Here is a 57,454-nt window from a genome sequence, read left to right on the forward strand (position 1 = left end):
TGATCGGCTAACGCTCTAGCGTGGAAGGTCGGCCCTGAAGAACAGAGGGGGCACAGACCCTCCCCGATTTGTGTGCCCCAAGGGAAGATGGCACGGGGGCATGGCGGGGTCATACAAAATGTAGTTTGGTCAGCTGTGGCCTGTTATGGCCGCATATGGCGAAATCCCCTACAATGCATAGACTTATCTACTTTTTACTATGGCTGACGCGGGTTGGCTAGGGACTACGGATTGTGGTTCATGTGGGCCTATCGCAGCGGCCAGGACTGCGCGCAGCCGGTCGTGCTGTTCGATTACCAGCCCGGTCGCGGCCAGCAACATCCTCAGGCCTTCCTGGCCGGCTATCGCGGCTTGTTGATGAGCGACGGCTATGACGCCTGGCGCACGCTGACAGGCGCGACCCATCTCGGCTGTATGGCGCATGCGCGCAGGAAATTTACCGATGCGCTCAAGGCCAGGACAAAGCCCGGCGGTCCGCCATTGCAGGCGCTCAAGTTCTTCGAGGCGTTGTATGAGGTCGAGAGGGTGGCGCGCCAGACGCCGCCCGACGGCGAAACGCGCGCCTCATACACCTTGCGGCTGCGCCAGCAGCATAGCCTGCCGGTATTGGCCGCCTTCCGGACCTGGCTCGACGACCGGGCGCCGAAGGTCCTACCCGAAAGCTTGACCGGCAAGGCGATCGCCTATGCGCGCAACCAATGGGATTATCTGACCCGTTACACCAGTGACGGTCTCGCCCCGATCGATAACAATGTTCTGGAGCGCGACATCAGGCCGTTCTGCACTGGACGAAAACGTTGGCTGTTCAGCGACACCGTTGCCGGCGCCAAGGCAAGCGCCGTGATCTACAGTTTGGTGCTGACATGCCGGGCATGCGGCGTCGATCCCTATGCATGGCTACGTCACGCGCTCACCGAATTGCCCCAGCGCGCGCCAGACGCCGATATCGAAGATCTGTTGCCGTTCAACTGCACCGCTCAAAAAAACCTGCCAGCTGACAACGACAGCGGCTGACGGTCGAACGCTCAGGATCAATCAAGCCGTTCCGATGATCCCGCTGGGGCCCGGCGTCACGCGACGCCGCAGCCAGCCGCGCGCGCAGCCTGTCCAGTAAAGTGCGCGCTTACGTTCGATTGCGCGCCATCTCGGTCACCGTCGGAATTCGTGGCGTCGAGTCACGGCCCGGCTGAAGCAGGGCGGCCGTTGCCATCGCAATGCACTGGACCAAGCACATCGGTGCCGCGAGCGACCTTGAGAACAGATATTCGTCCTCCGGAATCGTGAAGAGTGTCCGGGCGTCTTTCGCGAGGGGCGACAATTGGCTGTCGGTAATGGCTATGATGTAAGTTCCGTTGGCTACGGCCACCTCGGATATGACGACGACTTCTTTTGCATAATGTCGAAATGCGATCGCGATCAGGACGTCGCGGTCGGTCATGGTCGTCGCCATTTCTTGCGCCAGGCCACCGGCAGGGTCGAGAAGGACGACGCGGCGGCGCAGCATCGTCAGAAGATACCTGAGCAATGATGCAATAGGTTCGGATCGAAGTTGTCCGGCAATGTAAATCGTTTCCGCCTGCACGAGCAGTTTGGCGGTGTCGGCGAGGGTTTTTTCCGATACGACTTCGAGAAGATCTTGAAGTGCCGCCATGTCGCGCACGACCAGATCCCGCAAATAGCCGAGACTGCCGTGATCCTTATTTCGTGAAAGTTCACTCTCAAGAGCGCTGATGCGCTCCCGAAATCCGGGGGCGGCAGTGGCAAGTCTTGTCTGAAAAACGGATTGCAGCTGTTTGAAGCCGGAGTAGCCGAGGCTCTGCGCGAAACGGACGAGGCTCGACGGATGCGTCCGGCATTTGGCGGCGACGGCATTGATCGATTCGAGTGCCACCACATTCGGATTCTGCGTCAAGAATCTCGCGATCTGCTGAAATCCGGTCGACAAGTTTGGGTATTCGCGAGTGATCAGATTGACGATCCCCTCATAATTTTTCGGGATTGTTGCTGCTGGTCCGCTGCGCTTGGTTGGCATTCTCATTCCTCGCCTGCGATTCCATCGCCCGCCTGAAGATCAATTTCTTTGGCGTATCTCAGAAACCGCGTGATTCATCGTGTCAAAAAAGTTCATCTGCCGATCGTGAAATTATTGTTGCAAAAGTAGAATTAAGCAACGATAATTGTTGAGAGCGCATGGAGTGCGCCGACAACAAAATTCGAAACCAAGGAATGAGCTGGTCCCGTTTGTCTGAACAGAATCTCCGCGTCGATAAGTGGAGCCTCTGCCAGGGTTACCCCCGATGCCACCTGCCTTACTTTGGCTGGCCATCCCCGGGATATTAACAACCTAAGAGAGACGCGCCTAGGAGCTCATGGCTGCTAGAGCGACCAATTGATGTGTCGCACTTGCCCGCGACCGCTCACCCATCATTCGGCCGCCTCTTACCAAATGCCCGCTCATTGAAGATCGAGGTCTACTATCGCTGCAGCGTGATCTGCCGGCGGGCGTTGCTCAATACTCCCTGAGTGTTTTCTTGCGGAGAAGCATCCACCCACACGGTATGGTCCGTCTTATGGTGAACTTTATTGGCGATGTACATTTGCCAGAAGAATCCGGACCATGCCAAAGTCACCAACCGTTCGACATTCTCCCGCACGCATGCTGGCCTTGGACCGCCGCCGTGAAAACTACCGGTCTAAACTGTTCAACTTGAAATCCCCTGTGCGGCCTTCTTGCATGTTCATTTTAAGAACGCTGAGCGGCGCCGCCGAAGTAGGCTTCAATCTCCCGTCGGATGCGTACGGACCGTGCCTGATAGAGGTCGATCTGCGCCCGTATCGCGATGATCTCGGCCTCAAGTTCATCCATAGCCAAGCCAAACTGCGTGCGAGCCGTAGCAAAGCGATTTCGTTGTTCCTCGATCTCGGCCAGCCTGCTCTCCAGCGCAGACGGGTCCCACTCGGCATGATTGGATGTCTCTGCGGTCCACGCTCTCACCACGTGCGCTGCGTTTTCCGCATGTCGACCCCAATTAAAGCAGCTGTATAATCGCTGCTCAACGCGCAGTTGCGTGGCAGCGTCCGCCGCTGGCAACGCTGTCTGAATGTCTTTTTGATAGGTTGATCCCTCGACGCCAAAACCGTCACCGCGGAACGCTTCAACAATCTCCAAGAAACCATGGGCAACACGATATTGAAGAAACCCGCTTGCGAAATAAGCGGCAGCTCGAAGCCCGGGAAGCAATCGTTCAATCCGATCTTCTTCCCGGCTTAAGATGTTTATCCTGATCTGACGTGTGACATTTCGGACTGCAACACTTGCTGTGAATAAGACGCCGCATATCGCGAACACGCCGACCGTTAGCGTCTGCCACTTCTCAATGCGCGACAGATCGAGCGGACCCCAAAGGCCTAACCAAACGGTGATAGTTGCTGCGAGCATGAGCGCTGCCATCGTCGGCAGTCCGGGCAGTTGAGGTTTCATAGCGCTTCTCTGCCAAAGTTCATCCAGGATCGGACACCCGCGCTTGCGCGGGTGTCCGTCCGAATGAACTCAATATCCATGGCTCACCCTCTTGTTCGAGAAGTACAAAATGAGAACAATAACGCAAGGCCCAAAAATATTTTTGGCACGCGACCACGCCCGTCTTGGCGGTGCGAAATCGGTGCCACGCGGTTTCGGTTGGATGAGAAAAAGCGCGCTGGGGAAATTAAAAAAGCCCTTGCGGGCTAATCGCTTGAGGGTGGTGGGCGCACCAGGGCTCGAACCTGGGACCCGCTGATGAGTCAGCGGGTCCAGGGCGGTAATCTGAGTGTCTGATTCCGATTTCCAAACGACCGTATCAGTTAGCATCAGAAACGATGTTGTCGCAACCACCGGGCCCTGCGATTGCTTGTCAACCTCGTGGCAAAGGCAACGATTCGTCCTATTTGTACGCCACGGCTACCCAGCCGCAATATCTGCGCTCTCGATCCCTTTCCTGCTCGAGAAGCCTCGATCCTAATGCCCCAGACCGATCACGGTTCAGGGCAAAGGCATGAGCGGCAAGGACGAAGCGCCTCGGATCAAGGGATTCCGGGCGCCAGATAGTCTGAAAATGCCGAGTACCACGAAGCGCCGCCGCAAGAACCGTGGTATGCCGCCGCCCGCGACATTCGATGTCGATACGCTGCCCGGCAGTTCTAATTTGACAGCATTAGAGGCGGCCGCGGTTATCCGGCGCACGCCGGGAGCGCTGGAGCAGTGGCGGCGCGATCCGAACCACCCGCTGAAATGGCGCTACGTCGATGGCCGCCCGCTTTATCGTGTCGATGCGGTGCGCGATTATTTGGCCAGAAGCCAAGACCACTAAGCCGCCCCAGCCGCATAATGCTCGCGGAGACGGCCGAGCAGTTCGGCCTTGATCGGGTCGAGCGGATTCGTCCGCTGCAGCCGCACCACCTTGCCGACCCGTTCCGCGCCGACTAACTGCGCGATGTAGTCATGAGCCGCGTCGAACGCCATCTTGCGGATGATCCACTGCTCGTCGTGATTATAGACCTGATCGATTCCACGCGGCTTTTGCCCCACGCATAGCCGTTGGATTTCGTTGTCGTAGCCGCAACGAGACATGATGGTTCGCAAGCTCCGCCTTAAGTCATGCATGGTGAACTTGGGGACAGCCGCTTCCTTGATCAGACGGTTGACCATCTTGGTGAAGCCCGACATCTGGCCGCCGGTCTTCGGTGACGGGAAGACATAGTCGGACGTTGCGCGCTGGAAGTGTTTCGCGGCGGTAAGCACCTCGTCAACAAGATGGGTGCGCGGCACGTCGTGGTGTAGGCCCATTTTGGTCCATGCCGCATCGAAGGTGATGCGATCATCCATGATGTGCTTTTGCCACTCGATCATGGTTGGTTCGCTGCGACGCGGGCCACCGAGTAGGCACATGCGTGTCAACAGCCCAAAAGCCCCGAGTTTGCCGGATGCATGCCAAACCTTGATGATCTCCTCATCGATCAGCGCGCGGCCCTTCGTTCGGCGCCCGACCCTCTGTGCACGGGTTTCCTTGGGCGCGCGATAGCCGGCGAGCACGTTGTGCTCCACATAACCTTCGCCTACACACCATTCGAGGAAGGTGTGCGTGTGCTTGCGCACGTCCTTGGCGGCGCCGCGCTTACCGGTCTTGGCGATCCTGTCCACCGCCGCCATGATTTGCCGTCGCGTCAGCTCGCCGATGGCGAGGTCGAAGTGATCTTTGAGACCGCGTCGCAACGCCGACATTGCCGGTTTCCAGTTGACGACTTGGCGTCCGGTCAGGGACGTTTCGTAGGGGCCATCTTCAATGATCAGGGTCGCCAGCGTAGTGCACTGCCTCTCTGCCAGTTGTTGTCGCTTTGCCTCGCGTTTGGCCTCGTTCGGATCGACTCCAATGACCACCTCGCCGGCGGCGACGGTAGCGGCCTTGCGCGCGGCCTTCTCATTGAACTTCGGCCATGCGCCCAGCGTCTTGCGTTGGGTGCCTCTCGTCCCAGGCTTGGTGAACAGGAAGACCCAGGTCCGCCCGCCAGTCGCGCGCATCCTGATGGCAAGCCCCGGCTGCTCTGTGTCGTGCAGATAGTACTGCGACTTGCCCGGCGGCAGCGTGGCTGCACGTATCGCAGCGTCAGTGAGCCTCAGGTAGTTCGTCGTCACTTCGGCTCTAAGACCCTTCTCGCTGTTTTCCATTGTTTGTGCCCTTACTCCTTGTGCCCCGGGACACGTCGAAGGAGATCCAAGAAACGGATCCTAAACCGCTCACTCCACGTTCCCAGCTCTGTTGTGCCCCACGGGAAAATTCACGCAGGGCACGGCAGGGGCATACAAAATGTAGGAAGGCCTCCTATGGCCTCCTATGGGCCAACATGGCCGGAAATCCCTGCGCTGCAAGGACTTTTGCAATAAAACTATGGCTTGATTAGGTTAGCTAAGGCCTACGGATTGTGGTTCACACGGGAGAGGTCCAAGGTTCGATCCCTTGTGCGCCCACCATTCATCATCCTGAACCCTGCTGGTTGCGGACGATCCCCGACACGGGCGGCTTTCGTCACCGTCCCGTTGAAATGTCGAAAACAACCCCATGCACAGTAGCCGATGTCAGTCGGATCAGCGGATTACGACTTTTCCGAAACACCACTTGCTCCGTCGGGCAAAACAGGGGCAGGATGGCATCCTGCCCGAGAAGTGCGCGGCATGTCTGCCAAAGGCGAAGGAGCAGACGACGACCCAGCTAGTCGTCAACGGCGCAGGATCATGGGCCACGTCGCGAATGACGTGAGCCAACATTTTACTACCGTCCCGCAGCCGAAGCTAATCGAGACGATCAGCACGCTGAGTCTTCAAAGGTTCGCTCGATGCGGATTGGATGAAGTCGCTGGTAGCGCTGACCGGCCGCCGGGCGAAGACACTGAAGAAGGTCGAGCGCGACGCGGGCAACAAGGCGCTCGCCGCGTGGCGTAAGCCAAGCGAAGCCGTTTACAATGCCGCCTACGGCGTGCATGGTACAGCATTCGCACGCATAGGGATTTCATCGTGGCAACCCTTACTCAAAACATTGAAAATCGTGTTCGAAAGCTCCCTAAGCCGTCCAATGCAACGCAGGGCTTGCAGCCCCTCTTCGAGGCTGTGAGCAATTCGATTTACGCGATTGAAGACCTACTGGGGGCAAACGTCGCCAAAGGCAAGATTTCCATCCGCGTCAAGTCACTGTCCGACTCCGACAAGATCGAGATTGTTGTGACCGACACCGGGATAGGTCTCGATGCTAAACGTTACGAAGCGTTCTGTGAAATCGACACAGACTTCAAACGTGCCAAGGGCGGCAAAGGTGTTGGCCGCTTGTTCTGGCTGGATGCCTTTAGCTCGATTCTCGTTGAGAGCGTCTACGACAGCCCAAGCGGGAGGCTTCGTCGGGTCTTTTCATTCGTTTTAGAGCACGATGACCAGGTCAAGCCGAGCCGGGAAGACGAGCCAGCGCCGGGTGCTTCGACCGGTACCACCATAACGTTCCGTGGCCTACGCACAAAAGAATATGCGGACACGTTTCCGAAGCGAGCCGACACCTTCCTTCGGTACTTCAGTGCGCACTTCATCGCAGACTTTTTGTTGGGAAGCGGTCCGACGATTATCGTCGATCTCGATGGCGATGTTACCACCTATCCCAATGCCGTCGCGGAGCTCACAGTAGGCAAGCCACTAAAGACTGGCGCGTTCGAGTTACAAGAGTTTGGCGAACTGTCGATCATTGGTTTCACTTGCAAGGCTGAAGCCAGCACGGGACTTGACGGAAAACATCAACTCCACCTTCTCGCGAATGGTCGAACGGTCGAAACGCGCAAGGTCGATAGTTTGCTCGGAGTGACCGATCTTACACGCGACGCGACCAAAGACCTTGTCTTCCATGGCTGTGTCTCTGGCGAGTAAACCGCTTCGCACGATGATGATCGTTGAGTTCAAGAGGCCTGGCCGCCGAGATTACAAAGAAGCCGAAGATCAAATTGAGGCGCAAATAGTAAAGTACCTCGGGCAACTACGAGGTGGTGAACTTGAGTCGTTCGACCGTACCCGGATCAGAGTGGCGGAAGATTGCATTTTCCATTGTTATGTAGTCGCCGACATCGTTGGAGACTTGGAGCAGCAGTTGTCGAATTGGGAAACGACTGCCAATGGTGAGGGGCGCATTCGACCGTTGAAAAATCACTACCGGGGCTCGATTGAAGTTATCCAATGGCAAGACCTCGTGAACGATGCCTGGGATCGCAATAGGGCGACGCTTCACGCTGCGGGCTTGAGCAGGTCAAAGCCGACCCACATCGAGGCTCCGGCTGTCGCTAAGCAGCCGGAACAAGTATTCGATCCGGCCTTCGTTGCGTAGGGCGCGCCCTACACGACAAGGGGCACCAAGTTTTCCAAGGTGCCCCTCTCGTGGCCACCCGAGTCGAGCAAGTGTCCGCCGTGTAAAAATCGGTGCGTGCAAATGCACGTTCCATCAGCCCGCAGCCTTCGCGCGGGAGAGGTCCAAGGTTCGATCCCTTGGTGCGCCCACCAATCATCATCTTGAACCCTGCTGGTTGCGCACGATCCCCGACGGGGGGTGACTTTCGTCACCTGTTGCTCGAAATGTCGAAAACAACCGCATGCACAGTAGCCGATGTCAGTCGGGGTTACGTATTATCCGAATCTCGATTGACGCGTCGGGCAAAACAGCGGAATAATGGCACCATCCGACAAGAGCCTATCGGACGATGAGACCGACCCATGGCCCGATCGTGTCATCGGTTTCTGCGCTCGCAATGACAGAGCAAGGGGTGAGACTGCGCCCGATTGACGCGCACGCCGCCTTAAACCGCCGCGCCGTCCGCACGGTGCGGACAGCGCCCTCGTCGAACTCACGCCGATGGAAGCGGATTCGCGGCCTTGGTGTATTTCAGCGCGCCGATGCCAAAGCCTTCCTGGCTGCGGTTTTGAATGAATTCCTTGTGCTCGTAGAACGGCGACAATTCGCGCCATAGCTGCGGGACGCCGCCGGCCCAGGCGCTGGTGTTGCCGCTGGATTCGCAGATGTCGTGGAACAGGATGATGCCGCCTTCGCGAACGAAATGCCGGTAGCAGAGGAAGTCCTGCTTGACGCCTTCGTAGCGGTGATCGCCGTCGATGAACAACGCGTCGATCAACCTGCCATTGAGAAACTTCTCGACCCGCTTGACGCTTTCATCCGCGTAGGACGGCATGTCGAAGAAGGTCCATTGCTGCTTCGGCGTCGCCAGCAGCTTCAGCATTTCCTTGTTCTTCACGTGCAGATCGATGCAGATCATCGTCTCCATCGTCGGAAGAAATCGTCCGAACAGCAGCGACGTTCCGCCGTTCAGGGTGCCGATTTCAACGACGAGCTTCGGAGCGGACGCCGCGATGTAGTCGAGGGCCGACGAGATCTCCGTCTCGATCTGGCAGGAGCCGGTGCCCATATGCTGCTTGGTGAAATCGATAACGTCCTGCACGCTCGATCCGCGCTTGTATTCCCCGATGATCTCGTCGCGCTTCTGGGTATTGAACTTGAGGCGCAGTGCCGGTCCGCTATCGGCCAGCCGCTTCTTGATCTGTCTGACCGCGAGAACGGCGGGATGAAATTTCAGTTCCGTTAGACGCTCATTGAAGGCCTTGCTCATCGACATGATCGAACCTCACTTCATGCAGAGTTGCCCGACAGTTCCAAAGCCCAGGATTGCTTCAAATTATGATCGACTTAAGGTTTTTGCTTGACGGCGAGATGAAACGGGGAGCCGGAATCGCTCCGTAATCTCGTTACGCGATCTCGATAAGCTCGATCTCCTGTGTTCCCGAGCCGACGACGTCACCGACGGCCTTCCCCATCAGCGACTTCGCGACCGGCGACACGAACGAGATCGAGCCGGCCTTCGGATCGGCTTCATCTTCCCCGACGATACGGTAGGTCTGCACGCGGCCGTCGGTGCGGCTGAACGTCACTCTGCTGCCAAAGGCGACCGTCTCGTTCGACGCCGGATTGGGAACCAGTTGCGCGGTGCGCAGCCGCTCGGCGAAATAGCGGACATCGCGCAGGGGCGCGGCCGACTGCCGGCGCTTTTCGTTGACATCATCGATGGCTTGCGCGGCTTCATAGGCCTCGCGCGCGTCCTGGAACTGCTTCTGCAGCGCCTGCAAACCTGTCTCGGTCACGAGGTTCGGATGCGGCGAGATCGGGCGATCCGGCAGCAGTGTCTCGGAGGCGGTCTCGGCGCTTTCTTCCTTGGTAAAGGCGACGCTCAATTCGAATATCCTGTCGAACAGTTTCGGGTCACGGCTGTACCAGACCTATATCTCAAGTTCGACGAAACGACGGAGCTTGAACACGAGATCTGGCAATGCCTGACGGAACCGGGTCGCGTTCTGGAACGTGGTCGAGAACGGCGCGAAAGTGATCATCGCGTTCCAGTGCCGATAGCCGTAGACCGTCACCGAGACGCCGGACGCCGGAAAACCCTCGATCTTGCGCAATTCGCCGAGCACGAGACCGGCAATCGCGTCCGCGGGCAGACGCCGCTTGCCGTCCGGTGTCAGGGGTGGACCGGGCGCAACCGGCCTCGGAGCCGCCACCGCTTGATCGGATGCATCCTGGAGCTTCGGAGACTCCGCTTCCGGGATTTGCGCTACCTCCGCTAACGGTGCGGCCGCCGGCGCGACCGGCATGAAGTCAGCAAGCGGCGGCGGGCTGGCGGCCTCTGCGCGTTTGTTGCCTCCCAGGATGCTGCTGATCATGGCCACAAGGCCAGCATCCCTCGCATCGTCACTCATCACGGCTTCCCCCCGGCTTGGCCTACTTTAACACCGGCACCGTAGACCGCCACAGGGGTCGGCTGATCGAGCCGTCGGCTGCTGCTTGGCTGCTGCTTGGCCGCTGCTTGGCTCCTGCTTGGCTGTTGTCCGGTTCCACCACGTCGGGGAGCCCCTCGTGCCGCGGTGCGATCGGTCACTGCTTCTCGAACGGAATATATTGCTGGTACTGCTTCGGCACGGAGCTGCGATAGCGCGCCGGAACGGTGCCGCTGTCGACCGAATGGTCGATCTCCTGCTGCCGCGTCATCTTCTTCTTCGCCGGCTTCTTGTCGGCGCTCTTCTTCGGGCCGGCTGGCGCCGTCGAAGTGTCGGTGGTCGCAGCCGGCGTGGTGGTTGCGGCCGGTGCAGTGGTCGCTGCAGGCGCAGTCGTGGTGGCCGCGGCGGCCGGCGGCGTGCCGCCTGCGGCGGGCGCGCTCTGCGCGAGCGCGAGCGGTGTCTGCATGATGAGCGCCAGTGCCGCAGTCGCAGCCAGCAAATATGATTTTTGCATCAGAACCTCCAAAATGCCTGATCACCAATAACGGAAGCGTAGTCCCGCGGGATCGGCGCGTGCAAGCCCGCCGAACATAGGCGGGCGCCGGGCCGCAAACTGTGGCCGAGATCACAGTGCCCACGAGGCGGCGCGCGCGCGCCAATGCAATTTTTACGCGAACACGATGTTCGCGACGACAAAACACCTGCCGATTAGGTCGGTGAAGCTGACATTGCTTCGGGTCGAGATTTTCGATGACGAGAATGTTATTCGGCATTGCTGCGGGAAAAATTTGCAAAGCGCATCCGCGGCTTGACCGCAACGCGCGCTCGTCGAACGCCATCGACGTCGCGCGATGTGTGAAGCAGCGCATTGCGACGTCGAATTCCGCGATCTAGCCTCACATGCATAGTGTACAACGTACAACTTTAACTTTAGTTGCTTGCCGTCGTAACTTTTCATGGAGGTACTTTATGAGCAGTCGTCACGCCATTACGCCGCGCGGTCTCAACGCCACCCGTTCGCCGCTGTCACAAGGCCGCTTCGGCCGCATGTTCCGCAATCTGACGCCGGCGAAATTCGGCCCGAGCGAGGCCGACAACATCGCAAATCTCGCGGCGCTCGCCGACAACATGGTCGGCGATTTCGACCCTCCCAAAGACGGCCCCGACGCCGAGGAGAGCGGAATTCCCGCGCTCTACACTTATTTCGGCCAGTTCATCGATCACGACATCACCTTCGATCCCGTGAGCTCGCTGACCAAGCAGCAGGATCCGGACGGGCTCGTCGATTTCCGCACGCCGGCGCTCGATCTCGACAATCTCTACGGCCGCGGTCCGAACGACCAGCCCTACATGTACGACAGCAGCGGCAAGTTTCTGCTCGGCGAAACCTTGACCGGCACCGGCGTGTCCAACGCCAGCGACCTGCCGCGCTTCAAGGGCCGCGCATTGATCGGCGATCCCCGCAACGACGAGAACAGCATCGTCTCGCAGTTTCAGGGACTGATGCTGCGCTTCCACAACCGCATGGTCGACGACAATGAGGGGCTGTCCTTCGAGGCCGTGCAGCAGCGCGTGCGCTTCCACTATCAATACGTCGTGCTGAACGACTTCCTGCCGCGCATCGTCAATGCCGGCGTGCTGAACGATCTCAGGACCGGCGGCCATTACGACCGCAGCAGGCTCGCCTACTATCACTGGAAGAATTTTCCGTTCATGCCGGTCGAGTTTTCGGTCGCGGCCTACCGGCTCGGCCACTCGATGATCCGGCCCGGCTATCGGCTGAACGACGCCGACAACATGCTGCTGCAGATCTTCCCCGATCCCAACAACCCCGACAACAATGCGCTGACCGGCTTCCGCGCCATGGGTCCGGGACGCGCCATCGACTGGGGGCGGTTCATCGACATCGACACGCGCGCCTATGGCGTCGAGGACGACAGCACCAATCCGGACAACAAGCGGCGGCTCCAACTCGCCTACCGCATCGACACCTCGCTGGTCGATCCGCTGCGCAAGCTGCCGCCGGAGGTCGCCTCCAATCCGTCGTCGCTGGCGCTTCGCAATCTCGAACGCAGCTGGCGGCTCGGGCTGCCTTCGGGCCAGGCGGTCGCCAGGGCGATGCACCTGACGCCGCTGACCGACGAGCAGATCGTCATCGGCCGGGCCGTCGACCATCCCGACCCGACCGGCGATCCGCAGGTTCCGATCTCCTCGATCGCGAACGGCGTGTTCAGGGGCAACTGCCCGCTCTGGACTTACATCCTGGCCGAAGCACGCCAGTTCCAGACCTCGGTCACGATCCCTGCCACCGGCGCGCCGGCGAGCGGCATCAACACGCCGCAACTCGGCCCGGTCGGCGGACGCATCGTCGCCGAAGTCTTCCTCGGCATGATGTTCGGCGACGCCTCCTCGATGCTGTCACTCGATCCGAACTGGGCGCCGGTGACCGGCCCCGATTTCCGGCTGAGGGATCTCGTGACCTACGCGCTGGGCCAGGGCGCTGCGCTGCATTGAGCTGGTGACGGTTGACGACGCAAAGGCCGCTCGCATCGCGCGGGCGGCTTTGTGTGGTTCATCGCTCCCCGACGGGGAGAGGTGAATCGAGTCCCGAGCGCGCATCGCTTCAACCAAAACTCATCCGTCTCCAGCGCGTGGACTCACAAGCGCGTCGCGTCCGGTGTGCGCTCAGAGGGCGACATTGAAACCGACATGCCGCCATATCGGCCTTGTCACAACAACGGATTCACGCAGGCGCCCTGCCGGCATCACAGCTCCAAAACACCGCGCCCGACATAAACCTTTGGTTGAACTTTCATCCAGAAAGGAGAAGGGTATCCGGGAGCCGAGAGAACCGGCTCGAAACAAACAAGGGAGCGAAGCAATGCTTGGATACCGAACATTGTTGTGCACCGCTGTCAGCATCATCGTGGCAGTGATGTTTGCAACCGACGCATTCTCGATGGAGGGTCAGGGAAGGGACGGGGCGGTCCGTTTGCTGACGACCGTTCCCATCCCTGGAACGAAGGCGAACATGACCGGCGGCAACATGTACGTGTTCGACATCAGCTTCGTCGATCAGACGACGCAGACGTATTATCTTGCCGATCGCTCCAACGCCGTCGTCGATGTCGTCGATGCAAGAACAAACGCGCTGATTTCGCAGATAAGTGCCAAGCCGGCGTTCAAGGGCTTTACCGGCGACAACGGCACCTCCGGGCCCAACGGAGTGGTTGCGGCGTTTCCGTGGCTCTTCGTGACCGACGCCAACAGCCGCGTGGTCTCGATCAATCTCAGGACCGGCAATACAGTGGGCGACGTATCTACCGGCGGCGCACCGGGCCTCCGTGCGGACGAATTGGCATATGACGCCAACGACGGACTGCTGCTTGTCATCAACAACGCCGACACGCCACCCTTTGCGACGTTGATCCACGTCAGCAAGACGACCGGTGCCCTCACAGTCGGAAAGCGAATAACGTTTGACACGTCGCATACCGGGGTCGACGCGACCAATGGTGCCGAACAGCCGGTGTGGGAGCCGGTGACGGGCAAGTTCTATCTGTCGATTCCGCAGGTAGGCCCGAATGCCAAGGATGGGGCCGTCATTCGGATATCACCTGCCGGCACCGTGGAAGTGCAATATCCGATCGAGTTCTGCCAACCGGCAGGCCTTACCGTAGGCCCCAACGTCGATCTGCTCGCTGGCTGCAATACGGTTTTTGACACCGCGGGCAATCTCTGGAATTCGACCAAGAACGTGACGGCGGCGCCGATTCAGGTAATTCTCGACGCCAGGACGGGTGCAATTGACAAGATCGTGCCCGGCGTCGGTGTTGGCGACGAGGTATGGTTCAACAAGGGTGACGGAAACTACTACACGGCCTCCTCGACCAGCCCGTTGCGTCCGACCGAGGTCATCGGCGCAACCCCCCTGACCGCTCAGGGAGCTGCGATACTCGGCGTCATCGATGCGCGCGATAAGACCCTGAAGCAGCTGGTGCCTACCTTCAACGAGCCTGCGGTGACCACGGGCCCGCTCGTTCACGCAGCGAGCACCGCCCATTCGGTTGCTGCCAATGCGGAAAACAATCATGTGTTCGTTCCGCTTGGCGCCAATAATGTGTTTTCCAACTGCTTGACAGGATGCATTGCGGTATACGGAACAGGGGCACGCGCGGACGAAAGAGCCGAAAGATAGCCTTAGAAAGCCAACGATGAGGTCGCGGGTTAGCGCGCCCCGCGACCTCTTGCTGGTACGGAATATCTGACGTTTAGGAGTACACGCGCTAATGCGCGCCCGCGAGACCGCTCTCCGCGAGTCGCGTCGCGAACCAGAGCGACAGCGCCTGATCGACGACGCCGCTGACATAGACCTCCGACATCGTCACGTTGTGCCGGTCCAGCACCAGCAGCACGCCGATCCAATAGGCGAACCAGACATGCGGGTCGGTCAGCGCTCTCAGCTTGTGCTGATCGTGCTCCAGCGGCGTGTGATTGCTCGCCTTGCGGATCTCGACGGTGAGCAGATTGTTCGGAATCTCGCGCTGGTGCACGACGACGTCGGGGTAGATCGACTTGCCGAGATGATCGTCGGTCGAGATGATCGTGCCGTGCGGCAGATGCAGCGTGCGCTCGCCGAGCCGGTCATAGTTACAGTCGACCGCCCAGCCTGAAAACTGCCGCTCGAGATAGACCGCGAAGCGGTGCGTGATGGCACGCTCGCCGATATCCTTCTCGAACAGGAATGCCTCGTGGGCGTAGAAATCCCGGAGCGCCGCGATCACCTTGTTCAGCTCGGTCTGCATCGTGCCTCCGGGCTCTCGGCGCTCCGTTGTACGTGCGCCTCCCCTACATCTGGACTTCGATCAGGCGCGGCCCCGGCTCGGCGACGGCTTCAGTCAGCGCCTTGTTGAACTCGTCGGCATTGGCGACGACGCGGCCGGGCACGCCCATGCCCTTGGCCAGCGCGACGAAATCGAGCGTCGGGCGGTCGAGGCGAAGCATGTCGTTGGCGCGCTGGCCGGGTTCGCCGGCTCCGACATTGTCGAACTCGCCGCGCAGGATCTGGTAGATGCGATTGGCGAACACGATGGTGACGATGTTGAGGTTCTCTCTAGCCTGCGTCCACAGCGACTGGATCGTGTACATCGCGCTGCCGTCACCGACCATGGTGATGACCTTGCGGTCCGGACAGGCGATCGCGGCGCCGATCGAGAGCGGCGTGGAGAAGCCGATCGAGCCGCCCATGTTCTGGAGCCAGTCGTGCGGCGCGGCGGCCGCCGTCGGGGGGAAGAAGCCGCGGCCGGTGGTGAGGGATTCGTCGACCATGATCGCGTTCTCGGGGATCGCGCATGCGATCGCCTGCGCGATCGAGGCGAAGGTGAGCGCGCCGGTCGGCTTGACCAGTTCCTGCAACGCCTGCGGCTTGACGTCCTTGGCGCTGGCCTTCACCGCGCCAGCGAGCGCTTCGAGCGCTGCGACCGAGTTCTCGCCCCAGGAGGTCATGCGATGGACGTCGCAGCCCTCCGGCTTGAGCATGCTCGGCTTGTTCGGATAGGCGAAGAACGCCACGGGATCGTCGGACTCGACCAGCACGATGTGACGGAATTTCGCCAGCATCGGCAGCGCGTTCTCGATCACGTAGTGAATGCGGTCGATCGAGTAGCGGCCGCGGCCACGCGCCATTTTCGGGCGGAAGGTCGGGCCCATCACGGTGCACCCGGTCTTGGCCGCGATCCGCTCGGCCAGCGCCAGGCCCTTTGCGCTCAGCGCGCTGCCGGTCATCAGCAGCAGCGTGCCCTCGCCGTCGCCGTGCAGGATCCTTGCGGCCTGCTCGACCGCCTGCGGCGAATAGCCGGCGCGCTGCTGCTCGGCCGGCACCTCGGCGATGCCGTCGGCCTCGTTCCAGGCGGTGTCGGCGGGCAGGATCAGGGTCGCGATCTGCGGCGGGGCGCTCTTGGCGGCGGCAATCGCCGCGGCACCGTCAGCGGCGACCGATTTGGAATCCGGCGAGGTGCGGACCCAGGACGACATCGGCCGGGCCAGCCCCTCGATGTCGGAGGTCAGCGGCGCGTTGTAGCCGATGTGGTAGACGGCGTGCTGGCCGACGATATTGACGATGCCGGAATTGGCCTTCTTGGCGTTGTGCAGATTGGCAAGGCCATTGGCGAGGCCGGGGCCGAGATGCAGCAGGGTCGAGGCAGGCGTGCCCTTCATGCGGAAATAGCCGTCGGCCGCGCCCGTCACCACGCCTTCGAACAGGCCGAGCACGCAACGCATGCCCGGCACGCGGTCGAGCGCCGCGACAAAATGCATCTCGGAGGTGCCGGGGTTGGTGAAGCAGACGTCCACCCCGCCGTTGACCATCGTCCGCACCAGGCTTTCCGCACCGTTCATTCTGTCTGCTCCCGCAACCGGCTATTTCCAGCGATCCATGTTCCAGCGATCCATATCCCAGGGATCGGATCAATCATTGTTCGCGGGCCCCGTCAAAGCAAGAGCCGGCGTTGCGGCCCTGCCCCGCACCGGCAAGTTGGCGTGGTTGCCGATTTGCTAACGCCAATCGCAGCAGACGACGTCCCTCACGGCCCCGTGGCTTGCAGAATGCGCGCGAATATGGCCTCTGGCTTTGGTTGAATCGATTTTTTTCTGGGGGAAACAATGATCCGGTTTTTTGCCGCGCAGATCACCGCAATGGCGCTGTTGCTGGCTGGCGCGGCCGACGCATCCGCGGCGGGGATGATCGACTTCACAGGCACCAGCTCCACCGGCTTTCTCGGCGGCGGCTCGAGCCCGATCCCCCGCACCACCGTCATGTATAACGGCAATTATGCCCCCGGCACGGTCGTGATAAACACCGCCGAGCGCCGGCTCTATCTGGTGCTCCAGGACGGCCAGGCGCTGCGCTACGGCATCGGCGTCGGCCGCGACGGCTTCCGCTGGGGCGGTGTGCACAGAATCACCGCCAAGAAGGAATGGCCGGATTGGACGCCGCCGTCGCAGATGATCGCCCGCCGGCCCGACCTGCCGCGCCACATGAAGGGCGGCATCGAGAACCCGCTCGGCGCGCGCGCGATGTATCTGGGATCGACGCTCTACCGCATCCACGGCTCCAACGAGCCGGAGACGATCGGCCAGGCGGTATCCTCCGGTTGCTTCCGCATGACCAATGACGACGTCACCGACCTCTACGGCCGCGTCGGGGTCGGCACCACCGTGGTCGTGATCAACAACTAGGCCGGCAGCGACTGCAGCCGGAACCCGCGGGCGCTTGAATATGCGGACTTGTGCGCAGCCACCGAATACGGCAGCGTTGCGCAACGATGAGCGCATTGGTCCCGCCCTCGGCTGCCCTTCGCTTCGCCCTGCTGGCGTTTGCAGCGCTCACATGTGCGCCTGACATCGCACCCAGGGCGACCGCCGGCGAGTTGCCCGCGATCGCCTCGCGCCAGCGCGCCGAGAAGAAGAGCTTTACCGACGCCGAGATCGTCGACGGCTTTCTGAAGACCGCCTTCGGCGCCGAATACCACCTCGCCGGCCGTGTCGACCGCATCCGCAAGTTCGACAGGCCGGTGCGCGTGTTCGTCGAGAGCGACCGCGCCGACCGCAAGGTGCAGCTCGCGAAGGTCGTGGCCGACATCGGCACGCGCGTGCAGCATCTCGACATCGCCATGACCGCGACCGCAGAGGCGGCGAATGTACGGGTGAAGCTCGTGCGCGACCGCGACCTCAATCGCACCATCGCGAGTTTCTACGGCGCGGAGAAGGCGCGCGAGATCCGCACCTCGCTCGATCCGCAATGCCTGTCCGGCTTCCGCAAGAACGACAATTTCGAGATCGAGCATTCCGACGTCATCCTCACCGTCGACAATGGCGACTTCACCTTTCTCGATTGCGCCTATGAGGAGCTGCTGCAGTCGCTCGGCCCCATCAACGACACCGCCAGCGTGCCGTGGACGATGTTCAACGACAATGTGTCGATGGGCTATTTCGACGTCTACGACCAGTACATCCTCAACCTGCTCTACGATCCCCGCATCAGGCCCGGCATGACCGTGCTGGAGGTGAGATCGGTGCTGCCCGAAGTGCTCGCCGACGTGCGGGCGTGGGTGAAGAGGGTGAACGATCTGAAGGAGTGAGGACGGCGCTTTCGTCATTGCGAGCGCAGCGAAGCAATCCAGAGTCTTTCCGCGGTGACGACTGGATTGCTTCGCTGCGCTCGCAATGACGGAGCAACGCGCAGCGTCCTACCGCACCAGATCGGCCACCGTGGTGGCGGCCTTCAGGCCGGTGCCGGTGAGGACGGCTACCGTGGTCTCGCTCGCCTTGATGGCGCCGGTGGCGGAGAGTTTCTCCAGCGCGGCGGCCGCGCTGGCGCTGGTGGGTTCGGTGAACAGGCCCTGCCGCGCCAGACGGCGCAGGGCGGCGACGATCTCGTCCTCGGTGAGCGCAACCGTGGCGCCGCCGCTTTCGCGCAGCGCGCCGATGATCTCGCGCAGCCGCAGCGGATGCTTGATCGCCGTGCCTTCGGCGATGGTCTTGTTGACCTCACGCGCGACAGGAATATCGACGCCGGCCTTGAAGCTGGCATCGATCGGCGAACAGTTCAGCGGCTGAGCCGCGAACAGGCGCGGCAGTTTTGCAATCTGCCCCGCCTTCAACAACTCGCGGAAGCCGAAGGCGCAACCGAGCAGGCTGCTGCCGGCCCCGACGGGAACGATGACGTTGTCGGGCGCGACAAAACCAAGATCCTCCCAGATTTCATAGGCGAGCGATTTTGTGCCCTCAAGGAAAAACGGCTGCCAGTTGTGGCTGGCATAGAAGGTCTGGCTCGACTGCCGGATAGCTTCGGCCTCCGACTCCTCGCGCGGGCCCTCGACGAGCTGCACTTCGGCGCCGTAGGCGCGCACCTGTGCGATCTTGGCCGGCGAGGTCGAGGCCGGCGCCAGGATCTTCACGCGCATGCCGCCGGCCGCACCGAGACCTGCCATCGACGAGCCGCCATTGCCCGAACTATCCTCCAGAATGGCGTCGACGCCGATCTGCCGCAGGAACGACAGCATCACCGCCGAACCCCGGTCCTTGAAGCTGCCGGTCGGATTGAACCATTCGAGTTTGAAGAACGGCCGCAGATCGCCCCAATCCTGCTGCACCAGCGGCGTGCAGCCCGCGCCGAGCGAAATCGGATGCTTGATCTCCACCGGCAGCGCCGCCCGGTAGCGCCAGAGCGAACGCGTGCGGCTGTCGATGTCCGCGCGCGAGATGCCCGCCCCCGGCGTCACCAGCAGCGGCGTGCGCTCATCCGAGCACCAGCGCGGCTCGTGAAGCGGATAGCGCTTTCCATTGCGGGGATCGATGTAGCTGGCGGTGGGCATGGCAGTCTCCAGGCGATAGGCGATCTCTACGATTTGTCCGATTATGTGGGTCTGGTCCAGCCCACGGCACCGCGGTGGGGCCGCCCTCTTGAAAACATGAAAAATAAAACTATTTCAAACCCTTAGGCCTATCGTGCAGATCGAACAGGAAGGTTCGGCCCTAGCGAAGGCGCGGCATGCAGGCGAGCCGGCCTGCCCGTCGATGACGGGAATTTGGCGATGATCACCTGCCCGGCGCGGCACGATTAACTTGTCTGTCGCAGCTGGCCGCTACAATATGTTGGATTGCGTCGCCGGGGCTCTGTTCCGGCAACGCCGCAGAGCCAGGCCCGTCCGAGCGGCGGGCCGTTGGCTTTTTGGGAGTTTGGCCATGAGCCGCGCGAACCGTACCGACCACATCCGCCTCACCTCGCACCCGGAGCCGGGCAAAAAGGCCGCCTTCCCGATTCACTGGGGTGCTGCCGATGCGCGCGCCCGCGGGCCGATCATCGGCACGGTGTCGCGCGCCGGGGATCGCAATGTGATCGGCAGCCATGGCGGGTCCTACGCGATGTACCGTGCGCTCGCCGTCTCCGCCGGTGCGCTCGATCCGATCCGGCGCCCAGATCTCACCAACACGTTTCCGGCCGCGACCATCGGACCGTTCGAGCAGTGGCGCGATCCCGCAAAAATCGTCGCGCTCGATCCCTGGGGTCATCTCGTCGCCGAGAATTTCGGCAAGGACATCGCCGAGGGCGTCGACATCCGCCCGAGCATCGCGGTGACGCGGGCGAGGCTCGACCTGCCTGAAATCCGCGAGGCGCTTGCGGCCAAGCGATTGCGCGCCGACGGCGAGGTCGTCCATGCCAATGGCAGCGTCTCGGTGGTGAAGATCGCGATCGATCCGGTCTGGTACCTGCCCGGCCTTGCGGAGCGCTTCGCGACCGGCGAGACCGAGCTGCGCCGCACGCTGTTCGAGCAGACCGCCGGCATGTTCCCCGAGCTCGTGACCCGGCCGGACTTGAAAGTGTTCCTGCCGCCGATCGGCGGCACCACGGTCTACATGTTCGGCGATGTGACAAAACTGCCGGACCACCGCACCAAGATCACCTGCCGCGTGCATGACGAGTGCAACGGCTCCGACGTGTTCGGCTCTGACATCTGCACCTGCCGGCCCTACCTGATCCACGGCATCGAGGAATCCGCACGCGGCGCGCAGGAGGGCGGGCTCGGGCTCGTCGTCTACAACCGCAAGGAAGGCCGCGCGCTCGGCGAGGTCACCAAATTCCTGGTCTACAATGCGCGCAAGCGTCAGGAGGACGGCGACGCCGCCGCCGCCTATTTCGAGCGCACCGAATGCGTCGCCGGCGTCCAGGACGCGCGCTTCCAGCAATTGATGCCGGACACCATTCACTGGCTCGGCCTGAAGCGCATCGACCGCTTCCTGTCGATGAGCGACATGAAATACGACGCGCTGACCTCGCAAGGCATCGACATCGTCGAACGCGTGCCGATTCCGCCGGAGCTGATCCCGGCCGACGCCTATGTCGAGATCGCCGCGAAGAAGGCCGCCGGGTATTACTCCGCCGACGACGTGACTGAAAAGGACGTGAACGACATCGTTGGACGTTCGCTGGAGAAATACTGAACGCCATGGCGGACGCCACAGAACAACAGACCCGCTCGCTGCTCAGCGCAGCGGCGGTCCGCGCGCGCGCCGGGCAAATGCTCGACATCGGCCTGCACGACGGGCTCACGCATTTCACCATTGATCTCGATCGCATGGATGGCGTTGCGGACGCCGTGCTGGCCGTCACGCGAAAAGCCTACCCTACGGCGGAGATTCCCTTCCACGCGCGGTGGCGGCATTTTGTGCTCGGCGGCGTCGACCGCTGGGCGCAGCTGGCGGACGCGGCGTCGTGGCAGAATCGCGCCGCGCGGGCGCGCGCGGAGTTCGACCTCGCCATCGTCAGCGTGCTGCTCGATGCCGGCGCGGGTGCGAGATGGCGCTATCGCGACGCCGTGACGGGTGAAAGCATCGGGCGGTCCGAGGGGCTTGCGATTGCCAGCCTCGACATGTTTGCCGGCGGACTCTTCTCAGCCGATACGCGCGCGCCGTTCAGGGTCGATGCCGGCGTGATCGAAACGCTGCCGCTCGCCGCGCTCAATTCGGCCTTCCAGGCGAGCGACGCCAATCCGCTGCTCGGCCTCGAGGGACGCACCGATCTGCTGCGGCGCCTCGGCAAGCAGGTTGCGGCGCGCGCCGATGTCTTCGGCATGCACGACACGCCACGACCGGGCGGCCTGTTCGATCATATCGCCGCGCAGGCAACGAACGGCGCCATCCCCGCGCCCGCGATCCTCTCCGCGGTGCTGAACCAGCTCGGGCCGATCTGGCCATCGAGGCTCGAGCTCGCAGGCGTCCCGCTCGGCGATTGCTGGCGTCATCCGGCGATCAAGGCGGATGATGCGACCGCAGGCCTCGTGCCGCTGCACAAGCTGTCGCAATGGCTGAGCTATTCGCTGATCGAGCCGCTCCAGCGCGCCGGCTTTGAGGTCATCGACATCGACGGCCTGACCGGGCTCGCCGAATACCGCAATGGCGGTCTGTTCGTCGATCACGAGGTGCTGCGCCTGCGCGATGCCGAGGATGCCGGTCGTGCGCACGCGGTCGACTCTCTGCTGGTCGTGGAGTGGCGCGCTCTCACGGTCGCACTGCTGGATCGTGTGGCCGAATTGGTTCGCGCCAAGCTCGGCCGGACGCCGCAGTCGTTGCCGCTCGCCAGCATCCTGGAGGGCGGCACCTGGGCCGCCGGCCGAGCCATTGCCTTTGCGCGCCGTCCCGACGGCTCGCCGCCACTCAAGGTGATCAGCGACGGCACCGTGTTCTAAACCTTCTCCCCTCATCCGGCGCTTCGCGCCACCTTCTCCCACAGGGGGAGAAGGGAAAAGCAAGAGCAACCGATCATGGAAGGCGTCACGATCGTCGATCATCCGCTGGTGCAGCACAAGCTGACCCTGGTGCGGGACAAATCGATCTCGACAAAGTCGTTCCGCGAGCTGATCAAGGAGATCGGCATGCTGCTCTGCTACGAGGTGACGCGCGACCTGCCGCTCGCCGACACCGTGATCGACACACCGCTGGCGACGATGCACTCGGCGAAGATCGCCGGCAAGAAGCTGGTGTTCGTGCCGATGCTGCGCGCCGGCACGACCTTTGTCGACGGCATGATGGATCTGGTGCCGACCGCGCGCGTCGCCCATATCGGCCTCTACCGCGAGCCGCACAGCTTCGCCGCGGTCGAGTACTTCTTCAAATCACCGTCGGATCTCGGCGAGCGCCTCGCGATCGTGGTGACGCCTGTGGTAGCGACCGCCAACACCGCGGTGGCGGCGGTCGACCGGCTCAAGGAGCGCGGCGCCAAGGACATTCGCCTCGCCTGCCTGATTGCGGCGCCGGAAGGATTAGAGCGCTTGCGCGGCTTGCATCCGGACGTGCATATCTGGACTGCCGCGGTGGATGAAGGCCTCGACGAGAACGGCTTTATCGTGCCGGGCCTCGGCGATGCCGGCGACCGCGCTTACGGGACGCGATAAGCGGCAAGCTCAGATCTTCGCGCTGCCGCAAATGCCTTTCAGCGCCTGCCATTCCTTGTCGGTCAGCAGCGGCGGACCGCTGGCGGGATGGTCTTCCTTTGTCATGCGCGCAAGGCGATCCTCGGTGAGCGGATGGCTCGCCAAAATGGTGAAGCCTGATCCGCCCTCCTTGCCGGTGATGCGGAACATCAACTCGGCCGCGGGCTTCGGCGAGCGGCCGAGCTTGTGCATGATGTCGATCGCGAAGGTGTCGGCATTGGTCTCGGCCTCGCGCGAATAGGAGGCTTCGACCAGGCTGCGCGAGGCGAAGATCACGGCGGACGAGCCGGTGACGTCGCCGAACAACAAGCCGATCAGGAACGAGGTGCCGCCGTTGTAGATCAGGCCGCGCATGTTGTCGTGATGCTTGAGATGGCCGAGCTCGTGGGCGAGGATGCCGGCGATCTCGTCGGGATTGTCGGCCTTGTCGAGCAGGGCATTGAGCACGAAGACCTTGCCGCCCGGCAGCGCGAACGCATTCGGCACCGAGCTCGGCAGCACGCCGGCCGTCATGCTGTCGTCGTCAAGGCCTGCGGCGTCGCGCAGGCGATTGACCAGCTTGGAAAACGCCGCCTGCCCGGCCGGATCACTGCAGGACTCGCGGCCGAAGATGGTTTTCACCTGGACCTCGGACGCATCGCCGATCCGCCGCTCGATCGGTTTCGGCACCAGCGGCGCCAGACGATCCGCGGCGAGCGGCACGCCGAACAGCACGACGCAGACGATGGAGACGGCAGCCGCAACCGACCAGCCGACGATTTTTGCAACACTACGGCGCGTGGTCTGGTGCTCGTCGAGCCGCAAACAGCGCGCGACGATCTCCGCCGCGAGAGCAATGTCGCGGATTTCGAGCCGCGCCAGCGGCGGCGCGGACGTCGAGGTCAGACGCAAGATGGCGGGCGGACTGTCGGCGCGGCGGATGTCGGCGTAGACCCAGCGAACCGGCGTTACGCCGGGTTCGAGGATATCGAGCGCATCACCAAGCGTCAGTGTCACCTGCCGCCTGCGGCTCGATACGCCATCGAAGAAAACCGTCGGTTTTGCCGACTGCGGCGGGGCCTCGGCGGACGCATCACTCACAGCTCAGAATCCCGCGACATCGAGACCATCGGCAAAGCCTTCGCCGAGCGCGCTGGCGAGCTCACCGCTGGCGCGGACATCCGCCGCGGCTCCGATGTTATGCACCTCGACTGTCTCCAGCACTTTCACCCAGATATCGCGCTGGAGATACATGCGCATGACGACGTTCAAGGCAAGCGCCAGGGCAAAATAGCCGATGACCATCATGGATAGAAGCGGAATGCTCCGCCCGATTGCGTCAGGTCCGGCGATCGACACGCCGGCCGCAGCGACCAGTCCGGCAGCACCGGCAAGGTAAAACCCGAACAGGACGCTCAGCAGCAGCCACCAGCCGATCACCTTCCAGTAAAGGCCGTAGAACGCGTTGTGCGGCAGCGACGAGGACAGGCTGACGCCGCCGATGCGGATGCCGTCGAGCCACCAGCGCCATTCGCGCGCCTTGAACTCGGCATAGAGGAACGGTGCAGCCGGGAAGATGACAATTGCAAGCGGGGTCAAGAGCCACAGCCACCAGCCGCGCTTGAAGAACGCCCAGCCGTCGCCTTCGAAATCGCCTTGCAGATCGCCGAAATGGGTGTGCCGCATCTTGTAGCGCTCGAGCGAGGCCTCGCGCCACGGCAGCGCCAGGCCCAGCGTCAGGAACACCAGCAAGCCCCACAGCATCGCGCGGAACGAATAGGCCCAGCCTGAACCGTCCATCCAGAACCGCACACCGCGCCAGACCGTGCGGGTCAAACGATAACGTCGTGCGCGAAAAATCGCGAACTGGCCGAAGGCATAGAATGAGATGAACAGCGGCGTCGAGGCAAAACCCTGCCAGCGCTCGAACTCGATACCGACGAGGAAATAGGCCAGATAGATCGGCATCAGGATCGCGAGCGCGAACAGGAAGCCGATCAAGAGCTCTTTGCCGCGGCCGGTATATTCGGCGGCGTCGCCGTCGATCGCGGTATTCGACCATAAATGGCGGCGGATGTCGGTGACGAGCCAGAACCGGTAGAAGCCGAAGGTGACGAGCTCCAGCATGGCACCCTTGGTGACCATCTTGCGGAACCCGGTGCGATTGCCGCTGAAGTCGACCCGCGAGGGCGGCAGCGGCGGCGGGACCGGTTCGGAGGGGCCGATGGGCGTCCATTGCATGTCGTTCACGGCAGCAACCTCGGGATGCGGATCTGATCTGCTCAAACTATAGATCGGAGATTGGTCGATCCCCAAGACGAGCGGGTTCGATTTACCTCGGTTTCGAGCGATTTCTCGCACGATTCCGCTGGCTGAGGCGTGCGGGAGGTCACGTTCACACAAGAACGCGACGGCCGCCCGACGCTCTCGCGAAGGTTGGATGTGGCAAAACTCGCCCTTGCTCCGGCGCAGACAACGCGCTGTAATTGCAGCCAAATACCGCAGCGCAGAATTCAAGAAAATCGCGCGGTTCATGTCAGGGAGAGCGGTCATGCACGGGACCATCGAGAGCGCGACAAAACTCGACGCACTGCGCGAGCGCGCGTCGTCACTTCCGCTGGACCAATTCGATCCGGGCGATCCCGAATTGTTCAGGACCGATACGTTCTGGCCCTATTTCGACCGGCTGCGCCGCGAAGATCCGGTGCACTATTGCAAGGACTCGATGTTCGGCCCGTACTGGTCGGTGACGCGCTACAACGACATCATGGAGATCGAGACGAACCATTCGGTGTTCTCCTCGGCCTCCGCACTCGGCGGCATCACCATTCGCGACATCGACCCCGACCTGCGCCGCGAGAGCTTCATCTCGATGGATCCGCCGCGCCATGCAGCGCAGCGCAAGACCGTGGCGCCGATGTTCACGCCGACACATCTGGACAATCTCGCGCTCAACATCCGCAAGCGCTCGGCCGAGTGCCTGGACAATCTGCCGCGCGGTGAGGTGTTCGACTGGGTCGACCAGGTCTCGATCGAGCTCACCACCCAGATGCTCGCGGTGCTGTTCGATTTCCCCTGGGAGGACCGCCGCAAGCTGACGCGCTGGTCGGATATTGCCACCACCATTCCCGGCCCCGACGGCCTGGTCGCGACCGAGGACGAACGTCAGGCTGAGCTCGCGGAATGCGCCGGCTATTTCGCGCGGCTCTGGAAGGAGCGCATCGAGCAGCCGCCGAAGAGCGACCTGCTCTCGATGATGGCGCATGGCGCCGCGACCCGCGACATGGACGCGCGGAACTTCCTCGGCAACCTCATTTTGTTGATCGTCGGCGGCAACGACACCACCCGCAACACCATGTCGGGCTCGCTTCTCGCGCTGAGCCAGCATCCCGAACAATATCGCAAGCTGCGCGAAAACCCCGCGCTGCTCGACAGCTTCGTGCCCGAGGTGATCCGCTGGCAGACGCCGCTTGCGCATATGCGCCGCACGGCGCTTGCCGATTTCGAGTTCCGCGGCAAGCAGATCAAGAAAGGTGACAAGGTCGTGATGTGGTACGTCTCGGGCAACCGCGACGAGGAGGCGATCGAGAAGCCCTACGAGTTCATCATCGACCGGGCCCGCCCGCGCACGCATCTCTCGTTCGGCTTCGGCATCCACCGCTGCGTCGGATTGCGGCTTGCCGAACTCCAGCTCAAGATTATCTGGGAGGAGATCCTGAAGCGATTCGACCATATCGACGTGGTCGGCGAGCCGAAGCGGGTGTATTCGAGCTTTGTGAAGGGTCTGGAAACATTGCCGGTCAAGATTGCGACGTGACGCGTGAGAAAACTCCCTCTCCCCGTTCTTACGGGGAGAGGGTTGGGATGAGGGGCTCTATCCGCGAATACGGTGAGAGCCGAATCGCGGACAGTCCCCCTCACCCGGAATTCGAGCTTCGCTCGAATTCCGGCCTCTCCCCGCACGCGGGGAGAGGCAAAGGAAGAGTCAACTGGAGCGACCGCCCATGAACATTCAGGCCCCGGTCAAGGCCGACACGACCGAACGCATGCGGCGCGCGCGCGAGGAAGCCTATACGACGCCGCTGAAGAATTTTCATCCGGGCGCGCCGCGGCTGTTTCAGGACGACACGTTGTGGCCGTGGTTCGAGCGGCTGCGCAAGGAAGAGCCGGTGCATTACTGCACCAACGCGCCGATCGAGCCGTACTGGTCGGTGGTGAAATACAACGACATCATGCATGTCGACACCAATCACGGCCTGTTCTCGTCCGACTCGACACTCGGCGGCATCGGGATCCGCGACGTGCCGGACGGCTACGACTGGCCGAGCTTCATCGCGATGGACCAGCCCAGGCACTCGTCGCAGCGCAAGACTGTGTCGCCGATGTTCACGCCGACGCATCTGGACGACCTCGCAAAGCTGATCCGCCAGCGTTCGCAGACCGTGCTCGACAATCTGCCGCGCAACGAGACCTTCAACTTCGTCGAGCGGGTCTCGATCGAGCTGACGACGCAGATGCTGGCTACCCTGTTCGACTTCCCCTGGGAGGAGCGGCGCAAGCTGACGCGCTGGTCGGATGTCGCGACCGCGCTGCCCAAGAGCGGCATCGTTTCATCCGCCGAAGAGCGCCGCCGCGAGATGGACGAGTGCTACGCCTACATGTCGAAGCTGTGGAACGAGCGCGTCAACTCGGCGCCGCGCAACGACTTGCTGTCGCTGATGGCGCACAACGACGCCACGCGCTTCATGGACCCCGACAACCTGATGGGCAACATCATCCTGCTCATCGTCGGCGGCAACGACACCACGCGCAACACCATGACCGGCTCGGTACTGGCCCTGAACGAGAATCCCGAGCAGTACGACAAGCTGCGCGCCAACCCGGCGCTGATCGACACCATGGTGCCCGAGGTGATCCGCTGGCAGACGCCGCTGGCGCATATGCGGCGCACCGCGCTTGCCGACACCGAGATCGGCGGCAAGCACATCAGGAAGGGCGACCGCGTCGTGATGTGGTACGTCTCCGGCAACCGCGACGAAGAGATGATCGAGCAGCCGAACGAGTTCATCATCGACCGCGCCCGGCCGCGCACCCATCTCTCCTTCGGCTTCGGCATCCACCGCTGCGTCGGCATGCGGCTCGCCGAACTGCAGCTGCGGATCGTCTGGGAGGAGATGCTGAAGCGGTTCGACCGTATCGAGGTGGTCGGCGAGCCGAAGCGGATCTATTCGAGCTTCATCAAGGGATATGAGTCGCTGCCGGTGAGGATTCCGGGGTAACGGCTGCATCCTCCGTCATTGCGAGGAGCTCTTGCGACGAAGCAATCCAGACTGCCACCTCGGAGGGATTCCTGGATTGCTTCGCTACGCTCGCAATGACGAGATCTTGAGTACACCTGCGCGTCAAACGCGCAGCGCCCGAGCCCAGCTATAAAATTCCGGCATGACAGGTCGCGCCAGATGCGAAGGCAACACGGCGCCCGACTGGTCTACGACACCAGCGCATCTAACTCAGCTTGATGTCCCACACGCCTTCCTTGCGGCAGGCGGCGACCTCATCGCGCAGCAGTGCGGTGACGGCCAGCGAGGCCGTGGAGGGCGGGCGGTCGATCGGAGAGGCGAAAATGAGCTCGCGTGACATCGGCTTGGAAACGGCAGCGGTTTCCAGACGTCCGTCCGCGACTTCGGCGTGGACCGACGATGGCGGCAGCAGCGCGAAGCCGAGCCCCTCCTCGACCAGGCTCGTCAGCACGCGGAACGAATCTGCTTCGAGCTGGACGTTGAGCTTGATCTTGCGCTGCGCGGCCGCTTGCTCGATCAGCGCACGGAGGCCGTGCGAATGACTGGGCAGCACCAAGCGCTGCCGCAGCAGCCAGCCGATGTCGATATTCTTCTTGCGCGCGAGGCCGCAGCCGCGCGGACCGACCGCGACGATGTTGTCGCGCCCGAGGCTCTGCACATTGAGATGCAGGTCGGCGGAGCGGCCGTAGAGGATGGCAAGGTCCATCTCGCCGCGATGCAGCCATTCGACGATGTGGCCGCTGTAGCTTTCGACGATGCGCAGCGAAATGCCGGGATATTTTTCGACACAGCGCCGCGCAAACCGCGCCGACAGCACGCAGCTCACGGTCGGAACCAGGCCGAGCACGACCTGGCCCGACGGCGGCCCCTTGGCCGACTGGATGTCGTCGCGAATCTGGTCGATCTGCCGCACGATGCCGGAGGTGCGCGCCAGCAGCAGGCGCCCGGCCTCGGTCAGCACCATGCCGCGGCCGTTGCGAGTGAACAGTTCCGTGCGCAGCTCGTGCTCCAGCAGCTTGATCTGCCGGCTCAGCGCCGGCTGTGCCACGCGCAACGTATCGGACGCTTTGCTCAGGCTGCCGAGCTCCGCCACACAACTGAAGGTCTTGAGCTGCCGGAAATCCATGCTTGCCAATCCTGGAAGGCTACTCCATACGCTATAGCAAATGAGCATAGGGGGATGGCGTTGTTTTCACAACGCCAGAGGATCGGCCGGCGTTATCTTAACTGCCGCACATTCGGGAAACGCCATGAGTGAAGAACACCACAGCGAAGATCACGCCGACATCCGCGAAGCCGTCACAAAGCTCTGCGCACAGTTTCCCGGTGAATACTGGCGCAAGCTCGATCGCGAGATGGCCTACCCCAAGGCATTCGTCGACGCGCTGACGCAGGCCGGTTACCTCTCGGTGCTGATCCCCGAGGAATATGGCGGCGCGGGCCTGAAGCTTTCTGCGGCGGCTGCCATCCTCGAAGAGATCCAGCGCGCGGGCTGCAATGGCGGCGGCTGCCATGCCCAGATGTACACGATGGGCACCGTGCTGCGGCACGGCAACGACGAGCAGAAGGCGAAGTATCTGCCGAAGATCGCGAGCGGCGAATTGCGCCTGCAAGCCTTCGGCGTCACCGAGCCGACCAGCGGCACCGACACCTCCTCGCTCAAGACCTTTGCGCGCAAGGAAGGCAACGACAGCTACATCGTCAACGGCCAGAAGATCTGGACCAGCCGCGCCGAGCATTCCGACCTGATGGTGCTGCTGGCGCGCACCACGCCGAAGGAGCAGGCCAAGAAACGCACCGATGGCCTCTCCGTGTTCATCGTCGACATGCGCGAGGCCAAGAACAACGGCCTCGAGATCCGCCCGATCCGCACCATGATGAACCACGCCACCACCGAGGTGTTCTTTACCGACATGAAGGTGCCGGCGGAGAATCTGATCGGCGAGGAAGGCAAGGGCTTTCGCTACATCCTCTCCGGCATGAACGCCGAGCGCATTTTGATCGCGGCCGAATGCATCGGCGATGCCAAGTGGTTCATCGCCAAGGCCACCAGCTACGCCAAGGAGCGCGCGGTGTTCGGCCGGCCGATCGGCCAGAACCAGGGCATCCAGTTCCCGATCGCCAAGGCCTATGCCGCGATGCGCGCGGCCGAGCTGATGGTGAAGGAAGCGACACGCAAATACGAAGCCGGGCTCGACTGCGGCGCGGAGGCCAACATGGCCAAGATGCTCGCGGCGGATGCGTCCTGGGAAGCGGCGAATGCCTGCATCCAGACCCATGGCGGCTTCGGCTTCGCCGAGGAATACGACGTCGAGCGCAAGTTCCGCGAAACGCGGCTGTATCAAGTCGCGCCGATCTCGACCAATCTCGTGCTGTCCTTTGTCGCCGAGCACGTGCTCGGCATGCCCCGCTCGTACTGAGGCAGCAATCATGGGAGCATTGGACGGGATCAGGGTGATTGCGGTCGAGCAGGCTGTGGCCGCACCGTTCTGCTCCTCGCGCCTGGCGGATGCCGGCGCCGAGGTGATCAAGATCGAGCGGCCCGAAGGCGATTTCGCCCGCGGCTATGACGCGGCGGCCAAGGGCCAGAGCAGCTATTTCGTCTGGCTCAACCGCGGCAAGCAATCGGCGGTGGTCGATCTCGCTACCACGGAGGGACGCGCCGAGCTGGAAAAGCTGATCGCGAGCGCCGACGTGCTGGTGCAGAACCTCAAGCCGGGCTCGATGGACAAGCTCGGCTTCTCCCGCGAGCGGCTGCTGCAGGACTATCCAAAGCTGATCTCCTGCACCATCACCGGTTACGGCGACGAGGGCCCCTACGCACACCGCAAGGCCTATGATCTCTTGATCCAAGCCGAGAGCGGCCTTGCCTCGATCACCGGCAATCCCGACGGCGCCTCGCGCGTCGGCATGTCGATCGTCGACGTCGCGACCGGCGCCACCGCGCATGCGGCAATTTTGGAGGCGCTGATCGCGCGCGGGCGGACCGGCAAGGGCTGTGACATCCGCATCTCCATGTTCGACGTGATGGCGGACTGGTGCACCGTGCCGCTGCTCAACGCCGAGGCCGGCAATCCGCCCAAGCGCATGGGCCTGCGTCATCCCTCGATCGCGCCCTATGGCGTGTTCACCTCGAAGGACGGCAAGGACATCCTGATCTCGATCCAAAGCGAGCGCGAGTGGAAGACGCTCTGTGCCGAGGTGCTGGACCAGCCCAACCTGCCAAACGATCCGCGCGTCGCCAACATGGTCGAGCGCGTGCGCAACCGCGATTTCACCGACAGGACGGTCGCGGATATCTTCGGCAAGATGACGCGCGACGAGCTGTTGAAGCGGCTGTCGGATGCCGACATCGCGTTTGCCGAGGTCAACACCATGAGCGACCTCACCAACCATCCGCATCTGCGCCGCATCGAGGTGGATACGCCGAACGGCCGCGTCAGCTATCCCGCGCCGGCGCCGATCATCGTCGGCGAGACCCGTGCTTACGGAGCCGTGCCGGCGATCGGCGAAAATCCCCAAGCCAGGACATAACAGAGCGAGGCGTCATGACCGGGAAGCTCGACATCGATCACTTGCGGCAATGGATCGGCCGCAGCGAAGAGGCGACCGACATCGTCACCGCGCAACTCGTCAGAGGCCTGCGCGCGACGCTGTTCCAGGAGATCGGCGAACCCAAAGCGGGCGATGCCGCACCGTTCACGGTGCATTGGTGCCTGGCGCAGCCGGTGTTTCCAATGTCGATGTTGGGGCCCGACGGCCACCCCACCCGCGGCGGCTTCCTGCCGCCGGTACCGCTGCCGCGCCGGATGTGGGCCGGCGGCGAGATCGAATTTCTGCAGCCCTTGCGCGTCGGCGATGAATCGACCCGGACCTCGCGCATTGCCGACCTGCAGGTGAAATCAGGCTCGACCGGCACATTGTGCTTCGTCGCGGTGGAGCACAGCATCTCCTCGCCACGCGGCGTTGCCATCCGCGAGCGGCAGGACATCGTCTATCGCGAGATGACGGGCATCGCGCCTGCGACCGCAAAGACCCCGCCGCCGAAGGCACAGCACCGCGAAATCCATGTCTCCGATGCCGTGCTGCTGTTTCGCTATTCCGCGCTGACCTTCAACGGCCACCGCATCCATTACGACCGCGATTACGTCACCAGGGTCGAGGGCTATCCGGGCCTGATCTTCCACGGTCCCTTGCAGGCCGCGCTCATCATCGAGATGGCGGCGAAGTTGCGCAGCGGCAAGCCGCCGAAGACGTTCACCTATCGCGGTCTGCAGCCGCTGTTCGAGGGCAGCGAGTTCTCCATCAACGCCAACGAGACCGCTGATGGCATGGAGCTGTGGACGGCGAACGCGGAAGGGCAGCCGACGATGAAGGGGACGGCGGTGTGGTAAACCACCGCTGCCTCCTCCTCGTCATTGCGAGCGCGCGAAGCAATCCAGAGTCTTTCCGCGGAGATAGTCTGGATTGCTTCGTCGCAAGGGCTTCCTCGCAATGACGGGTGGGGCCGGGAGCGTCGATAAACAACAGGGGACGGAAACTATGGCAAAGAACGGCAAGACCGGCAGCAAGTCCGTCACCGTCAAGCAGGCAACGCTCGACCTGCTGCGCTCGTTCGGCATCAGACGCGTCTTCGGCAATCCCGGCTCGACCGAGCTGCCGTTCCTGAGCGACTGGCCCGACGACATCGACTATGTGCTGGCGCTGCAGGAGGCCTCCGCGGTCGGCATGGCCGACGGCTATGCGCAGGCGACGCGCAATGCCGGCTTCGTCAATCTGCACTCGGCGGCCGGCGTCGGCAACGCGCTCGGCAATATCTACACCGCGCACCGCAACCAGACGCCGCTGGTGATTACCGCCGGCCAGCAGGCCCGCTCGATCCTGCCGTTGCAGGCGTTTCTTTACGCCGAGCGCGCCTCCGAATTTCCGCGGCCCTATGTGAAGTACAGCGTCGAGCCGGCGCGGCCCGAGGACGTGCCGGCCGCAATCGCGCGGGCCTATTACACCGCGATGCAGCCACCCTGCGGGCCGACCTTCGTGTCGATCCCGATCGACGACTGGGCGCATGCGACGGCGCCGATCGAGGCGCGCAAGGTCAGCCGCGAGATCGGGCCCGAGGCAGAGGCGATGAAGACGCTGGTCGCAGCGCTCGGTTCCGCAAAACACCCTGCCCTCGTCGTCGGCCCCGGTGTCGACCGCGCCGGCGCTGTCGATCTGATGGTGCGCGTCGCCGAGAAGGCGAAGGCTAGCGTCTGGGTCAGCCCGTTCTCGGCGCGCTGCTCGTTCCCCGAGCGGCATGCGCAATTCGCGGGCTTTTTGCATGCCTCGCCGGCGCAACTCTCCGACGCGCTGCGCGAGCACGACGTCGTGGTCGTGATTGGCGCGCCGGTGTTCACGTTCCATGTCGAGGGCCATGCCGCGATCTTTGATGGCGGCGCGACGATCTTCCAGATCACGGATGATCCGGATGCTGCCGCTGTGACACCGGTCGGCACCAGCATCATCGCGACCATGAAGCCGGCGCTGAGCGCGTTGCTCGAGCTCTTGCCGGAGAGCAAACGCGCCACGCCAAAGGGCCGCAAATTGCCGCCGGCGCCGCAGGCCTCCGATCCGCTGCCGGTCGATTTTCTGCTGCACTCGCTGTCGCAGGCGATGCCGGATGGCGCGTCACTTGTCGAGGAAGTGCCCTCGCACCGGCCGGCGATGCAGAAATTCCTGCCGATGCGCGGCCAGGACAGTTTCTACACCATGGCGAGCGGCGGCCTCGGCTATTCGCTGCCCGCCGCCGTCGGGATGGCGCTGGGCAAGCCAGACCGCCGCACGGTGTGCCTGATCGGCGACGGCTCGGCGATGTATTCGATCCAGGCGCTGTGGACCGCCGCGCAGCGAAAACTGCCGCTCACCATCGTCGTCATCAACAATTCCGGCTACGGCGCGATGCGATCGTTCAGCCAGGTGATGCAGGTGCGTAACGTGCCGGGCCTGGAGCTGCCGGGAATCGATTTCGTCCGGCTCGCCGAAGGCATGGGGTGCCATGCGGTGCGGGTGAGCAAGGCGGCGGAGCTCGGCGAGGCGCTCAAGCGCGGAATGGCGCACGATGGCACCAGCCTCGTGGAGGTGGTCGTGGATTCGGCGGTGCCGGTGCTGTATGGGCAGAAGCATTAGGCGCTACGCCGCCAGAAATCCCCCGTCCGCCGCCAGCACATGGCCAACCACGTAGGACGACGCATCCGACGATAGCCACACCACGGCCTCGGCCACCTCTTCCGGCGTGCCCATGCGCCGCAGCGGCAGGCCGGCGCCCACGGTTGCGACATCGCCGACGCCGGCGCTGAGCATCATGTCGGTGATGACACGTCCTGGCGCGACGGCGTTGATGCGGATGCCACGCGGGGCATTCTCCATCGCCGCCGAGCGCGTCAGCGAGATCGCGGCCGCCTTCGAGGCCGAGTAGAGCGAGAAGCCGGGATTGGGATTGCGCACGCCGCTGACGGAGGCGTTGACCACGATGCTGCCGCCGCCGGCCGCCAGCATCGCCGGCAGTTGATGGCGCAGGCACAAAAACAGCGCGCGGACATTGGTGTCGAACACGCTGTCGTAGACGTCCATGCCCTGCTGTTCCAGCGGCGCACGGCGCTCCTGGAAGCCCGCATTGTTGAAGGCGACATCGAGACGGCCGCAGCGTTCATCGGCCGTGCGGACCAGGCGTTCGACCTCGTCGTCTCGCGTGATATCGGTCTTGATCGGGATGGCCTCCGCACCGAGCTCGCGGCAGGCGGCTGCGGCGGCCTCGATCTCGACCTCGCGCCGGCCTGCGACAACAACCGCCTTTGCACCCTCGGCCGCCATCCGCAGTGCGGTGGCGCGACCGATGCCGCTGCCGCCGCCCGTGACGAGGCAGACCTTGCCCCTCATCCGCTCACCGGTTGGCAAAGTTCCGCTCATGGCTCACTCCAAAAACGCTTGCGCGCGCCGTTGCGTGCATATAGTTGTATGATACAACTATATGCCGAGAGTCAAGATGGCTGAACTCGCTCTGATCGACGACATCCGCGCTGCCTCGCGGTTGATGGTGCGCGAGCTCGGCTTCATGGATGTGACGGTGGCGGCCTCGGACTATCCGCCGTCGGCGGTGCACACGATTTTGGAGATCGGCATCCGCGGCCCGCTGACCTCGGGCGAGCTCGGCGATTTCCTGCGGCTGGAGAAATCCAGCGTCAGCCGCCTGGTGCGCAAACTGATCGATTGTGGCGAGCTCAGGGAGACGCCGGATGAGCTTGACGCACGCAGCAAGCTGTTGTCGCTGACCGCGAAGGGCCGGCGCACGCTGGAGGCGCTGCATGCATTCGGCCGGCAGCAGGTGCGCGGCGCGCTGGCGGCGTTGACGGCCGCCGAGCAGCGTACGGTGCGCGAGGGGATGATGCTCTATGCGCGGGCGTTGCGGGAGAGTCGGGTAGAGGATGAGGCGCAGTCGGTGGCGTAGCGGCACACTCGGTGTCATCGCCCAGGCGGGCGAATCCAGTACTCCGAGGCGGTCGTGGGGGATGGAGAAGCTGCGCGTACTGGATTCCCCGCCTGCGCGGGGAATGACAGTGTCGCTGGGGCTGCCGTCTCAATCCACCAGGATCACCCGGATATCATTCACATTCGTCAATGTCGGGCCGGGCATCAGCAGATCGCCCGTCGCCTCGAAGAACGTCGTCGCGTCGTTGTTGTCGAGATACGCCTGCGGCTGAAGCGCTAGCGCCTTCATCTTCGCGAATGTCGCGGCGTCGATCAGGGCGCCGGCGGGGTCGGTGGGATGGCCGGCGCCGCCATCGGCGCCATCGGTGTCGCCGGCGAGTGCGGAGATGTTGGGCGTGTCCTTGAACAGCCCAGCGAGCGCCAGCGCATATTCCTGGTTCGGGCCGCCGCGACCATGGCCGCGCACGGTGACCGTGAGTTCGCCGCCGGAGAGGATCGCGACGCGCTTGCCTTGCGCGCGGGCCTGCAGCGCGAGCCTGGCGTGATCGGCCGCGACGTCGCGGGCCTCGCCTTCGAGATCGGCGCCGAGATCGATGGTCTCGTAGCCGGCGTCCTTTGCGAGCTTCACCGCGGCGTCGAGCGACTGCTTCGGGCGCGCGATCAATTCGAAACGCGCGCGCGCAAAGGCGGCATCGCCCGGCTTGGCGCTTTCGTTGGCGGGATCGTCGAGCGCACGGCGCACGGCATCGTCGATGGCGAGCTTGTACTTTGCGACGATCGCGCGCGCATCCGCAAGCGTAGTCGGATCGGGCACGGTCGGGCCCGAGGCGATCGCGGACGGATCGTCATGCGGCACGTCGGAGATCGCGAGCGTCACGATCTCGGCGGCGTTTTGGCCCGCGCGCGCCAGACGCCCGCCCTTGATCCGCGACAAATGCTTGCGCACGGTATTCATCTCGCCGATCGGCGCGCCCGAGCGCAGCAGCGCCTTGTTGACCGCCTGCTTCTGCGCAAAGCTGATGCCGTCGACCGGCGCGATCCAGTTGGCCGAGCCGCCGCCGGTGAGCAGCACCAGCAGCAGATCGTCAGGCCCGGCTTGGCCCGCGAGCGCGAGCGTGTCGGCGGCGCCCTTGAGGCCAGCCTCATCCGGCACGGGATGGCCGGCCTCGACGACGCGGATGCGGCGCGTCGGCACGCCATAGCCATGGCGCGTGGTGGCGATGCCGACGAGCCGCTCCGGCGCGAGCGCGAGCGTATCGAGATAATGCCGCTCCGCAGCCGCGGCCATCGCGGCGGCGCCCTTGCCGGCGGCGAGGCAGATCACGCGCCCCTTCGGCACAGGGCGCAGATGCGGCGCCAGGATCGTGTTGGGATGGGCGGCGGCAACGGCGGCGGCGTAGAGCGCGCGGAGCAGGGGGCGGCGGTCGGTCATGACGATGGCCTTCGGCAAACTCGTGAGCAGACTAAAGCGAGGGCGAGAGGGCCGCCCATGACCTGCCTACCGCATCAGGCGCCAAAGCGTAAGCCGGCTTTGCCATCATTCGATTGTGCAATCGCGTGATCATAATTGGCGCGCAAACGAAAACCTCCTGCGATAGCTTCGCGGGAGGTTTTCTGTCCGCCGTTTCGGGCTAGCCGCCGACGTCGGCGCTGATCACGTCGCCGAACAACTCAAACTTCTCGCCCTTGAACTTCTCAAGCTGAAGCTGGCTGATCGGCGCGAAATCGGTCGGCGAGGTGTTGATCTTCACGCCGGGCAGCAGCGCCTCGGTGCGGAAGTCCTTCAAGTTCGCCGCCTGCTTCATGATGTTCTCGCGCGTGAGATCGTCACCGCACTGCTTCAGCACCTGGACCAGTGTCTGCGCCACGGCATAGCCGACGATGGTGCCCTTATCGAGCTTGTCGCCGTCGGGGAAGTATTTTCCCATGAACGCCAGGAATTCTTTCATGCCGGCATCATTGGCCCATGCGGGATCCGACACGTCCTTCAGATAATCCGCCGAGATGACATCCTGACCGTTCTCGAAGCCGGCCGGCTTCATCACGCTGCCGACGGAGGCCGAGACGTTGTTGAGGAAGTGCAGCGGCTTCCAGCCGATCTCGGCCACCTTCTTGATCGCTTGCGCGGCAAATTTCGGCGTCGTGATATTCATGAAGACATCGGCGCCGGTCGACTTCATCTTGACGATGTGGTTGTCGATGGTCGGCTCGGAGGTCTCATAGCTCTCCTCCATGACGATCATCGAGGCGGCCTTGGCGCCAAGGCCGTCCTTCAGGCCCTTGAGATAATCCTTGCCGTAGTCGTCGTTCTGGTAAAGCACGGCGATCTTGGCGTCCGGCTTGTTCTTCAAAAGCCACTTCGCATAGATCTGTGTCTCGCTCTGGTAGTTGGGCTGCCAGCCCATCGTCCAGGGGAAGTTCTGCGGGTCGTTCCACTTGGTGGCGCCGGTGGCGACGAACAGCTGCGGCACCTTCTTCGAGTTCATGTATTTGTGGATCGCCGAGTTCGGCGGCGTGCCGAGCGAATTGAAGATGAACAGCACCTCGTCGCTCTCGACCAGCTTGCGCGCCTGCTCCACCGTCTTCGGCGGCGAATAGGCGTCGTCATAGCTGATGTAATTGATCTTGCGGCCGTTGATGCCGCCTTCGTCGTTGATCTTCTTGAAATAGGCGGCTTCGGTCCGCCCGATGATGCCGTAGGCGGAGGCCGGTCCGCTGTAGGGCATGATGTTGCCGATCTTGATCTCGGTGTCGGTCGCGCCGGTATCGTATTTCTTCTGGGCCGATGCGACGGAGGTCGTGGCCGCGATGAGCGCGAGCGCCAGTGACGCGGCCGCAAGCTTGCCGGTGACAGCGGGCATTCAAATCTCCCTATTTTCTTGGTGTGTGTGCGCTCCTTTTCTTGTCTTGACTGTTTTTGGCGACGCGACCGCAATTCAATACGATTTACCTGATGCCTTCAACAGAAAGCCCCCGCGACAACGTCGCAGGGGCTGCGTCTTTAGTAGTCAGGAAGGACGGCGCCGTCCTGTGCAACTGCGAGAAGGCGAGACCGCCTTGAGTTGCCTGAATGGCATCAAGCTATTCTGAGTTGCTCAGTGACCGGGGTCACTCGAGATGATATCGCCGAACAATTCCCAGGTCTTGCCCTTGAATCGCATCATCTGGAGCTGCTCGATCGGCGCGAAATTGTCGGGCGCGGTGTTGATCTTGATGCCGGGCAGCAGCGTGTCCGGCTCGAAATCCTTCAAGGACGCCGCCTGCTTCATGATGTTGTCGCGGGTGAGATTGTCGCCGCACATCTGCAGCACCTTCACCATGGTCTGGGCGGCGGCATAGCCGAACACCACGCCGGCATCGAGCTTGTTGGCCTTCGGATCAAACTGCGCGAGGAAGTTGTAGAACCTCTTCATGCCGTCATCGGCGTTCCATTGCGGGTCGGAGCCGTCCTTGATGTAGCTCGCCGACAGGATGCCTTGCGAGATCTCGAAGCCCGCCGGCTCGATCACGCCGCCGACGGAGGCCGAGACGTTGGAGATGATGTGCATCGGGTGCCAGTTGATCTCGGCCGCCTTCTTGATCGCTTGCGCCGCGAATTTCGGCGTAGTGATGCTGATGAAGATGTCGGCGCCGGCGGCCTTCAGCTTCACGACGTGCTCGTCGATCGCAGGCTCCGAGGTGTCGTAGGGCTCCTCCATCACGATCATCGAAGCCTTGGCGCCGAGCCCGTCCTTCAGCCCCTTCAGATAATCCTTGCCGAAATCGTCGTTCTGGTAGAGCACGCCGATCTTGCCGTCCGGCTTCTCCTTCAGGATGTACTTGGCGTAGATCTTGGCCTCGCTGGCATAGCTCGGCTGCCAGCCCATGGTCCACGGATAGTGCTCGGGATCGTTCCATTTCGAGGCGCCGCTCGCGACGAACAATTGCGGCACCTTCTTCTCGTTCATGTATTTCCGGATGGCGCCGTTGGTGGAGGTGCCGAGCGAGCCGAAGATCAGCAGCACGTTGTCGCTCTCGACCAGCTTGCGCGCCTGTTCCACCGTCTTCGGCGGCGAATAAGCATCGTCATACGAGATGAACTTGATCATGCGGCCGTTGACGCCGCCCTCGGCATTGAGTTTGTTGAAATAGGCTTCCTCGGCCTTGCCGATCACGGCGTAGGCCGAGGCCGGGCCGCTATAGGGCATGATGTTGCCGATCCTGATTTCGGTATCGGAGGCGCCGCTGTCGTAGGACTTCTGTGCCAGCGCGGGATTGCTCATCGCAGTGCACAACGCGAATGCGGCCGAAAGCGCCGCAACCTGAAATCGAACGACAGCCATTGCTCTCCTACCCCAACTGGATCGGCGTCGCATTGAACAAGATTGATGCACGACGTCAACAAAAAGCCCCCGCGGGAGAGCGCGGGGGCCTTTCAACCTTGGACTACAGCGTCAGCGTGTCACTCCGTGGCGACGTCGCCGCTGATGATCTCGCCGAACAGTTCCCACTTTTCGCCCTTGAAGCGCTGCATCTGCAGCTGCGAAATCGGGGCGAAGTCGGTGGCGCTGGTGTTGATCTTGACGCCGGGCAGCAGGGTGTCCGGTGCAAAATCCTTTAAGGAAGCGGCCTGCTTCATGAGGTTGGCGCGGGTGAGGTCGTCACCGCACATTTCCAGCGCCTTGACGAGGGTCGAGGCTGCGCCATAGCCGTAGACCGTGCCGGTATCGGTCTTGTCGGCGCCCGGCATGTACTTGTCGATGAACTCGTTCCACTTTTTCATGCCGGGGTCGGTGTTCCACTGCGGGTCCGTCGAGTCCTTGGCATAGGCCGCCGACAGCACGTTCTGCGAGGCTTCGAAGCCGGCCGGCTTCATCACGCTGCCGACGGAGATCGACACGTTGGTGAGGATCTGCAGCGGCTTCCAGTTCAGCTCGGCTGTCTTCTTGATGGTCTGGGCCGCGAACTTCGGCGTCGCATAGATCAGCAGCACGTCGGGATTGGCAGCCTTGATCTTGACGATGTGGCCGTCGATCGACGGCTCGGAGACCTCATAGCTCTCTTCCAGGATAATTGCGGACGAAGCCTTGGCGCCAAAACCGTCCTTGGTGCCCTTGAGGTAGTCTTTGCCGAAATCGTCGTTCTGATAGAGGATCGCGATCTTGGCGTCGGGCTTCTCCTTCATCAGCCATTTCGCATAGATCTGCGCTTCGCTCTGGTAGGACGGCTGCCAGCCGATGGTCCAGGGGAAGCTCTTCGGGTCGTTCCACTTGGTCGCGCCGGTGGCGACGAACAGCTGCGGGATCTTCTTGGCGTTCAGATATTTCTGGATCGCGGAGTTCGAGGGCGTGCCCAGCGGGTTGAACACGGCGAGCACCTCGTCGCTTTCGACCAGCTTGCGGACCTGCTCGACGGCCTTCGGCGGCGAATAGCCGTCGTCATAGGTGACGTAGACGATCTTGCGGCCGTTGATGCCGCCCTTGTCGTTGATCATCTTGAGATAGGCTTCTTCGGTCTTGCCGATGATGCCATAGGCCGAGGCGGGGCCGCTGTACGGCATGATGTTGCCGATCTTGATCTCGGTATCGGACGCGCCGGTGTCGTATTTCTTCTGGGCGAGTGCTGCGCCGGAGGTGAGGGTCGCGACCGCCGTTACGAGCGCGGTGGTCCGCAGTGTTCTTCCGAAAAACAAATCTGGTCTCCTTCCTTAATTGATTGATTTCAGTTCTTTCTGAGCCGTCCGGCGAGTTGCTGGCCCAGGATTGCGACTTGCCTTGCGCCATGCGGCACGAGGTAGATGACGGCGAACAGGAGCACGCCGAACACGGCGCCGGACAGGCCCTTGGAGATGCCCTCCGCGATGTTCGGCACAAAGATGATGAAGGCCGCGCCGACGATCGAGCCGGGCAGCCAGCCGACGCCGCCGACGACCATGCCGAGGAACAGCTGGATCGCGAGCGTGATGGTGAAGCTGTCGGGCGCGACGAACTGCACCGCGATGGCGCTCAGGCCCCCGGCGACGCCGGTGACGGCCGCGGAGACGCCGAAGGCGAGCGTCTTGTACAGCGCGACGTTGATTCCCATGGCGGACGCTGCGATCTCGTTGTCGCGGATCGCCATGAAGGCGCGGCCCGAGCGGGAGCGCAGCAGGTTGACCGAGAAGATGTAGATCGCGAGCACGACGACGAGCGTGAAATAATACAGCCACATGTCCTGTGACATCGGCAGGCCGAACGGCGCATCGGGCTTGGTGACGACGAGGCCCTGCACGCCGCCGGTCCAGTGCTCGAGGAAGTTCAGCTTGAGCAGCTGTGGCATCGCGGTGGCGAGCGCGAAGGTCGCAAGCGCGAGGTAGACGCCGGAGAGCCGCAGCGCCGGCTGGCCGAACAGGAAGCCCGCGCCGAAGCAGACCACGGCCGCGGCCGGCAGGCAGAGGAAATAGGGGACGTTGAACTGCTCCATCATCACAGCGGTGACGTAGGCGCCGATGCCGTAGAACGCGCTCTGGCCGAGCGAGAACTGGCCGGACCCGCCAGTCAGGATGTTCAGCGCCAGCACGGCGAGGCCCAGATACAACAGCTGGGTCAGCTGGAAGATCACGAAGTTCTTCGCAAACAGCGGCACGGCGATGAGAAGCAGCAGCACCAGCAGCGAGGTGCCCGTGCCCAGCGTCATGGCCCGCTTCGGAACCGCTTCGACGGCCGGGGCTTCCGTGACGACGTCTTCTGCAGCGCTCATGATCAAACTCGCTTGACGATGTGCCGGCCGAACAGACCAGCGGGTTTGACGACCAGGACGGAGATGATCAGCGCGAGCGCGATCGGGAGTTTGAGCTCGTTGCCGACGCCGGGGATGTAGGTGCCGGCGAGGTTCTCGAAGATGCCAACCAGGAAGCCGCCGACCACGGCGCCGAACGGGCTGGTCAGCCCGCCAAGCACGGCGGCGGCGAAGCCGTAGATCAGCACGCCGCCCATCATGTTGGGCTCGAGGAACACGACCGGCGCGATCAGCATGCCGGCGATGGCGCCGATGGCAGACGCCATGCCCCAGCCCAGCGCGATCATCCAGGAGGTGTTGATGCCGACCAGGCGGGCCGATTCAGGCACCGAGGCGGCCGCCCGCATCGCAAGCCCGATCCGCGTGTACTGGAAGAAGAAATAGAGCGCGATCAGCAGCAGCACGGTGACGCCGATCATGCCGGCCTGGTGGGTCGAGATCAGCTGGCTGCCGAGGAACGGCGAGGAGCCGAACGGGGTCGGATATTGCTTGATGGTGAAGTCCCAGATCAGCCCGGCCGAGGAGTTGATGATCGCATAGAGTGCGATGAAGCCGGCGACATTGGTCAGGATCGGCGCCTTGGCCAGCGGTTTGAACAGGATGCGCTCGATGGCGATGCCGCCGACGAAGGAGAGCACCAGTGCGATGATGAACGCGCCCCAATAGGGCACGCCCCACTGCATCAGCTGCCAGGAGATGAAGGTCGAGAACATCGCCATCTCGCCTTGCGCGAAATTGAGATGGTCGATCGCCTGGTAGATCATGACCACCGCGAGCGCCATGCAGGCGTAGATGGCGCCCGTGGCAATCCCGGCCAGGACCTGGTTGGTAAACAGTTCCATTGTCCCGGCTCCTCAGTAACCCAGATAGGATTTGCGGATTTCTTCGTTGTTCGCGATGTCCTTGGCGTTGCCGGACATCACGATACGGCCGGTCTCGATCACATAGGCCTGGTCGGCGAGCTCGAGCGCGAGCTGGGCGTTCTGCTCGACCACCAGGATCGACACCTTGTCCTCGCGGTTGATCTTGCCGAGGATGCCGAACAGGTCGCGCACCACCAGCGGCGCGAGGCCAAAGGACGGCTCGTCGAGCAGCATCAGCCGCGGCCGCAGCATCAGCGCGCGCGCGACCGCGAGCATCTGCTGCTCGCCGCCGGAGAGCGTGCCGGCTTGCTGGGTGTGGCGCTGCTTCAGCACCGGGAAATGCGCATACATGCGCTCGATGTCGGAGACGATGCCCGCATTGTCCTTGCGGGTGATGGCACCGAGCTGGAGGTTCTCCTCCACCGTCATGGTGGTGAAGGTGCCGCGGCCCTGCGGCACATGGGCGATGCCGAACCGCACGATGCTCTCGGTGGAGCGGTGGTTCAGCGGCTTGCCGTCGAACTCGATGCCGCCGGTCGAGCGCACCATGTTGCAGATCGCGCGCAAGGTCGTGGTCTTGCCGGCGCCGTTGGCGCCGAGCAGCGTGGTCAGCGAACCTTCGTTGAGCGAGAAGGAGAGGCCGTGGAGCGCCTGGACCTGGCCGTAATAGGCGCGCAGGTCCTTGACGTTGAGCAGCGTCGTCATTGGTCCTTGCTCCCGAGATAGGCCGTGATGACGTCGGGGTTCACCTGCACCTGGGCGGGCGTGCCTTCCGCAAGCTTCTTGCCGAAATTCAGCGCGACGACGTGGTCGGCGATCGACATCACGAGACCCATGTGGTGCTCGACCAGCAGCACCGTCATGCCGCGCTCGTCGCGGATGCGGCGGATGAGGTCGCCGAGCACGTGGACCTCCTCGTGGTTGAGGCCGCCGGCGGGCTCGTCGAGCAGCAGGATCTTCGGATCGGCCGCGAGCGCCCGCGCCAGCTCAACGCGCTTCTGCGTGCCGAAGGGCAGGCCGGAGACGGTGGTGTGGGCGACGTCCTCGAGGTCGAGATAGGCGAGGATCTCGTGCACCTTCTTGTTGATGCTGCTCTCGCTGCGGCGAATCCAGGCCAGCCGCAGCGAGTCGCTGATGATGTCGGAGGAGGTGCGGGCGTGCGTGCCGACGCGGACATTGTCCATCACCGAGAGATTGGGAAACAGCGCCACGTTCTGGAAGGTGCGGCCGATGCCGATCTCGGCGATCCGGTGCGGCGGCCGCGTCAAGATGCTCGCGCCGTCCATCAGGATGTCGCCGGACGACGGCTGGTAGAGGCGGGAGAGACAGTTGAAGAGCGTGGTCTTGCCGGCGCCGTTGGGGCCGATCAATCCGAGGATCTGGCCCTTGTGCATGTCGAACGACACGCCGTTGAGCGCGACGATGCCGCCGAACACGACGCTGACGTCGCGAACAGCGAGCAGGGGCGATATCCCCTGCGCGAGCTGTGCCTGCGTCATGTCGTCTCGCCCACACTATTCCGCGGGCGAAGGGGCGATGCGAACCGCTCCCGATGATGACAAAGGCTATCTGAATCCCTCGGCCACACGCGCAACTTTTCCTCCTGATTTCAGCTTTTTGCTGACTTCTTTTTTGGATTGCGGCATCAGACCCCCAAGTGCCGCTTCGATGTTCCTTACCATCGCCAGCAGTCGCGGTCCAATGTCGTTGATCAAACGCTCTTCCGTGAAGCGGAATGCGGGCGCACCGCAATTGAATGCGTAGGGACCGGTTCCGTCGTTGAGCTTGAGCGCGACGCCGGCGGCGCCGATATCGTCGTGCCAGTCGCCGACGGACATCGCGAAGCCGTATTTCGCAACCGTCTCGCCTGAACGCTCCAGTCCGTCGCGCATCTTGGGCCAGCGGCTGCCGTAATGTTCGCGCAGAATGCGGGAGACTTCAGCGCGGCCTTCTTCGTCGAGTGCCCAGAAGTAGGCGCGGCCCATCGCACTGGTTGCAATCGGCACGCGGGAGCCGACGTCGAGTTGAACGCCGACCGTCTCGCTGCCACGGCTCTGCCCGAAATAGATCATGCTGTGACGGTCGCGGCCGCCGACGGCGACGGCGCCGCCGGTCGCGCGCATCATTTCTTCGCGAAACGGTTCGGACAAATGCCGAACGCCGAGATTGGCGAGCGCCGCATAACCAAGCGACATCGCCGCCGGTGTGAGCTGATACTTCTCGAAGCGGGGAACCGGCGCAAGATAACCGAGCTTCGTCAACGTATAGGTCAGGCGTGATACGGTCGGCTTGGGCAGATTGGTCCGCGCCGCGATCTCCTGGTTGCCGAGCAGGCCGTCATTGGGTTGGAATGCGCGCAATACATCCAGTCCGCGGGAAAGCGCGACGACGAAATTCCGATCGGTCGCGGTCTTCTTTGCTGTACGCTTCATCCCGGATCTGCTCTTGCGCGGAGTCGTTGACAAGCCACGTGCTTCAAAATAACCCTGCCGTCAAGATGCGGAATTAAATTCCGCACTGCGAAATCGAATAAAAGTAAATCCCCACCAAGGAGGGAAACCGTGAGCGAAGTGGTCAAGTTAGAGCGTCATGACGAAGTCGGGATCGTCACGGTCAACAGCCCTCCGGTCAATGCGCTGAGTGCCGCAGTCCGCGGTGGTATCCTGGAGTGCATCAAGGCCGCCATCGCCGATCCCGCGATCAAGGGCATCGTGCTGACCTGCGCCGGCCGCACCTTCATTGCCGGCGCCGACATCACCGAATTCGGCAAGCCGCCGAAGCCGCCAGGCCTCAACGAAGTGCTGGCCGAGATGGAGAATTCGCCGAAGCCGATCGTCGCCGCGATCCACGGCACCGCGCTCGGCGGCGGCCTCGAGGTCGCGTTGGCCTGTCATTTCCGCGTGGCTGTCAAAGAGGCAAAGCTCGGCCTGCCCGAGGTGAAGCTCGGCCTGCTGCCCGGTGCCGGCGGCACCCAGCGCCTGCCGCGCGCGGTCGGGCCGGAGCTCGCCGTCAAGATGATCGTCGGCGGCGATCCGATCGGTGCGGCGGAAGCGCTGAAGAATGGCCTGATCGAGGAGATCGTCGAAGGTCCGGCGTCCGGCGGCGAGGCCTTCGTCCGCAAGCTGCTGGCCGAGAAGCGTCCGCTACGCCGCCTGCGCGACGACGATTCCAAGATTGCGGCGGCCAAGGCCGACCGCTCGATCTTCACCAATGCGGTTGCCGCCATGACCAAGAAGTCGCGCGGCCTGGAAGCGCCGTTCGCGGCGGCCGACGCCGTCGGCTACGCCATCGACCTGCCGTTCGACGAAGGTTTGAAGAAGGAGCGCGAGGGCTTCCTCAAGCTCGTCGCCAGCGACCAGTCCAAGGCGCAGCGCTACGCCTTCTTCGCCGAGCGTGAAGCCAGCAAGATCGCGGGCGTCCCTGAAGGCACCAAGTCGCGCCCCGTTAACCGTGTCGCCATTCTCGGTGCCGGCACCATGGGCGGCGGCATCGCGATGTCTTTTGCCAATGCCGGCATCCCCGTCACCCTGATCGAGACCGGCGAGGAGCAGCTCAAGCGCGGCATGGGCATCATGCAGAAGAACTGGGAAGCGACCGCCGCACGCGGCGGCATCCCGGCGGATGCGCCGGCCAAGCGCATGGCGCTGATCAACGGCGTGGTCGGCATCGAGAACGTCGGCGACGCCGACCTCGTCATCGAAGCCGTGTTCGAGACCATGGCGGTGAAGCAGGAAGTGTTCGGCAAGCTCGACCAATACGTCAAGCAAGGCGCTGTGCTTGCCTCCAACACCTCGTACCTGAACATCGACGAGATCGCGAAGGCGACCAAGCGTCCGCAGGACGTGCTCGGCATGCACTTCTTCTCGCCGGCCAATGTCATGAAGCTGTGCGAGATCGTGCGCGCCGACAAGACCGCGCCGGATGCCCTCGTGACTGCAGCCACGATCGCCCGCAAAATTGCAAAAGTGCCGGCCGTGGTCGGCGTCTGCGACGGCTTTGTCGGCAACCGCATGCTGGCGCAGCGCGGCAAGCAATCCGAGAAGCTGTTGTTCGAAGGCGCGCTGCCGCAGCAAGTGGACGCCGTGGTGACGAAATTCGGCATGCCGATGGGCCCGTTCGCGATGGGTGATCTCGCCGGCCTCGATATCGGCTGGCGCTCGCGCAAGGACCGCGGCATCAAGTCGGAGATCGCGGACGCGCTGTGCGAAGCCGGCCGCTTCGGCCAGAAGACCGGCAAGGGCTATTACAAGTATGAAGCCGGCTCCCGCGCGCCGCTGCCCGATCCGGAGGTCGAGAAGCTGATCGACGAGACGCTGCTGCGTCTCGGGCGCAAGAAGCGGATCGTCAGCGACGACGAGATCCTCGAGCGCATGATGTACCCGATGATCAACGAGGGCGCGAAGATCCTCGAAGAGGGCATCGCGGCGCGTCCCTCCGACATCGACGTGGTCTGGCTCTATGGCTATGGCTGGCCGATCTACCGCGGCGGCCCGATGTTCTGGGCCGACAGCGTCGGCCTCAAGCACATCGCCGACCGTCTCGCCTTCTACGCCAAGGAGACCAACGACCCGAACCTCGAGCCCGCGCCGCTGCTGAAGAAGCTCGCGGCGGAGGGCAAAACGTTCGCCTCGCTCGCTGCGGCGTCAAAGGCGGCGTGATGGAGGCTACCTCCCCGCTCGTCATTCCGGGATGGCCCAAAGGGCCAGACCCGGAATCCATTTCACCCCTGATTTCGTGGCCTGATGGATTCCGGGCTCGCGACTTTGTCGCGCCCCGGAATGACGACTGATTGTGATGTAGAAAATGGCCCATCCCGGCGAACAGTTTTACCCCGAGGGCGTGCATTGGGACGACTCCATCGTCCAGGGCACGCTGCCTGACCTGCTCTCGACGGCCGCGGCAAGTTACGGCCCTCGCACCGCGCTGGAATTTCGCGATCGTCCGATCACCTATACCGAGCTCGCCGCCATGGCCGAGCGCGCGGCGGCTGCGTTCCTGCGTGCCGGCTGCGGCAAGAGCAGCTCTGTTGCGCTATTCCTCGGCAATACGCCGGATCATCCCGTCAATTTCTTCGGTGCGCTGAAGGCAGGCGCCCGGGTCGCGCATCTGTCGCCGCTCGACGGCGAGATCGCGCTGACGCACAAGGTTTCCGACTCCGGCTCGCGCCTGCTGGTCACGTCGAACCTGCAGGCGTTGTTGCCGACCGCGTTGAAATTTCTCGAGAAGGGGCTGATCGATCGCCTCGTCGTCTGCGAGGACGACAGCTGGGGCAAGGTCGGCACGCCGCAGGCGGCGATCCCAAGTGATTCCCGCATCGTCACCTTCAAGGCCTTCGTCGAAGCCGCGCCGCTGCCGGCGCAATGGCCGACTGTGGCGGTCGATGACGTCGCGCTGCTGCAATATACCGGCGGCACCACCGGCCTGCCGAAGGGCGCCATGCTCACGCACGGCAATCTCTCCTCCGCGGTGTCGATCTACGACGTCTGGGGCAAGCCGGCACGCGCGGCGCGCGGCGACGTCGTCGAGCGCGTGATCTGTGTGCTGCCGCTGTTCCACATCTATGCGCTCACCGTCGTGCTGCTGTCCTCGCTCAGCCGCGGCAATCTGATCTCGCTGCACCAGCGTTTCGATGTCGAAGCCGTGATGCGCGACATCGAGGTCAAGCGCGCGACCTATTTTCCGGGCGTGCCGACGATGTGGATCGCGATCGCGGCACTTCCCGATCTCGACAAGCGTGACTTCTCTTCGCTCGCCGCGATCGGCTCCGGCGGCGCGCCGCTGCCGGTCGAGGTCGCGAGCTTCTTCGAGCGCAAGGTCGGCAAGAAGCTCAAGAGCGGCTGGGGCATGACCGAGACCTGCTCGCCCGGCACCGGCCACCCGCCTGTCGGTCCCGACAAGCCCGGATCGATCGGATTGATGCTGCCCGGCATCGAGCTCGACGTCGTCTCGCTGGAAGAGCCCACGAAAGTGCTGCCACCGGGCGAAGTCGGCGAGATCCGCATCAAGGGCCCGAACGTCACCAAGGGCTATTGGAACAAGCAGCACGACTCCGCGGAGTATTTCTCCGAAGGCCGCTTCCTCACCGGCGACATCGGCTATGTCGACACCGACGGCTATTTCTTCCTGGTCGACCGCAAGAAGGACATGATCATCTCTGGCGGCTTCAACGTCTATCCGCAGATGATCGAGCAGGCGATCTACACCGTATCGGGCGTGCACGAGGTGATCGTGCTCGGCATTCCCGATCCGTATCGCGGTGAGGCCGCAAAGGCCTTCATCAAGCTCAAGCCGGACGCAAAACCGTTCTCGCTCGACGAGCTGCGCGCGCAGCTCGCCGGCAAGGTCGGCAAGCACGAATTGCCGGCGGAGGTCGAGTTCGTCGACGATCTGCCGCGCACGCCGGTCGGAAAGCTGTCGCGCCACGAATTGCGCCAGCGGCAGAAATCAGGTCAAAAGCACGATATAAACCAGGAATAACGCTTCACAGGAGGATCCGATGGATCTCGCATTCACGAAGGAAGAGCAGGCGTTTCGCGAGGAAGTGCGTTCATTCTTCCGCGACAACGTGCCGCCGGACACGCGGCGCAAGCTGGTCGAGGGCCGCCACCTCTCGAAGGACGAGATGGTGACGTGGTGGCGCATCCTCAACAAGAAGGGCTGGGGCACCAGCCACTGGCCGACGCAGTATGGCGGCACCGGCTGGACAAGCGTGCAGCACTACATCTTCAACGAGGAGCTGCAGTCCTATCCGGCGCCGCAGCCGCTCGCCTTCGGCGTCAGCATGGTCGGCCCGGTGATCTACACCTTCGGCAACGAAGAGCAGAAGAAGAAGTATTTGCCGCGCATTGCCAATGTCGACGATTGGTGGTGCCAGGGCTTCTCCGAGCCAGGCTCAGGATCCGACCTCGCCTCGCTGAAGACCAAGGCCGAGCGCAAGGGCGACAAGTGGATCATCAACGGCCAGAAGACCTGGACGACGCTCGCCCAGCACGCCGACATGATCTTCTGCCTCTGCCGCACCGACAACAATGCGAAGAAGCAGATGGGCATCTCCTTCATCGTGTTCCCGATGAAGTCGAAAGGCGTCACCGTGCGCCCGATCCAGACCATCGACGGCGGCGTCGAGGTCAACGAAGTCTTCTTCGATGATGTCGAGGTTCCCTACGAGAACCTGATCGGCGAGGAGAACAAGGGCTGGGATTACGCCAAATTCCTGCTCGGCAATGAACGCACCGGCATTGCGCGGGTCGGCGTCTCCAAGGAGCGGCTGCGCCGCATCCGCGATCTCGCCGGCAAGGTCGAATCCGGCGGCAAGCCGATCATCCAGGACGCCGCGTTCCGCGAGAAGCTGGCGGCCTGCGAGATCGAGCTGAAGGCGCTCGAGCTGACCCAGCTCCGCGTCGTCGCCGACGAGGGCAAGCACGGCAAGGGCAAGCCCAATCCGGCGTCGTCGGTGCTGAAGATCAAGGGCTCCGAGATCCAGCAGACCACGACCGAGCTGCTGATGGAAGTGATCGGCCCGTTCGCCGCACCCTACGATGTGCACGGCGACGACGGCTCCAACGAGGCCATGGACTGGACCGCCCAGATCGCGCCGAGCTACTTCAACAACCGCAAGGTCTCGATCTACGGCGGCTCCAACGAGATTCAGCGCAACATCATCGCCAAGGCGGTGCTGGGACTGTGATCGCGCACTATCACCACGCACTCACCGTCATGGCCGGGCTTGACCCGGCCATCCACGCCTAGCGGCACGAAAGAACGTGGATGCCCGGCACAAGGCCGGGCATGACGAAATCGATACCGGGAGAGCAAAGAACATGGATTTTGATTTGACCGAGGAGCAGCGGCTCCTGAAGGACAGCATCGACGGCCTGCTGACCGATTGCTACGATTTCGAGAGCCGCAAGACCTACATGAAGGAGAAGGGCGGCTGGAGCAAAGCCGTCTGGGGCAAGCTCGCCGAGCAGGGTCTGCTCGGTCTGCCTTTCGCGGAAGCCGATGGCGGGTTCGGCGGCGGCGGCGTCGAGACCATGATCGTGATGGAAGCGCTCGGCAAGGCGCTGGTGCTCGAGCCGTATCTGGCGACCGTCGTGATCGGCGGCGGCTTCCTGCGCCATGCCGGCACCGATGCGCAGAAGGCCGCGCATGTGCCCGGGATCGTCGACGGAAGCAAGACGCTGGCGTTCGCCCAGCTGGAGAAGAACTCGCGCTACGATCTGTTCGACGTCGCCACGACGGCGAAGAAGAAAGGCGAGGCTTACGTCATCGACGGCGAAAAGTTCGTCGTGCTCAACGGCGAGAACGCCGACACCCTCATCGTCACCGCGCGGACCAAGGGCAACCGCCGCGATACGACCGGCATCGGCGTGTTCCTGGTGCCTGCGAATGCCAAGGGCGTGACCAAGAAGTCTTACCCCACGCAGGACGGCCTGCACGCCGCCGACATCACCTTCACCGGTGTGGAGGTCGGCGCAGACGCCGTGCTCGGCAACCCCGATGACTCGCTCGCCCTGATCGAGCGCGTGGTGGACGAGGCCCGCGTCGCGCTCTGTGCGGAAGCAGTCGGCCTGATGGACGAGTCGCTGAAGACCACCGTCGAGTACATCAAGACGCGAAAACAATTCGGCGTCGCGATCGGCTCGTTCCAGTCGCTGCAGCACCGCGCCTCCGACATGTTCGTCGCGGCCGAGCAGGCGCGTTCGATGTCGATGTTCGCGACCATGGCGGCCGATTTCGAGAACGCCAAAGAGCGCTCCAACGCGATTGCCGCGGCCAAGGTTCAGATCGGCAAGTCGCTGAAATTCGTCGGCCAGCAGTCGATCCAGCTCCACGGTGGCATCGGCATGACCATGGAGGCGAAGATCGGCCACTACTTCAAGCGCCTGACCATGATCGAGAACACTTTTGGCGACACCGACTACCACCAGCGCCGGGTCGCGGATGCGGGCGGGTTGGTCTGAGTGATCTAAACCACACGAAGACTGTCATGCCCCGGCTTGACCGGGGCCCAGTACGCTGCGGCAGCAGTTCGTTCACGCAACATCCGCTGCGGAGTACTGGATCGCCCGGTCAAGTGGCCGGGCGATCCAGTACTCCGAGACGGTTGTGATTGAACCGACAGGCCGCGGCGTACTGGATGCCCCGCCTTCGCGGGGCATGACAGCGTCGCCTACTTCCCGAACTCCTCCCGCATCTTGGCCTGGATCTTGGCCATGCCGCCGATCCAGCGATCGTAATTCTCGGACTTCTTGCGCATATAGCCGAGCACCTGGGGGTGCGGCAGGATCAGGAAGGTTTCCTGCTCGAGGCCGGCCAGCACGTCCTTGGCGACCTGCTCGGGCGTGAGGTCGCCGTCGCCGGATTGCGGGCCCTTCGGGATCGAGCGCAGCATGTTGGTGTCGACGCCCTGCGGGCAGAGGATCGAGACCTTGATGTTGTGGGCTTTATGCGAGATCGCGAGATTCTCGGCAAAGCCCACCGCGGCATGCTTGGTGGTGGAATAGGCCGGGCTGCCGACCTGCGACAGCAGGCCCGCAGCCGAGACGGTGTTGAGGAAATAGCCGCCGCCGCGCGTCTTCATGCGGGGGATGAGATGCCGCGCCGCATAGACATGCGCCATCACGTGGATCGCCCAGCTGCGCTGCCACGGCTCGTCGGAGGCGCCGCCGGCATTGACCGACATCGGATCGAAGCCGCCGCCGATGCCGGCATTGGAGCAGAATAATTCGATCGGGCCGAACTGCCGCTCAGTTTCCTCGATGACGTGAGAAATGTCCCTTTCCTGCGCGACGTCGCATCTGAAGGCTGCGCCGTCCACCTTGGCGGCGACGGCGCGCGCGTTCGCAGCATCCATGTCCGCGACCACGACCTTGGCCGCACCCGCCTTGTGAAAGGCCTCGCACAGCGCCTTGCCGATGCCGTTCGCGCCGCCCGTGACGACCACGACCTTGCCGGTCACCTGCATGCGACGTCCCCTCTTTTCTTGATTGGTCTTTATCCCGCTTCGCGGAACTTGCTCAGCTCAACACGAGGTCGAGCACCGCGGTATAATGGCACGCCGCGCCGGCCAAGACAAAGCCGTGCCAGATTGCGTTCTGGAAGCGCAGCCGCCGCCAGGCATGGAAGATCACGCCGAGGCTATAGAGAATGCCGCCCGCCAGCACGAAACCCAGCGCCAGCGCGGGCAGCGCCCGGACCACGGGGCCGTAGAGCATCACGCCGCTCCAGCCCATGGCAAGATAGATGCCGATGGCGGCACGGTCGAACCGGCCGGGATAGCGCAGCTTCAGCACGATGCCGACGATCGCGACACACCAGACGCAGACCAGCAGCGCCAGCGCGAACACGCTGTCCTTCACTTCAAGGATGAACGGCGTGTAGGTCGCGGCGATCAGGAGGTAGATCGCGGAATGGTCAAACCGCCGCAGCAGCCATTTCACCGGCGAGACCGGCCAGAGATTATAGCTCGCCGACAGCACCAGCATCGCGAGCAGGCCGGCGACATAGATCGAGACCCCGACGATGTCGGCCGCATCGGCGTAGACCGCCGCGAGCACGACGAGAACGGTCGCGGCGATAATGCCGGAGAGCACGCCGATGGCATGGATGACACCGTCGGCGATCAGTTCGGCGCGATCGTAGTGCCAGCCGACCGCATCGGCCGCGGCATGGACGGAATGGGAGGCGAGCTGCTTCAGCTGGAAGACGGTCATGGCAATCCGCAAAGGCTTAAGACAATGTCTTCTTCTATGGGTGTTTCGGGACGTGTTTCGGGATCTGCGCGTCGTTCAATCGGCTGATTTGCCGACAAAGGCGGTGGAAGTATGAAGCTTGATTTTCCTCACGCAATTGCCACTTTGGTGAACGGCTTCACCGTTCCGCCCGCCTGGGATTAATCACGTTCATATGGCATTCAGTTTCCAGGATATGGTCGAAGAGGCGCGCCTGTCGGCGCGGGCGATAATCGACTATGGCGAGCACTTCTTCAACCCGACGGTGCGGCTTGGCGTCACCGGACTGTCGCGGGCCGGTAAGACCGTATTCATCACCGCGCTGATCCACGGGCTGACGCGCGGCGGCCGGTTTCCGGTGTTCGAGGCCTATGCCTCGGGACGTATCGCGCGGGCGCATCTGGCGCCGCAGCCGGACGACGCCGTGCCGCGTTTTTCCTATGAAAGCCATCTGCGCGCGCTGATCGAGGAACGGCGTTGGCCGAGCTCGACCGTCGATATCAGCGAGCTGCGTCTCGTCATCGACTATCAGCGCCCGAACGGCGCCGACCGCACGTTGACGCTCGACATCGTCGATTATCCCGGCGAATGGCTGCTCGACCTACCGCTGCTGCAGAAGAGTTTTGAGCAATGGTCGGCGGAAAGCCTGGCGCTGTCGCGCGAAGCGCCGCGCGCGCATCTGGCCGCGGACTGGCACGCCCATCTCGCAACGCTCAAGCCCGAGGCGCGCGAGGACGAGCAGGCGACACTCACTGCCGCAAAGCTCTTCACCAACTACCTGCGCGCCTGCCGCGACGAACGGTTTGCGATGAGCCTGTTGCCGCCCGGCCGCTTCCTGATGCCCGGCAGTCTCGCCGACACGCCGGCGCTGACTTTCGCGCCGCTCGAGGTGCCCGTCGGTGGCCAGGCTCCGGAGGGATCGCTGTGGGCGATGATGGTGCGCCGCTACGAGGCCTACAAGGACGTCGTGGTGCGGCCGTTCTTCAGGGATCATTTTGCCCGGCTCGATCGCCAGATCGTGCTGGCCGATGCGCTTTCTGCATTCAACTCGGGTCCCGAGGCGCTGCACGATCTCGAAGCGGCGCTCGCCGGCATTCTCGACTGCTTCAACATCGGCCGCAGCACGATCCTGTCCAGCCTGTTCCGGCCACGCATCGACCGCATCCTGTTCGCGGCGACGAAAGCAGACCATCTGCATCATTCCAGCCACGATCGGCTCGAGGCCGTGCTGCGCCGCGCGGTGACACCGGCGCTGTCGCGTGCGGAAAATACCGGCGCGCAAATCGATGTGGTGGCGCTCGCCGCCGTCCGCGCCACCCGGGAAGCCCAGGTCACCCGTGGCCGCGACAAATTGCCCTCGATCCTGGGAACGCCGGCCGCAGGCGAAAGCGCCAATGGCGAGTTCTTTGACGGCACCACGGAAGTCGCGACTTTTCCGGGCGATCTGCCGCTCGATCCCGAGCCGCTCTTCAACGGCACCGATGCGTTCCGTGGACTGTCAACGGAAGCCGCCGAGAAAAGCGATTTCCGCTTCCTGCGCTTCCGTCCGCCAAAGCTCGAACGCGAAGGGACGGAAGAGCCCGCACTGCCTCACATCCGTCTCGACCGTGCCTTGCAGTTCCTGATCGGAGACAAGCTCGCATGAACGACCGATCCCAGCCGCGGCGGCCGGCGACGTTCCGGCTCGACGATCCCGGCGTCGTCGTGACCGAAGCCGACGAGACGAGCCGCATCAGTCGCGCCACCATCCAGATCACGCCGGAGCCCGATCCGGCGACATTGCCGGTGCCGATCGAAACGGCGCTTCCGGCGCGGCGCGGCTTTCCCTGGGGCGCGCTGTTCTGGTCCGGCGTCGCCGGGTTGACGCTGCTCGGCACCGGGCTCGGCGTCGTCCGTCTGATCGAGGATCTGTTTGCGCGCAGCGAGAGCCTCGGCTTCGTTGGTCTGGCGCTCGCCTTCGTCACCACGCTTGCGCTCGCGGTGGTGATCGGGCGCGAGGCGTTTGGCCTCGCACGGCTTGCGACGATCGAAAAGCTGCATCGGCGTGCCGCCGAGGTGCTCGCCAGCGACGATCGCAAGGAGAGCCGCGTTATCGTGCAGGATCTGATCGCGATTGCGCACCAGAACCCGCGGCTTGCCCGCGCCCGTGCCGCACTCGAAAGTCATTCCGGCGAGATCATCGACGGCGCCGACATGATCCGGCTCGCCGAGCGCGAGTTGATGTCGCCGCTGGATGCGGAGGCACGGCGGCTGGTGTCGTCGGCGGCGCAGCGGGTATCGATTGTTACCGCCGTTTCGCCGCGCGCGCTGTTCGACGTGCTCTTCGTGCTCGTGGCCTCGCTGCGCCTGATCCGCCAGCTCGCCCGGCTCTATGGTGGCCGGCCCGGCGCGCTCGGCATGATCCGCCTGCTCCGCCACGTCATCGCCCATCTCGCCATCACCGGCGGCCTCGCCGCGAGCGACAGCCTGGTGCAGCAGATGCTCGGGCACGGGATTGCAGCAAAACTGTCGCAGCGGCTCGGTGAAGGCATGCTCAACGGGCTGCTGACGGCGCGGCTGGGATTGGCTGCTATCGACGTTACAAGACCGCTGCCGTTCGCCGCCCTGCCGCCGCCGAAGCTGTCGGATCTCGCGACGGATCTGCTGCGAAGGAAAGAGGACGAGGCGTAGCTCGCAAGGCCAGCACGCGCCACTGGAACAGCGGCGAGTCCTTTGGCGGAGACAGCTCAGGCGTCCATCCGGAGAGCTTGTCGATTGTGTAGGTGTCGATCAGGACACCGCGCCAGCGGCGTTCGACCCGTCCCAACGTCTCGCGCCTCGCGGGGATCGACTCCCAGAGAGGCGAATGATCGTCGGGCTGGCGGCCGATATAGATCCCCGTCTGCCCCCGGATCCGGTCCATGCCGGGATCGCGAAAACCCTGAAAGCGGCCGCGCTCGTTGATTTCGACTACGGGGGCGCGGCCGCGGAACAGCCAGCGCATCATGGCATAGGTGCGGTAATCCGTGGTCGCGATCCAGGTCGCGCC

49 protein-coding genes and 1 pseudogene (1 of these 50 cut by a window edge) are annotated in these 57,454 nt (G+C 63.3%); 24 read left to right on the forward strand and 26 right to left on the reverse strand.

Annotation, left to right across the window (positions count from 1 at the left end; all coding sequences use genetic code 11):
• Window positions 1-237: 237 nt before the first annotated feature.
• Window positions 238-1,014 (forward strand): annotated as a pseudogene (tnpC, locus tag FXB38_RS36075) (IS66 family transposase); the annotation flags it as partial.
• A gap of 109 nt (window positions 1,015-1,123) precedes the next feature.
• On the opposite strand, the gene FXB38_RS36080 reads toward tnpC, so the two are convergent.
• Both FXB38_RS36080 and FXB38_RS36085 read right to left on the reverse strand, forming a co-directional pair.
• The gene (locus tag FXB38_RS36080; RefSeq protein ID WP_148755696.1) at window positions 1,124-2,032 is read right to left on the reverse strand and encodes a MurR/RpiR family transcriptional regulator; all 909 of its coding nucleotides are present in this window, start codon (window positions 2,030-2,032) and stop codon (window positions 1,124-1,126) included.
• Window positions 2,033-2,743: 711 nt separating this feature from the next.
• Window positions 2,744-3,481 (reverse strand): hypothetical protein, encoded by a 738-nt coding sequence (locus FXB38_RS36085; RefSeq protein WP_148755697.1) that lies wholly within the window; start codon window positions 3,479-3,481, stop codon window positions 2,744-2,746.
• Between the two features lie 553 nt (window positions 3,482-4,034).
• Here FXB38_RS36085 and FXB38_RS36090 point away from each other — a divergent pair.
• Window positions 4,035-4,349, forward strand: coding sequence for a hypothetical protein (locus FXB38_RS36090; RefSeq protein WP_246230405.1), 315 nt, complete (start codon window positions 4,035-4,037; stop codon window positions 4,347-4,349).
• Here the strand turns inward: FXB38_RS36090 and FXB38_RS36095 are convergent.
• The gene (locus tag FXB38_RS36095; protein ID WP_148755698.1) at window positions 4,346-5,704 is read right to left on the reverse strand and encodes a tyrosine-type recombinase/integrase; all 1,359 of its coding nucleotides are present in this window, start codon (window positions 5,702-5,704) and stop codon (window positions 4,346-4,348) included. The two genes, FXB38_RS36090 and FXB38_RS36095, sit on opposite strands and share 4 nt — an antisense overlap.
• 843 nt (window positions 5,705-6,547) lie before the next feature.
• Here FXB38_RS36095 and FXB38_RS36100 point away from each other — a divergent pair.
• Both FXB38_RS36100 and FXB38_RS36105 read left to right on the forward strand, forming a co-directional pair.
• Window positions 6,548-7,438: a sensor histidine kinase gene (locus tag FXB38_RS36100; RefSeq protein ID WP_187435386.1), complete on the forward strand. Its 891-nt coding sequence runs from the start codon at window positions 6,548-6,550 to the stop codon at window positions 7,436-7,438.
• A gap of 13 nt (window positions 7,439-7,451) precedes the next feature.
• Window positions 7,452-7,889, forward strand: coding sequence for a hypothetical protein (locus tag FXB38_RS36105; protein ID WP_148755700.1), 438 nt, complete (start codon window positions 7,452-7,454; stop codon window positions 7,887-7,889).
• 514 nt (window positions 7,890-8,403) lie between these two features.
• Here the strand turns inward: FXB38_RS36105 and FXB38_RS36110 are convergent.
• The 4 genes from FXB38_RS36110 to FXB38_RS36125 all read right to left on the reverse strand — a co-directional run bounded on the left by FXB38_RS36110 (window position 8,404) and on the right by FXB38_RS36125 (window position 10,856).
• Window positions 8,404-9,186 carry a class I SAM-dependent methyltransferase gene (locus FXB38_RS36110; protein ID WP_148755701.1) on the reverse strand — a complete coding sequence of 261 codons (783 nt, stop codon included), beginning with the start codon at window positions 9,184-9,186 and terminating at the stop codon, window positions 8,404-8,406.
• A gap of 130 nt (window positions 9,187-9,316) precedes the next feature.
• Window positions 9,317-9,799 carry a transcription elongation factor GreA gene (gene greA / locus FXB38_RS36115; RefSeq protein ID WP_148755702.1) on the reverse strand — a complete coding sequence of 161 codons (483 nt, stop codon included), beginning with the start codon at window positions 9,797-9,799 and terminating at the stop codon, window positions 9,317-9,319.
• Between the two features lie 45 nt (window positions 9,800-9,844).
• A complete protein-coding gene (locus FXB38_RS36120) occupies window positions 9,845-10,324 on the reverse strand; it encodes a hypothetical protein (RefSeq protein ID WP_148755703.1) in 480 nt (159 codons plus the stop codon).
• 175 nt (window positions 10,325-10,499) lie between these two features.
• A complete protein-coding gene (locus tag FXB38_RS36125; RefSeq protein WP_148755704.1) occupies window positions 10,500-10,856 on the reverse strand; it encodes a hypothetical protein in 357 nt (118 codons plus the stop codon).
• A 455-nt stretch (window positions 10,857-11,311) separates the two neighbouring features.
• Here FXB38_RS36125 and FXB38_RS36130 point away from each other — a divergent pair, with 455 nt between their 5' ends.
• On the forward strand, window positions 11,312-12,856 hold the full coding sequence (locus FXB38_RS36130; protein WP_148755705.1) for a peroxidase family protein: 1,545 nt from the start codon (window positions 11,312-11,314) through the stop codon (window positions 12,854-12,856).
• Between the two features lie 367 nt (window positions 12,857-13,223).
• Window positions 13,224-14,540: a YncE family protein gene (locus FXB38_RS36135; protein WP_148755706.1), complete on the forward strand. Its 1,317-nt coding sequence runs from the start codon at window positions 13,224-13,226 to the stop codon at window positions 14,538-14,540.
• 88 nt (window positions 14,541-14,628) lie between these two features.
• Here the strand turns inward: FXB38_RS36135 and FXB38_RS36140 are convergent, their stop codons facing one another.
• Together FXB38_RS36140 and FXB38_RS36145 are read right to left on the reverse strand one after the other, a co-directional pair.
• On the reverse strand, window positions 14,629-15,147 hold the full coding sequence (locus FXB38_RS36140; RefSeq protein WP_148755707.1) for a hypothetical protein: 519 nt from the start codon (window positions 15,145-15,147) through the stop codon (window positions 14,629-14,631).
• Between the two features lie 43 nt (window positions 15,148-15,190).
• Window positions 15,191-16,738, reverse strand: a complete 1,548-nt coding sequence (locus tag FXB38_RS36145; protein ID WP_148755708.1) for an acetolactate synthase large subunit — start codon at window positions 16,736-16,738, stop codon at window positions 15,191-15,193.
• A 264-nt stretch (window positions 16,739-17,002) separates the two neighbouring features.
• Here FXB38_RS36145 and FXB38_RS36150 point away from each other — a divergent pair, with 264 nt between their 5' ends.
• Both FXB38_RS36150 and FXB38_RS36155 read left to right on the forward strand, forming a co-directional pair.
• The gene (locus FXB38_RS36150; RefSeq protein ID WP_148755709.1) at window positions 17,003-17,578 is read left to right on the forward strand and encodes a L,D-transpeptidase; all 576 of its coding nucleotides are present in this window, start codon (window positions 17,003-17,005) and stop codon (window positions 17,576-17,578) included.
• Window positions 17,579-17,664: 86 nt separating this feature from the next.
• Window positions 17,665-18,480, forward strand: a complete 816-nt coding sequence (locus FXB38_RS36155; protein ID WP_187435387.1) for a DUF2927 domain-containing protein — start codon at window positions 17,665-17,667, stop codon at window positions 18,478-18,480.
• 108 nt (window positions 18,481-18,588) lie between these two features.
• On the opposite strand, the gene FXB38_RS36160 is transcribed toward FXB38_RS36155, so the two are convergent.
• Window positions 18,589-19,716 carry a threonine synthase gene (locus FXB38_RS36160; RefSeq protein ID WP_148755711.1) on the reverse strand — a complete coding sequence of 376 codons (1,128 nt, stop codon included), beginning with the start codon at window positions 19,714-19,716 and terminating at the stop codon, window positions 18,589-18,591.
• A 370-nt stretch (window positions 19,717-20,086) separates the two neighbouring features.
• Here FXB38_RS36160 and FXB38_RS36165 point away from each other — a divergent pair, with 370 nt between their 5' ends.
• From FXB38_RS36165 to upp, 3 genes are all read left to right on the forward strand, one after another.
• Window positions 20,087-21,343, forward strand: a complete 1,257-nt coding sequence (locus FXB38_RS36165) for a GTP cyclohydrolase II (protein ID WP_148755712.1) — start codon at window positions 20,087-20,089, stop codon at window positions 21,341-21,343.
• Window positions 21,344-21,348: 5 nt separating this feature from the next.
• On the forward strand, window positions 21,349-22,587 hold the full coding sequence (locus FXB38_RS36170; protein ID WP_148755713.1) for a URC4/urg3 family protein: 1,239 nt from the start codon (window positions 21,349-21,351) through the stop codon (window positions 22,585-22,587).
• A gap of 75 nt (window positions 22,588-22,662) precedes the next feature.
• Window positions 22,663-23,292, forward strand: a complete 630-nt coding sequence (gene upp, locus FXB38_RS36175) for a uracil phosphoribosyltransferase (RefSeq protein WP_148755714.1) — start codon at window positions 22,663-22,665, stop codon at window positions 23,290-23,292.
• Window positions 23,293-23,301: 9 nt separating this feature from the next.
• Here the strand turns inward: upp and FXB38_RS36180 are convergent, their stop codons facing one another.
• Both FXB38_RS36180 and FXB38_RS36185 read right to left on the reverse strand, forming a co-directional pair.
• Window positions 23,302-24,411 carry a M48 family metallopeptidase gene (locus FXB38_RS36180; protein ID WP_148755715.1) on the reverse strand — a complete coding sequence of 370 codons (1,110 nt, stop codon included), beginning with the start codon at window positions 24,409-24,411 and terminating at the stop codon, window positions 23,302-23,304.
• Between the two features lie 3 nt (window positions 24,412-24,414).
• Window positions 24,415-25,551 (reverse strand): YjgN family protein, encoded by a 1,137-nt coding sequence (locus FXB38_RS36185; RefSeq protein WP_187435393.1) that lies wholly within the window; start codon window positions 25,549-25,551, stop codon window positions 24,415-24,417.
• A gap of 310 nt (window positions 25,552-25,861) precedes the next feature.
• On the opposite strand from FXB38_RS36185, the gene FXB38_RS36190 reads away from it, so the two are divergent.
• Entirely contained in the window at window positions 25,862-27,127 is a 1,266-nt protein-coding gene (locus FXB38_RS36190; RefSeq protein ID WP_148755717.1) for a cytochrome P450, read from the forward strand.
• Between the two features lie 187 nt (window positions 27,128-27,314).
• Window positions 27,315-28,589: a cytochrome P450 gene (locus FXB38_RS36195; RefSeq protein WP_148755718.1), complete on the forward strand. Its 1,275-nt coding sequence runs from the start codon at window positions 27,315-27,317 to the stop codon at window positions 28,587-28,589.
• Between the two features lie 226 nt (window positions 28,590-28,815).
• Here the strand turns inward: FXB38_RS36195 and FXB38_RS36200 are convergent, their stop codons facing one another.
• Complete coding sequence (locus FXB38_RS36200; RefSeq protein WP_148755719.1) at window positions 28,816-29,736, reverse strand: LysR substrate-binding domain-containing protein; 921 nt, start codon at window positions 29,734-29,736, stop codon at window positions 28,816-28,818.
• 124 nt (window positions 29,737-29,860) lie between these two features.
• On the opposite strand from FXB38_RS36200, the gene FXB38_RS36205 reads away from it, so the two are divergent.
• The 4 genes from FXB38_RS36205 to mdlC all read left to right on the forward strand — a co-directional run bounded on the left by FXB38_RS36205 (window position 29,861) and on the right by mdlC (window position 34,775).
• Window positions 29,861-31,030 (forward strand): acyl-CoA dehydrogenase family protein, encoded by a 1,170-nt coding sequence (locus tag FXB38_RS36205; RefSeq protein WP_148755720.1) that lies wholly within the window; start codon window positions 29,861-29,863, stop codon window positions 31,028-31,030.
• Between the two features lie 10 nt (window positions 31,031-31,040).
• Entirely contained in the window at window positions 31,041-32,144 is a 1,104-nt protein-coding gene (locus FXB38_RS36210; protein WP_148755721.1) for a CaiB/BaiF CoA transferase family protein, read from the forward strand.
• Between the two features lie 14 nt (window positions 32,145-32,158).
• Window positions 32,159-33,004 (forward strand): HTD2 family dehydratase, encoded by an 846-nt coding sequence (locus FXB38_RS36215; protein WP_148755722.1) that lies wholly within the window; start codon window positions 32,159-32,161, stop codon window positions 33,002-33,004.
• Window positions 33,005-33,152: 148 nt separating this feature from the next.
• Window positions 33,153-34,775, forward strand: a complete 1,623-nt coding sequence (gene mdlC, locus FXB38_RS36220; protein WP_148755723.1) for a benzoylformate decarboxylase — start codon at window positions 33,153-33,155, stop codon at window positions 34,773-34,775.
• A 3-nt stretch (window positions 34,776-34,778) separates the two neighbouring features.
• Here the strand turns inward: mdlC and FXB38_RS36225 are convergent, their stop codons facing one another.
• Window positions 34,779-35,555, reverse strand: a complete 777-nt coding sequence (locus FXB38_RS36225; protein ID WP_148755724.1) for an SDR family NAD(P)-dependent oxidoreductase — start codon at window positions 35,553-35,555, stop codon at window positions 34,779-34,781.
• A gap of 76 nt (window positions 35,556-35,631) precedes the next feature.
• Between FXB38_RS36225 and FXB38_RS36230 the strand changes: the two genes are divergently transcribed.
• The gene (locus tag FXB38_RS36230; protein WP_187435388.1) at window positions 35,632-36,093 is read left to right on the forward strand and encodes a MarR family winged helix-turn-helix transcriptional regulator; all 462 of its coding nucleotides are present in this window, start codon (window positions 35,632-35,634) and stop codon (window positions 36,091-36,093) included.
• Between the two features lie 129 nt (window positions 36,094-36,222).
• Here the strand turns inward: FXB38_RS36230 and FXB38_RS36235 are convergent, their stop codons facing one another.
• The 9 genes from FXB38_RS36235 to FXB38_RS36275 all read right to left on the reverse strand — a co-directional run bounded on the left by FXB38_RS36235 (window position 36,223) and on the right by FXB38_RS36275 (window position 46,125).
• Entirely contained in the window at window positions 36,223-37,506 is a 1,284-nt protein-coding gene (locus FXB38_RS36235; protein WP_148755726.1) for a glycerate kinase type-2 family protein, read from the reverse strand.
• Between the two features lie 199 nt (window positions 37,507-37,705).
• Complete coding sequence (locus FXB38_RS36240) at window positions 37,706-38,935, reverse strand: ABC transporter substrate-binding protein (RefSeq protein ID WP_148755727.1); 1,230 nt, start codon at window positions 38,933-38,935, stop codon at window positions 37,706-37,708.
• 234 nt (window positions 38,936-39,169) lie between these two features.
• Window positions 39,170-40,396, reverse strand: coding sequence for an ABC transporter substrate-binding protein (locus FXB38_RS36245; RefSeq protein ID WP_148755728.1), 1,227 nt, complete (start codon window positions 40,394-40,396; stop codon window positions 39,170-39,172).
• A 119-nt stretch (window positions 40,397-40,515) separates the two neighbouring features.
• A complete protein-coding gene (locus FXB38_RS36250) occupies window positions 40,516-41,745 on the reverse strand; it encodes an ABC transporter substrate-binding protein (protein ID WP_148755729.1) in 1,230 nt (409 codons plus the stop codon).
• A gap of 29 nt (window positions 41,746-41,774) precedes the next feature.
• On the reverse strand, window positions 41,775-42,791 hold the full coding sequence (locus tag FXB38_RS36255) for a branched-chain amino acid ABC transporter permease (protein ID WP_148755730.1): 1,017 nt from the start codon (window positions 42,789-42,791) through the stop codon (window positions 41,775-41,777).
• Between the two features lie 2 nt (window positions 42,792-42,793).
• Window positions 42,794-43,672 (reverse strand): branched-chain amino acid ABC transporter permease, encoded by an 879-nt coding sequence (locus FXB38_RS36260; protein ID WP_148755731.1) that lies wholly within the window; start codon window positions 43,670-43,672, stop codon window positions 42,794-42,796.
• A 12-nt stretch (window positions 43,673-43,684) separates the two neighbouring features.
• A complete protein-coding gene (locus FXB38_RS36265) occupies window positions 43,685-44,398 on the reverse strand; it encodes an ABC transporter ATP-binding protein (RefSeq protein ID WP_148755732.1) in 714 nt (237 codons plus the stop codon).
• Entirely contained in the window at window positions 44,395-45,192 is a 798-nt protein-coding gene (locus FXB38_RS36270; protein WP_148755733.1) for an ABC transporter ATP-binding protein, read from the reverse strand. Before FXB38_RS36270 ends, FXB38_RS36265 begins: the two co-directional genes overlap by 4 nt.
• 66 nt (window positions 45,193-45,258) lie before the next feature.
• The gene (locus FXB38_RS36275) at window positions 45,259-46,125 is read right to left on the reverse strand and encodes an IclR family transcriptional regulator (protein ID WP_148755734.1); all 867 of its coding nucleotides are present in this window, start codon (window positions 46,123-46,125) and stop codon (window positions 45,259-45,261) included.
• A gap of 129 nt (window positions 46,126-46,254) precedes the next feature.
• On the opposite strand from FXB38_RS36275, the gene FXB38_RS36280 reads away from it, so the two are divergent.
• The 4 genes from FXB38_RS36280 (at window position 46,255) to pimD (ending at window position 52,656) form a co-directional block, all read left to right on the forward strand.
• A complete protein-coding gene (locus FXB38_RS36280; RefSeq protein ID WP_148755735.1) occupies window positions 46,255-48,351 on the forward strand; it encodes a 3-hydroxyacyl-CoA dehydrogenase NAD-binding domain-containing protein in 2,097 nt (698 codons plus the stop codon).
• Between the two features lie 145 nt (window positions 48,352-48,496).
• Window positions 48,497-50,170 carry a dicarboxylate--CoA ligase PimA gene (pimA, locus tag FXB38_RS36285; RefSeq protein ID WP_148755736.1) on the forward strand — a complete coding sequence of 558 codons (1,674 nt, stop codon included), beginning with the start codon at window positions 48,497-48,499 and terminating at the stop codon, window positions 50,168-50,170.
• 19 nt (window positions 50,171-50,189) lie between these two features.
• Window positions 50,190-51,380, forward strand: coding sequence for a pimeloyl-CoA dehydrogenase large subunit (gene pimC / locus FXB38_RS36290; RefSeq protein WP_148755737.1), 1,191 nt, complete (start codon window positions 50,190-50,192; stop codon window positions 51,378-51,380).
• A gap of 133 nt (window positions 51,381-51,513) precedes the next feature.
• The gene (gene pimD / locus FXB38_RS36295) at window positions 51,514-52,656 is read left to right on the forward strand and encodes a pimeloyl-CoA dehydrogenase small subunit (protein WP_148755738.1); all 1,143 of its coding nucleotides are present in this window, start codon (window positions 51,514-51,516) and stop codon (window positions 52,654-52,656) included.
• A gap of 209 nt (window positions 52,657-52,865) precedes the next feature.
• On the opposite strand, the gene FXB38_RS36300 is transcribed toward pimD, so the two are convergent.
• Together FXB38_RS36300 and trhA are read right to left on the reverse strand one after the other, a co-directional pair.
• Entirely contained in the window at window positions 52,866-53,660 is a 795-nt protein-coding gene (locus tag FXB38_RS36300; RefSeq protein WP_148755739.1) for an SDR family oxidoreductase, read from the reverse strand.
• 52 nt (window positions 53,661-53,712) lie between these two features.
• A complete protein-coding gene (gene trhA, locus FXB38_RS36305) occupies window positions 53,713-54,408 on the reverse strand; it encodes a PAQR family membrane homeostasis protein TrhA (protein WP_148755740.1) in 696 nt (231 codons plus the stop codon).
• Window positions 54,409-54,601: 193 nt separating this feature from the next.
• On the opposite strand from trhA, the gene FXB38_RS36310 reads away from it, so the two are divergent.
• Both FXB38_RS36310 and FXB38_RS36315 read left to right on the forward strand, forming a co-directional pair.
• Window positions 54,602-56,071, forward strand: a complete 1,470-nt coding sequence (locus FXB38_RS36310; protein ID WP_148755741.1) for a YcjX family GTP-binding protein — start codon at window positions 54,602-54,604, stop codon at window positions 56,069-56,071.
• The gene (locus FXB38_RS36315) at window positions 56,068-57,096 is read left to right on the forward strand and encodes a YcjF family protein (protein WP_148755742.1); all 1,029 of its coding nucleotides are present in this window, start codon (window positions 56,068-56,070) and stop codon (window positions 57,094-57,096) included. Before FXB38_RS36310 ends, FXB38_RS36315 begins: the two co-directional genes overlap by 4 nt.
• Here FXB38_RS36315 and FXB38_RS36320 read toward each other — a convergent pair.
• A protein-coding gene (locus tag FXB38_RS36320) for a glycosyltransferase family 39 protein (RefSeq protein WP_246230407.1) crosses the window boundary here: on the reverse strand, window positions 57,005-57,454 show its end. It continues 1,149 nt past the right edge of the window; 450 of the gene's 1,599 nt are visible here — the last part of the coding sequence; its start codon lies off the right edge, out of view; the stop codon is at window positions 57,005-57,007. The genes FXB38_RS36315 and FXB38_RS36320 overlap by 92 nt on opposite strands.

Origin of the sequence: Bradyrhizobium cytisi (assembly GCF_008123515.1) — a bacterium.
GTDB lineage: Bacteria > Pseudomonadota > Alphaproteobacteria > Rhizobiales > Xanthobacteraceae > Bradyrhizobium > Bradyrhizobium cytisi.

Bases quoted from the DNA above. Each gene is read 5' to 3' on its own strand.
- FXB38_RS36095 (WP_148755698.1), bottom strand. From the start codon at position 5,704: ATGGAAAACAGCGAGAAGGGTCTTAGAGCCGAAGTGACGACGAACTAC.
- FXB38_RS36200 (WP_148755719.1), bottom strand. From the start codon at position 29,736: ATGGATTTCCGGCAGCTCAAGACCTTCAGTTGTGTGGCGGAGCTCGGC.
- FXB38_RS36125 (WP_148755704.1), bottom strand. From the start codon at position 10,856: ATGCAAAAATCATATTTGCTGGCTGCGACTGCGGCACTGGCGCTCATC.
- FXB38_RS36185 (WP_187435393.1), bottom strand. From the start codon at position 25,551: ATGCAATGGACGCCCATCGGCCCCTCCGAACCGGTCCCGCCGCCGCTG.
- FXB38_RS36145 (WP_148755708.1), bottom strand. From the start codon at position 16,738: ATGAACGGTGCGGAAAGCCTGGTGCGGACGATGGTCAACGGCGGGGTG.
- FXB38_RS36300 (WP_148755739.1), bottom strand. From the start codon at position 53,660: ATGCAGGTGACCGGCAAGGTCGTGGTCGTCACGGGCGGCGCGAACGGC.
- pimA (WP_148755736.1), top strand. From the start codon at position 48,497: ATGGCCCATCCCGGCGAACAGTTTTACCCCGAGGGCGTGCATTGGGAC.
- FXB38_RS36210 (WP_148755721.1), top strand. From the start codon at position 31,041: ATGGGAGCATTGGACGGGATCAGGGTGATTGCGGTCGAGCAGGCTGTG.
- FXB38_RS36270 (WP_148755733.1), bottom strand. From the start codon at position 45,192: ATGACGCAGGCACAGCTCGCGCAGGGGATATCGCCCCTGCTCGCTGTT.
- FXB38_RS36240 (WP_148755727.1), bottom strand. From the start codon at position 38,935: ATGCCCGCTGTCACCGGCAAGCTTGCGGCCGCGTCACTGGCGCTCGCG.
- trhA (WP_148755740.1), bottom strand. From the start codon at position 54,408: ATGACCGTCTTCCAGCTGAAGCAGCTCGCCTCCCATTCCGTCCATGCC.
- FXB38_RS36140 (WP_148755707.1), bottom strand. From the start codon at position 15,147: ATGCAGACCGAGCTGAACAAGGTGATCGCGGCGCTCCGGGATTTCTAC.
- mdlC (WP_148755723.1), top strand. From the start codon at position 33,153: ATGGCAAAGAACGGCAAGACCGGCAGCAAGTCCGTCACCGTCAAGCAG.
- FXB38_RS36230 (WP_187435388.1), top strand. From the start codon at position 35,632: ATGGCTGAACTCGCTCTGATCGACGACATCCGCGCTGCCTCGCGGTTG.
- FXB38_RS36080 (WP_148755696.1), bottom strand. From the start codon at position 2,032: ATGCCAACCAAGCGCAGCGGACCAGCAGCAACAATCCCGAAAAATTAT.
- FXB38_RS36160 (WP_148755711.1), bottom strand. From the start codon at position 19,716: ATGCCCACCGCCAGCTACATCGATCCCCGCAATGGAAAGCGCTATCCG.
- pimD (WP_148755738.1), top strand. From the start codon at position 51,514: ATGGATTTTGATTTGACCGAGGAGCAGCGGCTCCTGAAGGACAGCATC.
- FXB38_RS36170 (WP_148755713.1), top strand. From the start codon at position 21,349: ATGGCGGACGCCACAGAACAACAGACCCGCTCGCTGCTCAGCGCAGCG.
- FXB38_RS36165 (WP_148755712.1), top strand. From the start codon at position 20,087: ATGAGCCGCGCGAACCGTACCGACCACATCCGCCTCACCTCGCACCCG.
- FXB38_RS36265 (WP_148755732.1), bottom strand. From the start codon at position 44,398: ATGACGACGCTGCTCAACGTCAAGGACCTGCGCGCCTATTACGGCCAG.
- upp (WP_148755714.1), top strand. From the start codon at position 22,663: ATGGAAGGCGTCACGATCGTCGATCATCCGCTGGTGCAGCACAAGCTG.
- FXB38_RS36105 (WP_148755700.1), top strand. From the start codon at position 7,452: ATGATGATCGTTGAGTTCAAGAGGCCTGGCCGCCGAGATTACAAAGAA.
- FXB38_RS36255 (WP_148755730.1), bottom strand. From the start codon at position 42,791: ATGAGCGCTGCAGAAGACGTCGTCACGGAAGCCCCGGCCGTCGAAGCG.
- FXB38_RS36245 (WP_148755728.1), bottom strand. From the start codon at position 40,396: ATGGCTGTCGTTCGATTTCAGGTTGCGGCGCTTTCGGCCGCATTCGCG.
- FXB38_RS36205 (WP_148755720.1), top strand. From the start codon at position 29,861: ATGAGTGAAGAACACCACAGCGAAGATCACGCCGACATCCGCGAAGCC.
- FXB38_RS36130 (WP_148755705.1), top strand. From the start codon at position 11,312: ATGAGCAGTCGTCACGCCATTACGCCGCGCGGTCTCAACGCCACCCGT.
- FXB38_RS36310 (WP_148755741.1), top strand. From the start codon at position 54,602: ATGGCATTCAGTTTCCAGGATATGGTCGAAGAGGCGCGCCTGTCGGCG.
- FXB38_RS36195 (WP_148755718.1), top strand. From the start codon at position 27,315: ATGAACATTCAGGCCCCGGTCAAGGCCGACACGACCGAACGCATGCGG.
- FXB38_RS36085 (WP_148755697.1), bottom strand. From the start codon at position 3,481: ATGAAACCTCAACTGCCCGGACTGCCGACGATGGCAGCGCTCATGCTC.
- FXB38_RS36110 (WP_148755701.1), bottom strand. From the start codon at position 9,186: ATGTCGATGAGCAAGGCCTTCAATGAGCGTCTAACGGAACTGAAATTT.
- FXB38_RS36235 (WP_148755726.1), bottom strand. From the start codon at position 37,506: ATGACCGACCGCCGCCCCCTGCTCCGCGCGCTCTACGCCGCCGCCGTT.
- FXB38_RS36155 (WP_187435387.1), top strand. From the start codon at position 17,665: ATGAGCGCATTGGTCCCGCCCTCGGCTGCCCTTCGCTTCGCCCTGCTG.
- FXB38_RS36215 (WP_148755722.1), top strand. From the start codon at position 32,159: ATGACCGGGAAGCTCGACATCGATCACTTGCGGCAATGGATCGGCCGC.
- FXB38_RS36225 (WP_148755724.1), bottom strand. From the start codon at position 35,555: ATGAGCGGAACTTTGCCAACCGGTGAGCGGATGAGGGGCAAGGTCTGC.
- FXB38_RS36190 (WP_148755717.1), top strand. From the start codon at position 25,862: ATGCACGGGACCATCGAGAGCGCGACAAAACTCGACGCACTGCGCGAG.
- FXB38_RS36120 (WP_148755703.1), bottom strand. From the start codon at position 10,324: ATGAGTGACGATGCGAGGGATGCTGGCCTTGTGGCCATGATCAGCAGC.
- FXB38_RS36150 (WP_148755709.1), top strand. From the start codon at position 17,003: ATGATCCGGTTTTTTGCCGCGCAGATCACCGCAATGGCGCTGTTGCTG.
- FXB38_RS36090 (WP_246230405.1), top strand. From the start codon at position 4,035: ATGAGCGGCAAGGACGAAGCGCCTCGGATCAAGGGATTCCGGGCGCCA.
- FXB38_RS36275 (WP_148755734.1), bottom strand. From the start codon at position 46,125: ATGAAGCGTACAGCAAAGAAGACCGCGACCGATCGGAATTTCGTCGTC.
- FXB38_RS36315 (WP_148755742.1), top strand. From the start codon at position 56,068: ATGAACGACCGATCCCAGCCGCGGCGGCCGGCGACGTTCCGGCTCGAC.
- pimC (WP_148755737.1), top strand. From the start codon at position 50,190: ATGGATCTCGCATTCACGAAGGAAGAGCAGGCGTTTCGCGAGGAAGTG.
- FXB38_RS36260 (WP_148755731.1), bottom strand. From the start codon at position 43,672: ATGGAACTGTTTACCAACCAGGTCCTGGCCGGGATTGCCACGGGCGCC.
- FXB38_RS36135 (WP_148755706.1), top strand. From the start codon at position 13,224: ATGCTTGGATACCGAACATTGTTGTGCACCGCTGTCAGCATCATCGTG.